Genomic DNA, 57,443 nt, shown 5'->3' with positions numbered 1-57,443 from the left:
GCGCACGGGAATGGCTGTGGTGTGCTTGAGTTCCGACAGCGTGACGGTGGACACGATGTCGATCACGCCGGGCAGCTTGAGCACCACCTTGAAGATGAATTTCTGATACCATTCCAGCGATTGCGCGATGACCTTGATCAGGATGTCGCGCTCGCCGAAAATGGTGTGGCACTCCAGGATTTCAGGCGTGATTTCGATCTTGCGCAGAAAATCCTCGCGCTGCTTGTCCGACAGCGCGGCCATCTTGAGCGTGGCGAAAACAATGATCGCATCGCCCAACTGCTTGCGATCGAGCAGGGCGACCTGGCCCTTGATATAGCCTTCCTCGCGCAGCCGTTGCAGCCGCCGCCAGCACGGCGATTGGGAAAGGCCCACCTTTTCAGCCAATTCCGTGGTGGAAAGGCTGGCATCCTGCTGGATCTGGTCGAGAATCTTGAGATCGATCGGGCTGAGCGGTTCGGCCATGCGAAAATTCCTGCAATTTGCGCAATGGCTATCCGGGTTTTGAGCCAGCACAAGATTAAATCGACGAAATGCATGGTCATCCTGCATGAACGCCGCGCTGTGTTCCTGCCCGGCATGGTTATGCGCAAACACGCTGCGAAACGGCATGAATTGGCAGCGGCGCGCGGCTATGCAGGGCGCCATGGCATATCGGCAGGGCAAAGAGGCGATGGCGGGCGCGGGGCTGACGCGGCGCCAGGCGATGCAGGGGCTCGGCGCGGGCGTGGCTGCCGGCATGGCAGTGGGCCCGCAGGCTGCGCACGCTGCGGCGGCGGCAACTGCACCAACCGTCATCGCGCCAATCGCCACCACGCTGCCGGCCCGCGCGGCCTTTGCGCCCACCAGCCTGGCCTACCTCGACAACGGATCGCAGCACCCGCTAAGCCTGGGCGGCCAGGCGGCAATTGAGGCATATCTCGCCAAGCGGCGGCTGGACCCGGCGGCACAAGGCTATGATCTGGACGAGGCCGGCCTGCTGGCCAAGTTTGCCCGGCTGATCAACGCCGATGCCGACGAAGTGACCTATGTGCAAAGCACCACGGCGGCCGAGCAGATGGTGCTGCGCGCCCTGGACCTGCCGGGCAACGGCGGTGCCCGCGTGGTGACCGACACGCTCCATTTCTTCGGCTCCATCCCGCTTTACGAAGAAATGGCGCGGCAGGGGGTGAACGTCACCTGGGTGCAGGCGGTGGACGGCCGCATCCGCATGGAGGATATGGCCAGGGCGCTTGCCGGTGGGGCGCGGCTCGTGGCACTTTCGCAGGTGTCGACGATCAATGGGTTCGAGCATGACCTCAAAGCGGTGTGCGACCTGGCCCATGCCCATGGCGCGCTGGTCTATGCCGATATGATTCATGCCGCCGGCTGCGTGCCGGTGGACGTGAAGGCCAGCGGTGTCGATTTCGCCGCCTGCGCATCGTACAAATGGCTGATGGGCGATTTCGGGCTGGGGTTCCTCTATGTGCGGCGCGATGTATGGCCGCGCCTCAAGCGCTGTGCCTATGGGTATTACGGCATCGATACGTTCCAGCCGCATATCTATCCGCTCGATCCGCCGGGGCAGGCGGTGGCCGACTACGCGTTTGCTGACAATGCCACCGGCCGCTTTGCCCTGGGCACCCACAGCCACGCGGTGATCGCGCAACTGCACCATTCGCTCGACTGGATCATGGCCACGGGCGTGGCGCGCATCCAGGCCCATGCGCAAGGGCTGGTAGCCCGGCTGAAAGCCGAATTGCCCGGGCGCGGCTATGCGGTGATGACCCCGCCCGAATGCCGCGCCCCGATCGTGACCGCGATCTGCGCCGATGCCCGCGCCAGGATTGGCCCAGCAATGGCGGCGGCGGGGGTCAAGCTGACGCTGTCGGCCAACCGTTTTCGCCTGACGCCTTCGGTGCAGAACGACGATGCCGACATAGACCGGTTCCTGGCGGCCCTGCCGCGCGCATGAAAGAGGCCAAGATGGCGCAAGACCTGGTGTTCATCGATGGCGAGCGCGTGCATCGCCTGCTCGATTATCCTGCCTGCATCGCGGCCATGGAGGCGGCGATGTGCGCGCTTTCGGGCGGCGCCACGCGACAATTGCCGCGCACCATGATCCACATGGGCGAGGGGCGCACCTTTGCCCAGATGACCGCGAGCCTGGCAGACGATGGCATGTTCGGGGCAAAGTTGATCAGCGTGTTCGCCGATCCGGCCCGGCCGGGCCAGCGCAGCCATCGCGGCGTGATCACCCTGTTCGAGCCGGCACAAGGCCATCCCGTGGCCGTGGTCGATGCCGAGGCGGTGACTCACATCCGCACCGCCGCGGCGACGGCCGTGGCCACGCGCGCCCTGGCCCGCGCCGATGCCCGCGTGCTGCTGATCATGGGCACCGGCGGGCAGGCTCATACCCACCTGGCCGCGCTGCCGCTGGTCCATCGTTTTGAGCGCATCCTGATCTGGGGCCGCGATCCTGCCCGCGCGGCGGCTGTGGTGGAGCAATGGCAGGACCGCTTGCCCGTGGCCGTGGCACCAGACGCGCAAGCGGCAGTGGCGCAGGCCGATGTGATCTGCACCGTGAGCGGCGCTGCCCAGCCGATCCTGCTGGGGCAATGGGTGCGGCCCGGCACGCACGTCAACCTGGTGGGATCGAGCGCGCCCGGCCCGGTGGAAGCCGACACCGCCCTTGTCGCGGCCGCGCGCTATATCGCCGACAGCAAGGCCAACGCGTTAGAGGCTGCTGCCGAATTCCTGGTCGCCCGCGCCGCCGGCGTGGTGAACGACGCCCATATCGTGGCCGAGATCGGCGAGGTGCTGCTCGGCCAGGTACCCGGACGCCGCGATGCGCGTGATATCACGCTCTACAAGTCGCTCGGCCACGCCGTGCAGGATATCGCCGCCGCGCAGTTGCTGCTGGAGCGCGTGCGGGCGGGGTAGGGGGTGCCCGCGTGCATGCGGGCGGGGAAAGTCAGTCTTCCTGAAACGGCAAATCCGCTGCCTCCGTGGAATGGAGGCAGCGGACCGTTGCGACCCGAATGGTTCGGGGGATTGGCCGTTCAGAAGGAACCGGCAAACTGCACGCCGACCGTGCGGGGCGGGATGTAGCGGCCATAGGGCGCGGTGGTGCCGTTGCGGTTGATCGCATAGAGCACGGCGCGTTCGTCGGTCAGGTTGCGCGCAAAGATGTTGACGCTCCACCCAGCGTCGAGCGCGACACCGGCGCGCACGTCGAGCTGGCCATAGCTGGGCAGCATCTGGCGTTCGCGCCCGGCCGCGGCGAGGCTGTTGAGGAAATCGCCCGGCCGCTTGCCCGTCCAGGCATAGTTCACGCCCAGCGAGCCGCTGACGCCTTCACCCAGGCGCACTTTCTGATCGAGCCCGATATTGGCAGTGAACCGCGCCGAGTTGGGCAGGCGATCGCCCTTGGCGCCAACCAGCGCGGAACCGCCATCGGTGGCCGCCGGCAGCGCCTGGGTCAGCACGGCATCGGTGAACGTGGCGTTGCCGCTGATCGCGCCGCCGGTCCAAGGCCGCACCGTTCCGGCCAGTTCCACGCCCCGGCTGCGCGCCTTGGCGCCGTTGGTGGTGAACGTCAGCTCGTTAGCCGAGGTGTTCTGCAACTGGATGCGGCTCCAGTCGATCTGGAATACCGACAGGTCGAAATCGAGCTTGCCGTCCAGCACCGAACCCTTGGCGCCCGCTTCATAGTTGACCACGCGGTCAGAGCGATAGGTGCCAGGTACGCCATCGGCCAGGGTATTGGTGCCGCCGGGGCGATAGCCATTGGCAACGCGCGCATAGACCATCACGTCGCGCGTGATGTGCCAGCTGGGCGAAACCAGCCAGGTGAACGGGCTTTCCGAGGTGCGGTGTTCTTCGCTGCTGGAAAAGCCGAAGATGTATTGCGCGACGCCCGTGGTGGCGACGGTGGAAAGGTTGTCCTGCTTGTTGTGGGCATAGCGGCCGCCCACTTGCAGATCGAGGCCGGGCGCAAGGTGCCCGGTCACCGTGCCGAACGCCGCCAGTTCACGATAGGTGGAAGGCCCGGCGCCGACATACGGCGTGTCGATCAGGCTGCCACTGGCGTTCATCAGCAGCATGGTTTGCGAAATATTGGCGTGCTCGACCGAATAGAACCCGCCGAGCATCCAGTCGAGTGCCGTGCTGTTGCCCGAGAGGCGCAGCTCTTGCGAGAAGCGGGTGGCGCGGTGCGAATTGGTCAGGAACACCGACGACAGGCCGGGGTAATAGCGGCCGAGCAAACCGCCGAAGATGCTGGTGAGATCCTGGTAGGGCACGGATTCGTTGACGTTCCAGCCGGTGACCGAGGTGACCTGGACTTTGCCCAGATCGAGCACGGCGCGCGCCGAATAGACATCGAACTGGCTGCGGCTGGGCTGGCCCAGCACGCGGGTGACCGAATAGGGATCGGCGTTGACGCTGTTGAAATCGGTGTCGGACTTGAAATCGACCAACCCGCTGTTCTCGGTGCGCAGGCGCTGGCGAATGGCGCTGAGCGTGATCGTCAGGTTATCCACCGGGCGCAGCAGCAGCGCGGCGCGGCCGCCCCACTGGCGCTGGTGGTTGGCATTGGCCAGGAATTGCCCGGTGTTGCTGTCGGTGTTGTCCACCCAGGCCGGATCGCGGCGATAGAAGCCGCTGACCGCCAGCGCGACGCGGTCCTTGATCAGCGGCACGTTGAGCGAGCCACGCAGCGAATTGCCCTGGCCGCCATGGGCCACGGTGGAAACGCCCGCTTCCACCCGCCCGGTAAATTGCGTGGTGCTGGGGTCTTGCGTCACGTACTTGATGATGCCGCCCAGGCTGGCCGCACCATAGAGCGTGCCCTGGGGGCCGCGCAGCACTTCGATGCGCGAAAGGATCGCCGGGTCGAAATCGGGAATGTCGGTATCGCCGTTGGCGGTGGCCGAACCGAAGGGCACATCGTCAACCAGCACGGCCAGCGTGGGATTGGTGGCCCCGCCGGTGGTAATGCCGCGCAGCGACAGGCTGTGCACGGCCTGGCCGGAATACTGCAGGCCGGGGATGCGGTTGAAGTAGTCCCTGATGTTGGTCAGGTTCTGCTCGGTGAGCGTGTTGGCCGACAGCGCGGTAACCGGGGCAGGCACATCGATCAGGCGCTGGCTGGTCTTGAGCGCGGTGACGATGATCGTATCGCCCGGCTCTTCTGTGCTGGCCTGCGGCGCGACCGGCGTGGCGGTCTGCGCATGGGCACCCAGGGCCAGGCCGCCGGACAGAATCGGCGCCAGGGTCAGGGCCAGGGCGGATCGACGGCGGAACGCGCCGGTGGTGTTGGTCTGCATGGATGCCCTCATGTTCTGGTTGGTTCGTTATCGGCAAGAACACCACAACGGAGCGGGAATTTTTATTTGGATATGGCGTGGGCTGACCGGCTGCCGATTATATTTATGCGTGAAAGCGTGCTTGCGGGGTGTGAGCCGTGCCGTGGCCCCTGGCGCGATTCACCTGCATCGCTGGCACTTGCCGCATAATCTATGTCGCCCACGACCAGGATGGGCGCGCGAAAGACACGCACTGCCCGGGCCGCTACGCTAGGCTGCGCAGCATCATCATAGCGAGCGCCGCGATGCCCCAGTTTCAAACCATGCTTTCCATCCGGGCCCTGCTGCCCCTGGCTGCTGCCCTGACCATGGGCACGGCGCCGCGCCAGCCAGACCAGCTTGCCGTCACGCTGCGGCCCGACATGGCCGATGGCGCGGTGGCGGGGGTGGCCGTGGCGATGGACTTGCCCGCGCCGGCAGACGGCACGCTCTTGCTGGCAGCGCCGGTGGTCTATCCCGGTGCGCCGGGCGTGGCCGACCGGCTTAGCGGCCTGGCCGTTACCGACGCGCGGGGGCCAGTGCCCTTGGCCGTGAGCGAGGATGCGCCGGTCAAAGGCGGGTTCCCATGGTATCGGCACTGGCGCGCCACCCGCGCGGTGCAGGGGCAAGTGGCGATCCGCTATCGCGCCGCCGTGATGCCGGCGGGTGGGCCCGGTGGGCCGGCCTTTGGCCTGCGCGCGGTGGGCGGGGGCCTGGCCGCGTCGGGCGGCGGTTTCCTGCTGCTGCCGGAAAACCGCGATGCGCTACCCGCGCGATTGCACTGGGATCTTTCGGCCATGACCAAGGGCGCGAGCGCGGCGATTTCCTATGGCGCGGGCGATGTGGTGGTGCCCGGTGGCGCGCAGGCGCTGGCCGATAGCTGGTTCATGGCCGGGCCGCTGGGCCACTGGCCGGCGACCGGCACGCGCGACGGCTTTGCCGGGACCTGGCTGGGCCAGCCGGTGTTCGATGTGCCCACTGCGCTGGCGCGGGCCGGGGCGGCGCACCGCTATCTGCAAGGGTATTTCCCCCACCTGAAAGGCCAGCGTGCCTATCGCATCTTCGTGCAGTTCCGCGACGCGGCGCCCTATGGCGGTGGCACTGCGCTGGATCAGTCGTTCATGCTCTCGCGCGGGCCGCTGGCGCCGGGTGAACAGAGCGAAATGCCCAGTTCCCTGTTCTTTCACGAGATGATCCACCAGTGGACCGGTCAGATCGACGCACCCAGCGGCATTTCCAGCTGGTTTTCCGAAGGGCTGACCACCTATTACGAAGACGATCTGCAATGGCGCGGCGGCTTTGAAAGCGCCGATGCCTATCTCGCGGCGGTCAACCGGCTGGCGCGGCGCTACTTCACCAGCAAGGCGCGTAACATGGCGGCGGCCGATGTGGTCAAGATCGGCTTTGGCGATGAAGAGGTGCGCCACATCGTCTATTATCGCGCGGCGATGTATTTCCACGATCTGGACGCGCGCATCCGCGCCCATAGCCAGGGCCAGCGCACGCTCGAAAGCGTGCTGTTCCCGCTGTTCCTGTCGCGCGAGCAGGGCGTGCGGTTCGATACCGAGGCCTGGCTGGCGGCGATCGTGCGCGAGCTGGGCGACGAGGGCGAGCGCGATCGCTTCAAGCGCCTGATCCTGGACGGCACGGACACGCTCGATCCGCTGTCCGATACCTTTGGCCCGTGCTTTACCCGCGTGGCGGCACAGTGGGATACGCCCCATGGGCATGTCGATGGCTGGCAATGGCAACGGGCTGCGCCAGCGGGGCACCGGGCGGCGGCGCCTGCCGGGGCGTGCCGGTGAACGCCGTGGCCCTGGCGCTGGCGCCACTGCTGCTGGCCGGCGCGCAGCCCGCGCCAGACGGCCCGATTGCCCCGGCGATCAGCCATCACGCCTTGGCCACGCCCGCCGGACGGCTGGACTATGACGCCGTGTTCGAGCAGCAGGTGCTGCGTGGGCCGGATGGGCAACCGGCGGCCACGATGTCCACGATCGCCTATCTGCGCAGCGGCACCGCCGATGCCATGCGGCCGGTGATCTTTGCGTTCAACGGCGGGCCAGGTGCTTCCTCCTCTCCGTTGCATATCGACGCCATGGGGCCGCGCCGGCGCGATGGCGCCGGCCTGGTCGACAACGCCGAGACCCCGCTCGATCGGGCCGACCTGGTATTCGTCGATCCGGTAGGCACCGGATTCAGCCGCCCGCTCACGCCTGGCGGCGGTGCTTCGTTCTGGAGCGTGGCCGGCGATGCGCGCGCCATGGCCCAGGTGATCACCGGCTGGCTTGCCGCGCATGGCCGCGCGGGTGCGCCGGTGATCGTGGTGGGGGAAAGCTATGGCGGCACCCGTGCGGCGGCGATGCTGCCCTTGCTCAAGGGCGTGAACCTGGCCGGGCTGGTCCTGCTGTCTCCCGCCCTGGCGATCGGGCCGCAGGGGGACAGCGAACTGGTCGAGGCACTGCCGGCCATGGCCGTGGCCGCAGCGGCCCATGGCAAGGGTGCGCTTGCCGGCCTGCCCCCGGCACAAGTGGAAGCGCGCGCGGCCGCCTTTGCCGCCGGCCCCTATGCCCGCGCCCTGCTGGCGGGCAGCGCCCTGGCCCCGGCAGAGGAGGCCCGCGTGGCGATGCAGATGGCGCGGCTGATCGGCCTGCCACCGGCCGCGATCCGCGCTGCACGCCTGCGGGTGGACGTGGAGATGTTTCGCGCCGCGCTGCTGGCCGGCAAGGGCCAGGTGGTGGGCCGGCTCGACAGTCGCATCGCCGCACCGCGCCCGGCGCAGGTGGCTGGGCGGCCGTCGGCGGCCAGCGATCCCGCGCTGGGGCTGGGCGCGAGCAATGTGATCGTGTCTGCCGCGCTGGGCGATTACCTGCGCCGCGAACTGGGTGTGCACACCACGCGCGACTATGTCTCGCTCACGCTGGACGTCAATTTCCAGTGGCGCTGGCCGCGCATGGAGGGGACGGACGGCGATGAGGCCGATCGCCGCCCCGATCTGCTGGGTAACCTGGCCCAGGCCATGACCGACCATCCCGCCCTGCAGGTGACGCTGGTGGGCGGATATTACGATATGGCCGTGCCGCTGATGGCGACGCGCGACGCGCTGCGCCATGCCTGGCTGCCACGCTCACGGGCGCGGCTGGTGGCCTTGCCGGCAGGGCATTCGGTCTTTGCCGATGCCCCCGGCCGTCGGGCCATGCGCGCGATGATCGATCAGCTCTTGCGCGCGAACGCGAACCACCAGGCCAGCCCCAGGACCAGCCAGCCGCCCACCAGCAGATAGGGGCGCGGATCGGCTTCCACGCCAAACGCCGCAATGGCCAGCGCCGCCACCACGCCGGCCAGGCCGATCAGCGTGACCGTGGCCGGCGCCATGCCCAGCGCCGCGCGGGCATGGATTTCGGGGTGATGGCGGGCAACCACCGTGGCCGACCACGAACAGGCCGCGTATTTGAGCATGGTCGGCAGATTGACCGCGAGCAGCAGGAACACCAGGCTTTGCGGCAGGAGCATGCCGGCCATGGCGCAGGCCCAGGCCAGCAGCACGGCCACGTGCGGCGTGGCAAAGCGCGGGTGGACGCGGCCAAGTGCGGTGGGCAGCGCGCCGCTGCGCCCCATGGCAAAGAGGCTGCGCGAAAAGGTCAGCGCCAGCGCGTTCATCGACTTGACGATGGAGAGCGTGGCGGCGCCCACGATCAGTATCGTGGCGGCCGGGCTGCCCATTACCACGCGCGCGGCGTCGAGCAGCGGCGCCTTGCTGGCGGCCAATCCGGCCGGGCCGACCAGGCCCAGCGCCGTGGCCGCCACGGCGCCATAGACCAGCGCCGTCAGCGCAATCGCCAGCGCGATGCCCAAGGGCATGGTGCGGGCGGGATTGCGCACTTCTTCGCCGATTTCCACCGCGCTTTCGATGCCCAGGAACAGGCTGATCATCAGCGGCACGGCAGCAAGCACCTGGGGCAGCGGCACCGAGAGCGGCGCGCCCATCGTGGCCACGCGCACATGCGGCAGGCCAAGCGCGACCAGCAGCGCCAGCACCACCAGCAGCAGCGCCATAAGCGCGGTCTGCGCCTTGGTCGCCAGGGCAACGCCGCGATAGTTGAGCGCAAAGACCAGCGTGATCAGTGCCGCCATGGCGGGCAGGGGCGGCAGCGGCACGACCATGCCGAGATAGCCGACCAGTACCTGGCTCAGGATCGCCATGGCGCCCACGTTGGCCACGATGCGCATCCAGGCGATGAGAAAGCCCACCGCCGGGTGGATGAAGCGGCGCGGCCATTCATACGATGCGCCCGATACCGGGAGGGCCGAACCGAGATAGGCATAGGCCAGGGCAAAGATCAGCATCGGCAACGCGGCCAGGCCGATCGCCGGCAACAGGCCCGCCCCGGCGACTTGCGCGGTCGGCCCCAGGATCGTGAAGATCGAGACCCCGATCGCAGTGCCCGCGCCAAACGTGACGACACCGACCAGGCCCACCGATTTGCCGAGCTGGATCGGGGCTGCCGGCGCGCTCATCGCAGGCTGCCCGTGATGAAGGCGCGCAAGTCTGCAGCCAGGGCCTGGCGCGCCTCGCGGCCCAGATAGGCCATGTGCCCGGCGGGATAGGTGCGGAAAGCGACGCGGTCTGCCGGCGCACCGGAATGGGCCATGGTATCGTTTGCCGTCCCCAGTGGCGTGACAAGATCATAGAGCCCGGTGCCGACCAGGACGCGCAGCGCCGGGTTGCGGTTCATCGCCGTGGCAAGATCGGTGGCATAGTTGCTGGGCGATGGCCCATAATCCCACGCACCGTTCACATCGCGAAAGGCAATCGCCTTGTAGGGCTGGGGCAGGTTGATCTTGAGCGTGTCGCGGGCATAGGCGTCCCACGCGGCGACAAAGCCCGGCACATATTGCGCCATGGCCGGGTCATCGGCCACCGGGTCTGGCCCGGCGGCGGCCAGCGGCAGGGTGAAACGCGCATCATAGAGCCCGGTGCGCCGTCCCTCGGCCGCCAGCAGCAGGCGGGCAAAGGCCGCGCCCGACAGGCGCAGGTCGTTCGCCAGGATCGTTTCGGCGGGCAGGCCGACAAGGTGCGCCATGGCTTGTGCCACGGCGGCGCGGCGCGCCGGATCGAGGCGCGACCCGGCATGGAGCGCGCCGAGATAAGTATTATCGACAAAGGCCTGCGCCGCATCGACCTGGCCCTGCGGGGTGCAGTCTGGCGCCACCTTGTGGAAATGGCATGCCGTGGCCGCCAGGCTGGGCAGGATGCCGATATAGCCGCGATCGTCGCCCGCCGCGCCATGGGCCATGTCCATCGCCTGGCCCAGCAGGATCACGCCATTCAAGCTGATACCGTCCATCTGTCCGGTCTGGGTGGGGCCGCCGGCCAAGAGCCGTGCCACCACCGCCGCACGCACCGTGCCATAGCTTTCCGACAGGATGTACTTGGGCGCGTTCATCCGGCCATGGCGGGCCAGCCACTGTTCAATCACCTGCACCGTGGCCACCGCGTCCTGCTCCACGCCATAGAACATCGCCGGGGTGCCATCGGCCAAGATGCGGCTGTAGCCGGTGCCGGGCGGATCGATCAGCACCAGGTCTGCCACGTCGAGCGGGCTGTCGGCATTGGCCACGGTGTGGAACGGGGCAGTGGTCTGAGGATGATCGGGATCGTCGAAATCGATGCGCTGCGGGCCAAGCAGGCCCATGTGCAACCACAGCGAAGCCGAGCCGGGCCCGCCGTTGAACACGAACAGCACGGGCCGGCTGGCATCGGGTTTTGCGGTCTTCCCGCCGGCTTTCAGATAGCTGGTGGCAAAGACGCTGGCGGCCGCCTTGCCATCGGGGCTGCGCAGGATGAATTCCTCTTCCGCCGCCACATAGGCCATGCGCGTGGTGCCGAACGTGCCCTGGCCCTTGGTAATGAAAGCGCGTGGGCCGGCGTCCTGAGCCTGCGCGGGCAGCGGGGCGGCGAGCGGGGCGAGCGCCAGGGCAGCGGCCAGGATCAGGCGGTCAATCGGCATGGTCGGCAATCTCGTATCCAAAGGCGGAACGGGCGGTGAGCCCGGCGTCCTGGCTGGCCAGGGCTTCCTTGGCGGGGTGAAGCGGCGGTGGCGTGGTGAACGGGGCAATGCCCAGCGCGGTGTAGATCTCGCTGGGGAAATAGGCGACCCCGCCGCGCAGCACCAGGCGCGGGCGGCGGATGGCGGCGATGTCTTCCACCGGATTGCCCGGCACCAGCACCAGATCGGCCAGCTTGCCCCGCGCGATCGTGCCCAGTTGCCCCTCGCGCCCGAAAAAGCGCTCGGCATCCAGCGTACCGGTGCGCAGCGCCTCTGCCGGGGTAAGGCCGGCCTGCACATAAAGCTCCAGCTCGCGCTGCACGGCAAAGCCGGTCGCTTCATCGGTCCCAGGCAACAGGACGATCCCGGCGCGGTGCAACATGCCGATGGTTTCCAGCACTTTGGCAAAGCCACTGTGATAGGCCGCATCGGTGGCGGCATCGGGCAAGTTGACGAACGAACGCTTGCGATAGCGCTGGAAGCCGATCGGCATGTGGCCGAGGAAATCCTCCTGCCCCGGCGGCACGTGCCCGGCGCGGCTGAGCATCAGCTGTTCGAGAATCGAGGCCGTGGTATCGAGCGCGACATGATGCTGCTGCATCAGCCCCACGGTGTGCTGCACGGCGGGCGCGGCAAGATCGAGGCTGCCGGCGCGGGCCATGGCTGTCAGGCGCAGGGGCGTGCGGCTGTCTTCGCCCGGCTGCAAGATCCAGCCGAGCATCAGCTGGTTGACATGGGCAATGGAGTCATAGCCATCGGCAATCACCCGGTCGGGCGTGTCGAACGCTGGGACATGGCCGGTCACTTTCAGGCCGAGGCGGTGTGCCTCTGCCGCGATCGGCGCCACCCAATCGGGGTTCATCGAGTTGTAGATCTTGATTTCGGCATAGCCGCGCGCCGCGTACCAGCGCACGTCCTTGAGCGCTTCGTCCACGCTGACGGGAATGAAGCCGAAGCGCGCCGAATAGGGGCTGCGCCCCTCGATAAAGCCATTGGGCACGATGCGCGGCCAGGCCACCTGCCCGGCATCGACGCGGGTGATCAGGTCTTGCAGGAAGGCATTGTCGTTGCCCATGTCGCGCGTGGCGGTAACGCCGGCCGCCAGATAGAGCAGCCCTGCCGGCAGCGTGGCATGCGAATGCATGTCGTGCAGCCCCGGATAGACCGTGCCGCCCTGGCCATCGATCACCGTCTCGTCGGCCGGATCGGGCGCGGCGGGGTCTTCGGGCAAGACCTGGGTGATCGTGTCGCGCATCACCACCACGGCCGACAGGGCAGAGCGGGTGCCGCTGGCCGGATCGAACACGTGGACGTTGCGGATGCGCAGCGGCGTGGCAAAGCGGTGCGCCAGTTGCTGTTGCAGGGCCAGCGCGCGCGCCGTTTCCAGCTCGGTCGCCAGCTTGGCGAGCATCGGCACTTGCGCCTCATAGCCGGCGCGGATCGTGGTGCCATCGGCGCCGGGGCCGAACACGCCCGCCAGCCGCCCAGCCTGGTCGAGCAGGACATAGCCGGGGTTGAGCTGCACTCCGGTGATGCGCCAGGCGGTGACCGGCAGGGCAGCCTTGCCACTGCCCAGCGCGAACGTGCGCACCGCCTGCGCGCAGACCCGGCCCGAGGGCAGCACGGCCAGGCAATGGTCTGGCCGCCCCATCGCCGCGCGGGCATAGAGCGCCAGGGCATAGGGGCTGTCATCGTTGGCGATATAGAGCGGCGGGCGGGCAAAGGCCTGGCTGCCAGCGTCGGCCTGGCTTTTCCAGCGCGCCACCTGCCCGGCATAGGCATAGCTTTCATCCACCGTGCCGCCCATCAGCGAGGTGCCATGGATCGTCCAGCTGGTTGGCACGCCCGAGGGATCGAGCACCAGATCCTCGTGATGCTTGGGCCCGCGGCCATTGTCGTCCACGCGGTAATCCACGGCCACGCGGTTGCCCTGGGTGTGGATCTTGAGCGAGCCGACGGTTTCGCCGTTGGAGACGATGACGAGGCTTTCGTCCGCCGCCTGCGCTGCCGGTGGCGCTGCGGCGAGAGCGAGGACGAGCGGGAGCAGGGCGCGGCTCATCGCGGCGCCTGCCCGGTTTGAGCAGGAGCAGTCTTGGTGATCAGCATGCGGATGTCGTTCCCCAGGGCCTGGGCCGTGGCGGCCACCGAATAGCCGGTGTGGCCCCCGTCGTAATAGCGCAAGGTCACGCGCTGCGGGTCCCAGCCCGATTGCGTGGCAAGCAGCTCGGCCCCGCCCATCGTGGTCTGCGTATCGTAATAGCCATTGGCGACCAGGACCTGAAAGCGCGGGTTGGCCGCCATCATCGCGGTGATGCCCTGGTAATAGGGCCAATCGGCAAAGGGACTGGTGCCCGATCCCCAGCCCCACTGGTCAAACCCTTCGACGGGAGCGGACAGGACATAGGGCTGCGTTTCCGCCACCTTGAGTTCGTCGTGGCGATAGCGCTCGAACAGGCGGGCCAGGGTATCGGTAATCGCTTCCGACGCATCGGGGGCGCCGCCCTGCGCGGGCGCGGCCATGGTATAGCGCGCGTCCATGCGGCCCAGCACGAGGCCTTTGTCCTTGAGCAGTTCGACGCGATAGCGTTCCTTGGAGATGCGCAAGTCGTGCGCCAGGTACCAGGCGGCCGGGATGCCGGTGAACGCCGCCAGCCGCCCGGCAACGCGGGCGCGATCGGCCAGCGGCGCCCCGCTGCCCTGATAGAGCACGGTCAGGTAATCGCCCTTGGCAAAGGCGCGCGCGGCGGCGAGGAAAGCGGGCAGGTCCATACCCGTCCGATCGGCCCGGCCATGATACCACGCGATCGCTGCCAGGGTGGGCAGCGAGGCGACATAGCTGGTGACATTGGCGGGGCGCTGGGCATATTCGATGATGTTGGCCGCTTGGCCATAGAGCACTACGCCGGCCAGCGGCAGCGGATCGGGGCCCTGCGCCAATTGCCGCGCGATTTCGCAGGCGCGGTTGGTGCCATAGCTTTCGCCCAGCACATAGACCGGCGCGCCGGTTCGCCCGTGGGCGGCCAGCCAGGCGCGGATGAATGCGGCAACTTGCGCAGCATCGGCGCGCACCGACCAGAACGCATGGGGATCGGTACCCGGCGCCACGGTGCTGAACCCGGTGGACGCGGGATCGACGAAGACCAGGTCTGCGGCGTCGAGCGGCGAAGCGGGATTGTCTGCCAGGGTGACTTTGGCCGGATCGGCGGCGATGTCATCGGGGAAAGCGGCGCGGCGGGGGCCAAGGCCGCCGACGTGGACATAGGCCGAGGCCACGATCGGCCCGCCGTTGAACGCGAACAGCACGGGCCGCGTGGCAGGGTTGGCGCCATCGCGCAGATAGGCGAAGCTGACAAGGCGGGCCGCGCCATCCACGGTCTTCACCTCGGTCGCCTCCACCTGCGCGGTATAGGCCAGGGTCTGCCCGCCGAACGTGCCCTTGTGGTGGGTGATCACCGGCGCTGCCAGCGCGTGCTGGGCGGTTTGCGCGGGCGCCGGTGAAGCCGGCTGGGCGTGCAACGGCGCAGCGGCGCTTGCCAGGACGAGGGGAAGCAGCAGGGCGCGCATCAGGACAACCTTTCGCAAAGGGCGCATCTCAAAGAGCACAGGCCGTGCCGGGTGAAACCGGCACGCGCCGCCACTGCCAGGCATCGACGGTTTCGCCGCGTGGCAGGTAAGTAACGGTAAAGACACGACCATCGCGGCGCAGGCGCAGGGTCAACTCCTGCGTCTGCTCGCCCTGGATGCCGTCCTGCGGCACCGGATCGACGATCTCGTCGCCATCGCGCACACCGGCCAGCGCAGCGGCAGAGCCGGTCACCAGGCCTCGCACCACCCGCTTGGGCTCGGCGAGAACGTCCGTTGCAAAGCCCAGCTCATAGCGGCGCAGGCGGGTGGTGGTGCGGGCAAAGCACGGGCCAAAGGCGTCGGACGCCGGCAGCGGCACGGCGCCATCCAGGAACGCGCGAAAATCGGCCACGCCTTGCGGCCCCAGGTGCTGGGCCAACTGGTCTTCCCAATCAGCGTTGGCGAGGGTCGCGCCGGCCTTTTGCCGGGCCAGCAGGGCAAGGACGAGCGTGTCGAGATTCTCGCGTCCGCCGCTCTTCTGGCGCAGGGCGTGGTCCACCGTGGCGAAATAGAGCATGCCGCGGTCATAGGGCAGGGTGCGGATGCGGGTATCGGCCCAGAACCGTGCCGGCACTTGCGCGTTGGGCACGCTGGCCATGGCGCTGGTGTAATAGCGCGCGGCCGTCCAGTTCAGATCGTGCAGGAACGCATCGGCATCGATCATGCCAAAGCGGAACGGCAGGCGCGCCTGGTAGAACGTGGCCAGTCCTTCGCCGAACCACGCGGATTCAAGGCCGCCGGGCCGGGTGACATAGGGCTGGAACGTGTGGAACATTTCGTGCGCCAGCGTGATGCGGATGCTGGCCAGGTCCGCGCCGCGCCCCGTGCCGAACGTGGTGACGAACGCATGGTGGAGGCCCACCCCGCCGCCCGCGTTGATCGGGTTGTAGCGCAGGAACACGCCATAGGGCGCGGGCCGGGTCTGCCCGAACATCTGCCGGTAATGGCCATGGAGCGCACCGGTCCACGCCAGCAAGGCGCCGGCATCGAAGGCCGGGCGGCCTTGCCAGGCGCCGAAAAAGCCATCTTGCGCGTGACCCGCCGGCCAGGTGCCGATCGGACCGGCCATGAAGAAGCTTTGCCGCAGGGCGCTGGCGTCGAGCGGCTCTGCCGCCGTGACCGTTCCTGCGCCCAGCGAGCTGACGCCGCGGCTGCCCCTGGGCGCGCGCGACAGGTCAAAGCCGAACGTGGCGCGCCAGCGCGTGGTGCCGGGGGGCAGCAGCAGGAAAACCTGCCCGGCGGCGGAAACCGCGCCACCATCGGCGCTGAACGCAAAGGGCGGGGCGGGGCCGCGCGGAGGCAGGCTGGCCTGGGCAGGCACGCGATAGGAGACGACGAGCGGACCCAGGACCGCGCGCGGCGCCAGCCATTCCCGCCCTGGCCCGCCGCTGACCGCATCGCCATCGGCGCTGTCGGCCAGCACCGCATCGCGTGGACGCAAGAGCAGCGGCCCGGCCGCATCGCGTGCGTGTAGCGGGCCAAGCAGGCTGGCCACGGTGTCGACGTTGCTGGCCACCAGCGGCAATTGCAACACCGGCGCACCAGCCTTGGCGGTCAGGCCGGACAGGCGCAGCGTAATCTCCACCGTGCCCACGCGGTCCCGGTCGGCCACATCGGCGCGCGGGGCAAAGGTGACCGTCAACGCGGGCGGAGTGGCGCGGGCCGGTGCAGGCAGCAGCACGGCTGCGGCCTGCAACGCGGCCAGGGAATGGGGCAATCGCGGCATTGGCAGAAATCCCCTGTTGCGTGGTCAGATTGCCAGGCGGTTGCCTGCTGCCTGGCGCAGGGCCGCTTCCAGCGCGGCAAGGCCGGCGTCAAGTTCGGCATCGGGCAGGCAGAAGCCGATGCGGATGTGTCCGGGCTGGCCAAAGAATTCGCCCGGTGCAACGATCACCCCGCTTTGCGCGATCAGCATTTCGGAAAAAGCGCGGGTATCGGCAATGCCGGGCAAAGCGGGAAAGCAGATGCAGCCGGCATCGGGCAATTCACCCGCCATCAGTCCGGCATCCACCATGCGGGCAAACCACGCGGCAAAGCGGGGTCGCGCGCGCGCCACATGGCTGCGCCAGTGATCGGCAAAGGCGTCGGCGCGCAGCATCACTTCGGCAGCGACCGCGTGCGATAGTGTCGAAACCCCGAATTCGGCGCGCGCGGCATAATCTCGCAGGGTGGCCATCACGCCAGGCGCACCCACGATCCAGCCACAGCGCAGCACGCCCAGGCCGAAAATCTTGGTCAGGCTCGACAGGCTGATCACCGCCGGCGAAAGCGCACAGGCCGGGCCGGGGCGGCTGGCCTTGTCGGCATAGTCGCCATAGACTTCGTCCACCACCAGCAGCACGCCGCGTGCCTGCGCCAGGTGGGCAAGCGCGGCCAGGGTATCGCGCGGGATGCCCATGCCCGAGGGATTGTGCAGGTCAGACACCACGATCAGCCGCGTTTCCGGGCGAAGCGCGGCGGCAACCTGGTCCACGTCGATGCCGAAATGCGGGGCGGGGCGCGTGAACGTATCCACGCCAATCCCCTGCACTTGCGCTGCGCCGGCAAACAGATCGAAACCCGGCACTTCCACCAGCACGCGGTCACCAGGCCGGAGCAGCGCGCGATAGAGCAGGGCGAGGCCGCCCGTGGCGCCGGTGGTGCACAGCACCTGGTCGATATCGACGCTATGGCTTTGCGCCAGCATCGCGCGCACGAACGGATTGCCGTCACCAAACGCGCTGACATAGCGCGGTGAAAAATCGGGTTCGACCGTGGCCAGAACGGCCTGGCGCAGCAAGGCGCGCGGTTCGGGCACCGCGCTTTCGAACAGGCTCACGATCGGGCGCGGCGCCTGGCGTGCCAGCGCCACGGCGGCGGCAACCCATTGGGCATAAGCCATCGGCGCGGGGGCGATGGGCGGGGTGGCCAGATCGGGCGTGGCAGCAGGCAGGGCGGTGCAGGTCATTGCGCCGATCCTATCGGGCAGGCGTTGCGCTTGTTATGCGATCTGTGCCCGCCGCGCGGGCGCCAGCGCATAATCCTTGTTGCGAGAGCCGCAAAGCCGGTCAATGCCGCCAATGCAAGTGCCGCGTAAGGCAGGCGTGGCGCTGGCCAAGATGGATCGCGGCAGAAGCGCGCGCTCACCTGGCGCCAGGCGAAACGGCGCGACGCCGGGCTGCTGGGTGATCGCGAAACGTTGCGGCTCGATGCCGAACGATGGGGCTGTTCGCGTTAGGCGCGGCCTTTGTAACCGCCATTTTTCCCTGCCACCTCGCGGGCGTCATGATCACCGCGTTTACGGCCTACTCGTCGATCCTGAAAATGCGCAGTTGCGCTTCAAGTTCTATCGCGCGTTGCCTGACGATCGCCGTGTGGTCGGCGGCCTGCATCGGCACGTACATCGTGCCCTGTCGCGTCGCAAACAGTGCGTTGCTTGCCTGGATATGCGCGTCACGAAAGCGCAGCCAGGCGCGCTGCGCCTCGCGCAGTTTTCCGGCCGCGTCGTTGGGCAAGGCGCGCAACAGCGCGCGGTAGGCTGCGCCCATGCGCTTGTCGTACGCGTCGCGGGCAGCGACCTCGCAGCCGACCTGGCCGGCCGTGGATGCGTTGCTCGCGCCATCCAGGCAGCGCCGCAGCTCGGTTTCGGTCTTGTCCGCGCGCTCCACGGCGTGGGCAGAGGCGGCGCATGGTGTGGCAACGAAAACGGCCAGGTGCGCGATCTGGCGAATCTCCATCAAGGCCTCTCCTCTCGATTGCGGCCTAACCTCTAGCTTTCCAGATGCCCACTGATCGAGGCATTTGCTGCGGTTCGAACGCGATAGGGAGTGTAAACCGTTCCAGACCTGCTTGCCCGCCGGCTGTTGGTCTTCGCATCGCAAAAAGGGTGCTCAAACGCACGTTGCCCCGCCGAATGGCAGAGGCCAATACCTATCAGGATACCCGTATGGCTTTCGATTGGTGCCGAACGCGCCAGAATAGCGCCGCGCGAAAATCGCGGAGAAACTGGCCGATGCCAGCCATTCAGCTCATGCGCAGGGAGATTTGCAAGAGAGAAAGTAGCGCCAGGAGAGGACTCGAAATGGACCGATTCCGGCGCAGAAAATTGCCATTTTCGGAGCACCTTCACGAGGCGATACCCACATCGATGCCCTGGAACTTTTTATCGGAGAGGTTCGAGTCTCGGTAGCCCGGAATCGCTGATTTTGCGTCGCCGATTCGCAACGCTGCTAGTCCAGCAAGTTGCTGCGGACATCCGGCTTTCAGAACCCCTATTTCAGCGACTTCTCCAGCGTGTTTAGGATTGTCTCATGACGCTCCGGGCTGGCCTCACGAAATTTGCGGATGTTCATCAGCTTGAACTGCGGCGCGGGCAACTCAGCCAACGTTGCGATCGGAAAGCGGCCCCAATCCGGATCGCCAGCCTCGAAGGACAGGAGAAAGGCGTGATCATCATCGGTGAACGATCCGCGAAGCGCGCTGACCAAGCGCTCGAGCGTTGCTTGGTGATCGTCATAGCTGAAAGGCTCGAAGGGCATCCCATCGAACTGGGACCGAAAGGTCTCGCGCTGATCCTTATGCGCGGGATCGACGAGTTCGGCGATCGGGCGGCCGTGGCTGACAAAACTGGCGATCGCGCCAAGGCGGACCTCCTCGGTCAGGCCTTCCTGATCGAGCAGGCGCTTGACGTCGAACAGGTCGCGCGGATGCTGGCGGTCGAGCGCGGCGCAGATCTTTCCGCCGAACAACTCGCCGTGTGACACGCATCGCGCCTCCACGAAGGCTTCGAATTGCTCCTGCACCTGGTCGGAGCATGCCAAGTCGCGCACAGGCAGCAGATGGCCACGGAGGGAGGGATTGACCTCAATCTTCACTTGGGTGCGGACGCGCTGGCAATTGAGCTTCACTTCCATGCCCTCACCGCCCTGTCGCGCCTGCGTGACACGGCTCGGCGGCAATCGGCGCTCAATCTCCGCACCGATGCGCGCCAAGGCTTCGCCGATTGCGGCGAGCGACTCCTGGCGGTTATGGTTGGGCAGATAGGTAAGGTCGATATCGACCGACAGGCGCGGCAGATCCCATTCGAACAGGTTGATCGCAGTGCCACCCTTGAGCGCAAAGACCGGCTCCGCCATCACCAGCGGCAGGATATCAAGGAGCAGACGGACTTGGTCGCGATAGGGCTCAGCCATGATCGACCAACTCCTTGGGAAGCAGGAGCTGATATTTTGCGACATAACGCCCGTTCGACACAAGGCTGCGATCCCCGGTCCCGAGATCGATCCGGTCAAGGTCGAGATGCCGCATAACCGGCAGGTTCGCGCGCTCCGCAAGGTAGAGGAACAGCCTTCGCACCTTGATCGAGGTGCATTGCTCCAGCAGGCTCTGCATGAGCTTTGGCCGTATCGAGGTCATGCTCTCGATGATCATCCCGGCCTCGATGAGGTCGAATTCCTTCGGCGCGAGATGTAGCAGTTCCAAGGCGGCCCGTTCGACACCAGATGTCTTCAACGCAAAGCCCTCGGGTGCCTGCTGCTCTGTCAGTCCGAGTTCGGGAGGCAGGAGCTTGGTCTGGACATGCCGCACGTCATCTCCCCAATGGGTTCTGAACCAGAGCGGCAGCGCGACGTTGAGTGGGGAGAACAGATACGCCTTGGTGTTGGCGAACCGGACATAATGGCTGTTGCCCGACATCTCGAGCGCGGTCAGCGCCCCTACATGGACGGGCAGTCGCAACTGGGCTTGTAGGCTGTACAACGCGCCCTGCCAGGTTACCGTCTCCATCGGACGCTTGAAGGCGCCACGACCGAGCGACATCAGCCAGCGCGACGAGGTGTAATTCTGAAGGTCCTGCGGCGTTATGCCAAGCGTCTTGAGATGAGCGGTGGTCGCGACACTGTGCGGCTCCCAGGCGTCGAGCAGCGTCCTCAATTTTTCTGATCGTGATAGGCTCATAGTATATTTATGGCGTAAGTTTCAAAGTTCTTCAAGTGCGTCTTCGAAAATGCCGCCCAAGGCATATCTACAATATATTTTTGTAATATTTTTCAATGTTCTCAAGGCGGGGCTTCTGTGCTCGCAACGGCAGCGTGGTCTATCGCAGCCTTAGGCGACGGCCGCTAACGCGATGGATCACCACTGGCGACGCTTGAAGTTCCAGAGGTGGGCGTAAACTTCAGATAGGTGCTCAGCCTTCTCGCTTGAGAAGCCGCGAGCCATCAACACAGCACGAAGCTCATAGCCGAGCTCGTCAAGCACCACGAGATCAAGCCGCGAGAGTTGGATAGCAAGGCTGCCGGCCTTGCCCAGGCGAGCCTCTTCCTCAAGCCGGTTCACCAGATCGACCGTATTGAAGTATCGGCCTCTGGCACCGGCGCGCACCACTGCGGCGGTGATGGCGAGAGCCAGATGGGTCTTGCCCGTGCCTGTTCCGCCGATCAGCACGATATTGCGCCGTTCCGGCAGGAACGAGCCCGTATGAAGCGAGCGGATCAGTCCTTCGTTGATCGGCGTGCCATCGAACATGAACCCATCCAGGTCCTTGATCGCCGGAAGCTTGGCTGCGGTCATGCGGTAACGGATCGATGCCGCATCCCGGTGCGCCGTCTCCGCACGCAACAGGTCGCCCAACATCTCCATGCTCGTTCTATCGCCGCGGATATGCGGCGGGCCGCCCGGCACCGGTGCGTCTGGCTTGAGCGGTGCGTCGCCGGTAACTTTCGACGTTCATCTCGAAGATGGTGGCGTGGTGGACGAGCCTGTCGACAGCGGCGAGCGTCATCGCGGGATCGGGGAAGACCCTGTTCCACTCGCCGAAGGGCTGGTTAGCGGTGATCAGCAACGACCGTCGCTCGTAGCGTGCGCTGATCAACTCGAAGAGGACCGACGTCTCGGCTTGGTCGCGCGAGATGTAGGCGAAGTCGTCAAGAACCAGCAGGTGGTATTTGTCGAGCTTGGCCATCGCAGATTCGAGCGCGAGTTTCTTGCTCATCCCGATCTCACGCGCGAAAGTGGGCAGGGCACTTCCGGCAATTACGGCGTGCTCGACATGATCGCCGCGCTGCGCTGGGTCCAGGCCAGCATCTCTCGGCTGGGCGGCGATCCGCACAATGTCACGATCGCAGGGGAATCGGCCGGTGCCGCTGCCGTGAATGATTTGCTGCTTGCCCCTGACGCGCATGGCTTGTTCCACAAGGCAATCGCGATGAGTGGGTCTGGCATGGGCGTCGATGTGAAGCCGCTCGCCAAGGCCGAGACCTATGGCCGGGATTTCGCGGCGCGTGCCGGCACTGACGATATCGCCGCGCTGCGTGCGATGGATGCAGCGCGACTACCAGCATGACCTCCACGAAGCGCGCTGCGGGCACCTAGTTCGCTAGATAGCCGACTGAGATGGACCTTTTGAAGGTCGTCACTTGCCTTAGCGCCCGGCGCTCCAGCCGGTCGCGGAGCGCACGTTGATCAGTTGGTTTTTGTCGCAGCAATTGCCAGTCCCAAATGTGTCGTCGATCTCGCTGTTGAGTTAGACATCCTAGCCAGTTATCCGGCCCTGCGCGGGCGAGCCTCTTTGCTTGGCGCTGACCAATGCGCGGTAAAAGCGACAAACACTTGTGCATTGAGCGGATAGCTGAACAGATAGCCCTGCATCAGGTCGCAACCGATGTTTTGCAGCTTGATGGCCTGATACGCGGTTTCCACTCCTTCGACGATGCAGGCCAGTTCGAGCGAATGGCACAAGGTGACTACCGCGTCGATGATCGATACGCTGTAACGGTTGTCAAAATTAAGCGCGAAGCTGCGATCGAGCTTTACCTTGTCGAGCGGCAGGCGGTGGAGATTGCTGAGGCTGGAATAGCCAGTGCCAAAATCGTCCAGCGCAACCTGTATGCCGACTGCGCGAAACCGCTCCAGCCCCGCAATGGCTGCGTCCAGGTTGCGCATCATCGCCGTCTCGGTCACCTCAATGCACAGGCGGTGCGCATCAGCAGAGGATTTGCGGACCAAAGCGAGCATCGCATCAATAGTGTCCGCGCAATGCAGATCGCAAGCCGACACATTGACCGAAAGCGTCTTGTCAGGCGGCAAAACCTCCAGCAGCTCCAGCGCGCGATGCAGGGCTTTTCGCGTCACCACATGGATCAGAGTGCTGCGTTCGGCGATTTCGATAAAGCGCTGCGGCTCGACCGCGCCGAGGCGCGCGCTCGTCCAGCGCGCCAAGAGTTCGCCGCCCACCACGGCGCCCGATTTCATCGAAACGATCGGCTGTACATCGAAATACAGCTCGTTTTCGAATTCGCTCGCGTGCAATTCCGCTTCAATAACGTGATCGTTCAGCAGCCGGTGTTCCAGTTCGAGGTTGAATGGAACGGCCTGACCGGGCTTTTCCCGCTTGGCATGATAAAGCGCATGGTCCGCCCGCTTGGCCAGTTCGACCGGACCGAGTTCGGCATCGACGAAAGCGCCAAGCCCGATCGACACCCCCAGGCTGATTTGGCGATCGCCGATGCGCATCGGCGCTGCAACTACCGCGCATATGCGCTCCGCCAGCTCCAGTGCGGCTTGTTCATCCAGCCGCGCGATCATCGCGAATTCGTCCCCGCCCACACGATAGAGCGTGGCGCTGGCCCCCGCTGTATCGTGAAGCAAGCGGGCGACCTCCACCAGCACGCGGTCTCCCACCAGGTGACCGAACGTATCGTTGATCGGCTTGAAGCGATCGAGATCGATCAATCCTACGGTCAGTGCGTGGAGATTGGCCGGGATCGCTGCGCTTTCCAGATCGGCATGGAAACGCCGCCGGTTGTATAGCCCGGTAAGCTCGTCGCTGTCGGCCAGGAGGCGCGCCTCGCGCTCTTGCCGGCCAGCTTCGATGGCGCTGAGCGACTGAACCTTGAGTTCATGATTGAGGCTGTGAATGCGGCGCGCAATAATGGCGGCAACAGCCAGAAACAGCACGATGCATAGGATGATCACGGGCAGCAATTCGCGGACGGCCAAAGACCCGGGCGCAAGGCGTTTCCAGGCAATCGTGCCGATCACCGCGCCCGACCAATCGCGCACCTGCGTCGAGGCTTCGTCTGGGGCAAGGGTGCCATCTGGCGACCAGCGGAGCTGTTGCAACCCGAAGCCCTTGCCCCATTCGTCGAGCAATTTGGCATCGAGCAGGCGTATATCGACGAAAATGCGATACGTGGATCGGTCGAGAGTGGCCGGGCCTTGCTCACGCACGATCGGCGAGAACGCAATCAACGCCGGGGTCGCGCCGGCTTTTCCGATCAGCACCATTGCATCGCCGCGCCGCCTGACGGCAGCCTCGTTCGACGGAACGCGGGCAAGCAACGCTTTGAGCGTCCCGGGGCCGATCAGATCGGCAAGAGGAGGCTCGTGCCCCGAGGGAAGATGCGCGAACAACGTCTGCCCGCTGGCGTCGATCACATACCCCAAGCCGATCGGCGTGCCCCACTGCGACACAATCCAGCGATCGTCCATGGCGCCATAGGCATGGGCATAGGCATCATTCCAATGGGCGTTGATGTATGTTTCGTTGCTGATGCGCGAACGTTCGCGGTCGATGGCGCCGGAAATCGAGATGGCGGCGAGCCGATCGGCATGGTCGTCGGCATGCCGGACAAGGAAGTTGACGATCAGCACCGAGGTCAACACGGAAAGGCATATCAGCACAGTCAGCAACGCGGCATTGGACGTGCTGCCGGCTCGCGATACGCGCAACGTAACGCGGTATATCTTCCCGAGCGCGGCGTAAAAAATTGCCATCGAGAGAAGCTGCTTGAAACATATTAAAGTGGGGTGAATCTTCGGCCAGCAGGCTGTTGGAGAAGTGCCGAACATGACGATCGACAGCGTTGGATCAGCGCGCAAGATCCTTACGGCGGTAAACCTGTCCTGGACGCAGGTGACACTTGAGATTGCTGAGGGCCGACATGCCGTAGTCCTGAGCTTCAGATAAGTCCTTAGAGTGTGCTGTGCAAATATCCTCATCAAAATTCATGATAATCGTCATGAAGTGAGTAGAACTACATACCACTCGCGATTGAATGAAAAATATTAGCTTTGCTGATGCCGATATGGATGAATGATGACCAAAGCACTTGTGTCACGAAGTTAAGGCGGCTGGGGTCGCGCTATATTCGTGGAATGTGGATACAGATGCCTTATCCATGGATGGACTGGGGTTTAAGCTTTGGGATCTGGCACCTAGCACTACATTGGCAGAAGTCTGATTTAAGGGCTTCCCAAGAGACGAATCAGGTGATTCATAGATGGCCAGCTTGTGGAGGCTGGCGATGGGCACGGATTGGCGGGACGAACTGGAAGCGTGGTTGGCGCCGTTTACGGCGGCACTAGCGAACAAGACGCGGAGGCGGATGTGCCCGGCCTATGTGGCGGGCCTGATTGGCCCGGGTGACCGTAAGAGCGTGCAGCCGATGGCGGCGCGTGACGACGATGTCAGTTATGATCGGCTGCATCATTTCATCGGCAGCGGCCTGTGGGATGAGGCGCCACTGGAGCAGGTTTTGCTCGCCGAGGCGGATCGGCAGGTTGGCGGTGAGGATGCCTGGTTGATCATCGACGACACGGCGCTTCCCAAGAAGGGGCGCCATTCGGTCGGCGTGGCGCCGCAATATGCGTCGGCGTTGGGCAAGAACGCCAACTGCCAGACGCTGGTTTCGGTGACGCTGGCATCGCGGGAAGTGCCGGTTATGGTCGGTCTGCGGCTGTTCCTGCCGGAGAGCTGGACGAGCGATGAAGCCCGTCTGGATCGTGCCGGCGTCCCGCAGGCATGGCGTTCCTACCGGACGAAGCCAGAGATCGCGCTGGCCGAGATCGACCGGGTCCGGGAGGCAGGCGTGCGCTTCGGTTGCGTGCTGGCCGACGCCGGTTATGGGCTTTCCGCCGCTTTCCGGCAGGGTATGAGCAAACGGGGACTGTCCTGGGCAGTCGGCATCCCGTTCAAGCAGAAAGTCTATCCCGCCGACGTGACGATGATCTTTCCGGTCGCCGGTCGTGGCCGCCCGAGGCAGCACACGATCCCCGACGTGATCTCGGTTCCGGCGCAGGTGATGCTCGAAGCCGCAAAGTGGCGCCAGATCAGCTGGCGTCGTGGCACGAAGGGAAGGCTCTCGGCCCGCTTCGCTGCGGTGCGGGTCAAGGTCGCCGATGGCAAGGAACAGCGTATCCTCGACATGGGCGCCCAGCACCTGCCCGGCGAAGAAGTCTGGCTCGTCGGCGAACATCGCCCGACCGGCGAGCGCAAATACTACCTCTCGAACCTGCCTGCCGATACGCTGATCAAGCAACTGGCCGGCGCCATCAAGGCCCGCTGGGTCTGCGAACAGGCCCACCAGCAACTCAAGGAAGAACTGGGCCTCGACCACTTTGAAGGACGGTCATGGAAAGGCCTGCACCGACACGCGCTGATGTCCATGATCGCTCTCGCCTTCCTTCAGTCTCTCCGCCTCAAGCAGGCCAAAGGGGGAAAAAAGAATCTCGGGACCGCCACCGAAACCGAGCCTGCCAGCGATCAGACAAGCCATCATTGACCGACTCAACCGGCCGCCGAACAAACCATGCCCACACTGCGGATGCCGGCCCAGCGACCCGCCAAGGCACAATCTGCCAAAGTAGTGCTAGGCGGCGTGGACAAATTCCGCAACGCCACGGTTGCCCTGTAAAGGGCCTTGGCGAGGCGCGAGGACGCCGGAGGAGTGGCCCTCATTCAAGGGCGAGCAACGCTGCCAGGCCTTTTACAAGGCAACCCCTGCGGGGCTGGAAGCAAAAACCGCCATTACCGCGTCGGCTCGTCGCGCAATATTCGCGATATTGCGCTTCCTTGCCTCCTTGAACCGGCGGTTTTTGCTTCCAGCATTGCCGCTGCGGAATTTGTCCACGCCGCCTAGGGACTTCCCTTGTATCTTGGCCGCCAGCCCCCATATGTATTGGATTGGCTTTCGCGTCCCAGCGAATTTCGATCGCAAATCGGCAGCGCTGGCTTCCCGCTTGTGAAACGACGGAATCTCGTCGTGGTCCAGCGGCAGGATGCTATTCATGACACTGCGACCTCTTTACGATCGCATACACCTGGGCAACAGTGACGCTGCCGCACAGACCGCTTTTGGCATCAACGTTCGCGACACCGCCAAGTCGGCGCAACGCGAGGTCGAGATCGGTTCCGCAGGCACTCGCGCCAAAGCAAAGAATGCTATGCTCATTTCGCTCGACGTCAAGGCGGCCGACGGCATCCTGGTCGGCAACTAGGCCGCTCCCGAGGATAGTTTGAACGGCGAAGACCTCATCATCATGAAAGGCGACGACGTCTGCAAGGTGATTGGCTGAGCCGAAGTCTGCCCGCTTCACGGCACTGCCCGTCCCGGCTGTTTGACGACACGCCATACAGGATCAGACGATATGCCCGCTAAAGACATCAAATTCTCGGGCGACGCTCGCGAACGCATTGCTCGCGGTGTCGATATCCTCGCTAACGCCGTTCGCGTGACGCTTGGGCCGAAAGGCCGCAATGTCCTCATCAACAGCAGCGTCGGCGCCCCCCGCATTACCAAGGACGGCGTGACAGTCGCCAAGGAAATTGAGCTGGCCGACAAGTTCGAGAATATGGGGGCGCAGATGATCCGGGCTGTCGCGTCCAGAGCCCAGGACCATGCTGGAGATGGAACCACCACTGCGACGGTTCTTGCCCAGGCTATCGTGCGAGAAGGCATGAAATCAGTCTCCGCCGGCAGCAATCCTTTGGATCTCAAGCGTGGCATTGACATTGCAGTGACCGCTGTTGTTGCAGAACTCAAGGCACGCTCAAAGCCAGTCAGCAACAGTCAGGAGATTCGCCAGGTCGGCATTGTCTCGGCCAATGGTGACGAGGTCATCGGTCGCAAAATCGCCGAAGCAATGGAGAAAGTCGGCAAGGAAGGGGTCATTACGATCGAGGAAACGTCCGGCGTCGGGTTCGAGTTGGATGTGGTCGAAGGCATGCAATTCGACCGTGGCTATCTTTCGCCTTACTTCGTCACCAATCTGGAAAAGAGCCTCGTCGAGTTTCTCGACCCCTATATCCTGATCCACGAGAAAAAGCTGGGCTCGCTCCGTGCGCTGCTCCCGATCTTGGAAGCGGTGGTACAGGCGGGCAGTCCCCTGTTGGTTATCGCCGAAGACATTGAGGCTGAATCGCTTTCCGTCCTCGTCGTCAACAAGCTGCGCGGCAGTCTGAACGTGGCTGCAGTCAAGGCGCCCGGCTTTGGTGATCGGCGCACTGCGATGCTCGAAGATATTGCGGTTCTGACCGGTGCCGAACTCATCACCGAGGATCTTGGCAACAAGCTCGAGACGGTGACGCTGGACATGCTTGGACGGGCCAAGCGTATCACGATCGACAAGGACACGACGACCATTGTTGATGGCGCCGGTGATGCTGGCGCCATAAAGGAGCGAATTGAAACGCTCCGGTCGCAGGTCGAGAACACGGCCAACGATTATGATCGCGAGAAGCTGCGCGAGCGGTTTGCAAAGCTCGTGGGGGGTGTCGCCGTCATCAAAGTGGGTGGCGTGTCAGAGATTGAAGTCAAGGAGCGCAAGGATCGCGTCGATGACGCGCTACATGCAACGCGTGCGGCGGTGGAAGAAGGTATCGTGCCGGGTGGCGGCACGGCCTTGCTCTATGCTGCAAAGGCCCTGGATTGCCTCAATCCTGTCAATGCTGATCAGCGGCGTGGTATCGACATTATTTGCCAGGCACTTCAGGCTCCATTGCGGCAAATAGTTGAAAATGCAGGATATAATGGTGGCATGATCTCCGGCCGTCTGCTTGATGAGCGTAACGAGAATATGGGCTTCAATGCCCAGACAGGGCAGTTTGAGAATCTGTTCCAGTCCGGCGTGATCGACCCGACTAAAGTCGTGCGGATCGCGCTGCAGGACGCTGCCTCGGTTGCCGGCCTACTGATTACCACCGAAGCGGCAATTGCCGAGTTCAACTGCGAAGGCGGCAAAGGCTGAGGCATGAAGTCCGGATGTTAGCGGATTCTACAACTGGATCGGATAGGTGCTGGAGTAGCCATAGGTTTGCAGGCGGCGTGAACAAATTTGAAGAGGTGGACGGCCCCTGACCAAATGGCATCGATACGCGCCAAGGGAAAAAGGCACAATCCCACCCGAAGGATTTTGATCCATGCCTGATCGGCACTAGGCAGTGCGCCTCTGCGCATCATTGGGCACGCAAAATCAGCGCGCTGGGGCATCAAGTGCGATTGATGCCGCCAATTTTCGTCAAAACCTATGTGAAGCGAAACAAGAATGATGCGGCCGATGCTGCGGCGCTTCGTGGAGAAGTTACCTGTCCGACGATGCCCTATGTGCAGATCAAGTCGGCTGATGCGTAGCACGTGCCGACGTTGTATTGCGTCCGGCATTTTTCTTGCCTGCCAGCCTACGGCACAGGTCTGGCACGCAACAGCATTCGCTTGCAGTTGATCAACATTACCCCCGCCGGCTGGATCCCCAATCGCAAGTTCTGTGTCCTTGCCCAAGAGTGCGAGACCCGCCTTCTTGCTGACCTGTCCGATGTCGAATGGTCTGAACGCATGCGCTGGTTGCACATCGTCCACGCCAACGTGCACCAAAATTAGCTTCGGTTTGTAATGGGTTTATCCGAACTAAACCACAGTTCCAACAAGGCGCCCGATGCCCGCGGTAACGGCGAGGGCGGCTGTGCCCCAGAACGTGACGCGTGCCGTGGCGCGCCAGATGTTGGCGCCACCTGCTGCGCCACCGATCGCGCCGAGCACGGCTAGGAACAGGAGTGAACCTGATCGCCTCTGCGGCAATCAGCGTCGCCAATGGGGTCACGACGGCGATCAGGACCGGCATTGCGGCCCCGGACGAGAACGTGGCCGCAGAGGTCAGGGCGGCCTGGATCGGCCGGGCGATACTGGTGGGCGTGATGCCCAGTTCATCGCGGGCGTGCGCGCCCACGGCATCTTTGGCCATGAGTTCGCGGGCGATCGTTTGTGCGGTGGCGGTATCGATGCCGCGATCGCGGTAGATCTGCGCCAGTTCCTCGCGCTCGCCGATAATGTCGTTTTTGAGTTCCAGCCGCTCGCGCGTCAAATCAGCCTGCTCAGTATCGTGCTGAGAACTCACCGAAACATATTCACCCGCAGCCCTCGACATCGCACCGGCGACCAGTGCGGCAGCCGCGGCGACCAGTATACTTGCGCGAGTGCCGCCGGCCGATGCCACGCCAAGGATCAGGCTGGCGGTTGATAATATGCCGTCGTTGGCGCCCAGCACCGCAGCGCGAAGCCACCCAACCCTGGCAATCAGATGGCGTTCGGCTTTGGTAGGGCGTGTCACTGGCCACGGACCTTCGGTTTGCACGGATGGCGACGCGATGCGTGCCTTCGCAGGGTCTGCCGTCATGCCGTGGACACGGAAAAGAGGCAAGCCATTCTGCAGGAATGGATATCAAAATCACAGCTAAGATTTTTTAAAAAATATTTATAAAATAGGTATTTATCTGTAAAAAAGAAATAACTTTGTATGAATACTTTGGTTTGAACAAAGATATGCTTTATGCTTTAATTATTGGGCAGTGTGAGGGATATTATTTCTTGTAATTTTTATGATGCCGGAGATATTAATGGATTTAGGTCGTTTTTCGGGGAATGGGTCATGAGCGTTTTTGTGCTGCTGCTGCGTTGTGGCGCTATTACCGGAGGAAAGCCCATGATTGCCTCCGCCGATGCGGCGATAGCCAGGTTTGCGGGTGGGCGTCTGCTGTGTCGGGCCCCCTGTGCGTTGAACGGTGTATTTTGAACGGTTGGTATCAGCAGCCGTTTGTCGCGCTGGGGAAGGCCGTGCTGCACGCGCTGGGGCACCGGCAGCCGGAGAGGTGCCTTTCGGAGCTTCGGGAGTTCGGCAGCAATCCGGGCAATCTTGGCGGACGCTTTTATGTGCCGCAGCGCGGGCACCGCATGCCGCTGGTGGTTGTGCTGCACGGCTGCAAGCAGACAGCCCAGGCCTATGATCGCGGCGCCGCCTGGTCGCAGATGGGTGACGAACTGGGCTTTGCCGTGCTGCTTCCAGAGCAGCGCCGGATCAACAATGGCAATCTCTGCTTCAATTGGTTCCGTCCCGATGACAGCCGCCGCGATGCGGGCGAAGCCCTGTCGATCCGGCAGATGATCGTGGCCATGTTGGCGCACCACGCTCTCGACTCGGCGCGCATCTATATCACCGGTCTTTCCGCGGGCGGGGCCATGGCGTGTGCGATGCTGGCATCCTATCCTGATGTGTTTGCTGGCGGCGCGATCATCGCCGGTTTGCCGTTCGGCTGCGCGAACACCCTGCAGCAGGCCATGATGCGCATGCGCGGCTATGGTGGACCCGATGACCGCACCTTGTCGGCCATGGTGCACGAAGCTTCTGGCCATCCCGGACCCTGGCCGATCGTTTCCGTTTGGCAGGGCAGCGCCGATGCCACGGTGAACCCGTCCAACGCCGACGCGATCATGGCGCAATGGGCACCCCTGCACAGTGTGGATCTGACGAGTGGCACCGTAGAGGCGGTCGATGGCTATCCTTGTTGGCGCTGGCGTGACAGTGACGGGCGGGTGGTTATGGAGGCCTACGCGATCACGGGAATGGGCCATGGTACGCCGCTGGCAACCCAGGGAACGCATGGCTGCGGCGAAGCCGGCCCTTTCATGCTGGAAGTGGCGATTTCCTCCACCCGCCATATCTGCCGGTTCTGGGGGCTGGCCGGTGCTGGCACGGAGGCAGCCATGGCGAAGCGGGAGGGCCATGGCCCGCATCCCCCATTCTTGGTCGGGCTGTTCCACCACCTGTCACGGTTCGTCGAAGGCACGCTGCGCGCCACGGGCCTGGTGCGCTAGAGCATTTCAAGGCAGGTGGAATCACCGGCCGACTCGGAAAACGCGTCAAACCAAAAGGGTAGAGCGCCAGCTTTGACGCAGTCAAAGTCGATCGTGCTCTAGAAGGTTTGGTTGCCCGTCAGGAAAGCAGGTCCTTGTCGGTGTAGACTTCGAACCGGGTCAGCTCGACAGGGCCGAACGTGGTGGTCAGTGCTGCATCTGCGGCGTCGCGACCACGGGCCATGAGCACACGCCCGCGCCGAGGGTAATTGTGACGGGCATCGAACACATACCAGCGCCCGCCCAGCCATGCCTCGAACCATGCCGAAAAGTCCATCGGCCCGCCTGGTTCGGCCAGGTCCATGTCTCCGAGATACCCTGTACAGTAGCGCGCGGGGATATTCATGCAGCGGCATAGGGCAATGGCGAGATGCGCGTAATCGCGGCAGACGCCGTTGCCTTCATGAAACACTTCCCAGGCGGTCTTGGTGGAACGCGCGGCGGCATAGTCGAAGCGGATGGTGCCGTGGACGTGATCGACGATCGCCTGGGCCAGTGGCCATCCCTGGCGGCAATGGCCGAACAGGCGCCAAGCCGCTTCGAGCAGCCGATCGGTTTCGCAATAGCGGCTGCCGCGCAGATAGAGCAGCACGTCGTCGGGCAAATCGACCAGCGCGGCCTGCTGCGCGTCGGAATCGACAGCATCGGGCGCAAAGCCATCCTCGATGACAAAGCCGCATGACAATGTCGCGCCGCCTGCCGGCAGGGTCAGCCGGGTACAGATGTTGCCGAAGCCATCGGCATAGTCATACAGCGGCACTTCGGGCGTGGTGAAGATGCGTTGCATGCTCCGCAAGTCCTTGTTGCGCGATGCGTGGACGCTCAGATTGGCGAGCATGGGAACGGGCTGTTCGCAACGGAAGGCGATATCGTAGCCGGCGCGGATGAGCATGGTGCCTCGCTGATGGAAAAGAAGGGAGGGTGGAAGGCCGAAAAGGCATGCGATCGGGTTTGACCCCGATCGCATGACGAGGCGGACAGGATCAGTAGCCTGCGCCAGGCCCATAGTTGATTTCGACCCGGCGGTTCTGCAATTCGCGCACCCCGTCTGCCGTGGGCACCCGCTGATCGGCTTCGCCATAGGCGTGGCTGGTGATCAGGCTATCGGCAATGGCGTGGCTGGAGAGATAGTGACGGATCGCTTGGGCTCGGCGCTCGGAAAGCCCCAGGTTGAAGTGCGCCGTTCCGGAACTGTCGGTATAGCCGGCCAGCGTGATCGCCACGCCGCCGCAATTGCCATAGGCGTGGACGGCATTGTCGAGAATGCTGGCCGCTTCGGTGGAGATATCGGCCTTTGACCAATCGAAGAAGACAATGAACGGGCCGTGGTTGCAGGGGGGTGCCACGGGTGGCGGGGGAGGCGGCGGCGGCGGCGGGGCCGGCAGCGGTGGTGGTGGCGGCATGGCGGCCGGCGCCTCGGCTGCGGGAGCACGCCCGCCCAGATTGAAGGTCAATGTGGCGAGCAGTGCGTGCGAGCGCAAGGATGCCTTTCGGTCGGTCCCGTCTGAGTGGGTGAAATGATCGGCGCCGTCCGGGCGGAAATAGCGGTATCGGACGCCCAGATCGACGTTGCGCCCCAGCGGCACGGTCAGCCCCGCCAGCGCCTGCCAAGCAAAGCCGCGATCATGATCGTCGATATAGCCGGCGCTCGGCAGCGTTTCATACAGGCGCGTGCGGGCATAGCCCACGCCGCCGCCGGCATAGGCCTTGATCCCACCCCAGTGGCCAAGGCCGATCAGCGCATTGCCCATGACCGCGACTGTCGTGGTGTGTCCGTTCAGGCCATCGCCGCTGCCATAAGTGCCGTTGGGCAGGGGGGTGCCTGTCGGTCGGTCCTGTTCGCGCAGCGTGGATCGGTTGTAGAAGCCTTCCGCCTCCAGGCGGAAATGCCCGAAATCATAACCGAGCGCGCCGCCCGCTTCCCAGCCGGCCTTGAAGCGGTCGGTATGCTCGTACCCTGCTGGCCCCTGAACGTTGGCGCGTTCCTGTTTGACCACGCCGCCTTCCACGGTCAGGTAAGGGCCGGTATCTTGGGCATGGGCGGTTGTGGCAAGCGCGCTGGTTGCCAGCGCCGTTGCGATGATGAGCGTTTTCATGACGTTTCCGATCTTCGGACAAGGATGCAGGCGGCGCCTTGCGGCAACCGCGGAACGATCGTGCAAATGGCAGCGATCAGCGTGGGTGGATCGGGCTGATCTTCGTACCCTGAAGGGTAAGATCGGCCATCAAGCCCTTGCCATTGAATGGAAAGGCATAGACGTCATGGGCCAAGGTCGTGCTGCTTGCTTCCGCGCTGCCGCCCTTGTCGACCACGACCACGCTAGGCCCAGTGCCCACGGCCCATCCGTGGCTCTTGTATAGATAGTGCAATGCGGTTTCGTTCATGAACAGCAGGACATAGCTGAATTTCTGGGCGCCGGCCTGCAAACCCCAGGTGCCCCCGGACAGGTTGTAAAACCGCGTCGGCCGGCCCTTGACGAACAGCACGCCATTGCCGCTTTCCCCGCCGATCAGCAGTCCGGCCTTGTAGATTGCGGGAAACACCAGAATGCCTTGGGCCTGGGCGGCAAGGCGCCGCGCCCGAGGCTCGCTGTGTTCGAGTTGTGCCAGCGTTTGCCGGCCCTGCGCGGTGATCTGCGCAGCGGTGCGTGCCTGGGCGGCCGGGGCCGCCAGCGTGCCGATTGTGGCCAAAGCCACAGCGCTGGTCACGCATGTCCGGGAAAAGGGCGTCATTGGTGTATTCTCCTGAAGATGCCCACCTGTCGGATCGGCCTTTGGCCATGACCGCACGGGCTTATCCCAAAGGCATCACTTGCCGTTGGGCGCCAGCACTTCACCGAAAAGATTTCGGCACGCCTGATGGCAGGCATCGAGCAAATGCCTAGGCGCGGTTTCAGAAGGAGCACAGCCTCGGAATATACCCACAGGCCCTAGGCGGCGTGGGCGACCAGTACCATTCGCGCCAATTCGGGGATGGATTTCGCGCCCATGCGCAGCATGACTTCGGCACGGTGGTTTTCCACCGTGCGCTGGCTGATGCCCAGGTCCGACGCGATATTCTTGCTCGGGTGGCCGGCCAGGACCATGTCCATGACCAGCTTCTGTCGTGCCGTAAGGTTGGCGATGCGGGCGAGGGCTTGGGCATGGGCCGCATCGATCATGCGGCTGTCGTGCGACTGGTCGGTGGCGCGGGCGATGCTGGCCAGCAGGTCGGCCTGGCCGACAGGCTTTTCGATGAACTCGCAGGCGCCGGCGCGCATCGCTTTCACCGCTAGGCCCACATCGCCGTCACCGGTCAGGAAGATCACCGGATAGTGGTCTCCGCTAGCCCGCAAGTGCGCGAGCAGTGCGACCCCGCTCATTCCGGGAAGATGGGCATCGACCAGCAGACATCCGGTGCCGCCGGGCTGGTACGCTGCCAGAAACGCCTCTGCACTGCCGAAATCCTGCACGGCCAGGCCATGACCGGCCAACAGTTCACGGATCGCGGTCCGCACCTGGGCATCGTCATCCACCACATAAGTCATGCCCGACAACGCCATTTCCTGGCTTGCTATGGCTGGGGCCGCAGCTGCCGGTTGGGCACAAAGACTGGCGATGCGCTGGACCAACTGCGTGGCATCGACCGGCTTGCGCAAGTGCTGGCAGGCAATCTTGCCGATCTCGGCCATGGCCTTGGCCGATATGTCGCCGGTCAGCACGATGGCCGGCAGGTCTTCGCCCAGCCGGGCCCGCAGCGCAGAGACCAGATCCACGCCGTTGCCGCCATCGGGCAGGTTGTAATCGGTCAGGACCACTTCGGGCCGCACCGCAGCCGCCACGATCAGGTCGAGTGCTTCGACCGCATTGGCTGCACTCGTCACCAGAAAGCCGTCGGCGCGCAGCATTTCGACGAGCAGGTCGCGCAATTCCGCATCGTCCTCCACGATCATCACTTGCGCGCGCGGGTGATCAGCCGCATCGGGCAGCGCCAGCGCGAGAGGGGGGGAAGGTGGCAGGGCCGATCCAGCCACGGCCAGCGCTTCGGCGGGGGCACGCGGCACGGTGATGGCAAAGACCGAGCCTTTTTTCGGCCGCGATTTTACGTCGATATCATGGCCGAGCAAGGCACCGAGGCGCTGAACGATGGCCAGTCCTAGGCCCAATCCCTGGCTGCGCATGCGCGCGGGATTGTCGACCTGGTGAAACTCTTCGAAGATGGCGTGCAACTGGTCTGGTTCGATCCCGATCCCGGTGTCCCACACCTCAATGCGCAACTGCCCGCTACGCCGTCGGCAGCCCAGCATGATCTTGCCACGATGGGTGTATTTGATCGCGTTACCCAACAGATTGCGAACCATCTGTTCCAGCAATTGCGGATCGCTTTCCACCATGGCCGAGCAAGGCAGGATCGTCAGCGTCAGGCTGCGCGCCTGGGCGAGGGACGTCGTCTCGTTGCGCAATCGGTCGAACATGTCGGCAACGGGAAAGACGGCGCGTTTGGGATGAATGACGCCCGCTTCGATCTGGTTGATGTTGAGCAGCACATCGAGCATACCCGACAGCGCGCGCAGGGTCTGGTCGAAGCGTACCAGCAGCGCGGCTCCGCGTTCGGTTGGCGTGGCCCTGGTCAACAGATCTTTGAGCAAGGTCAGTGCCTGCATGGGTTGGCGCAGATCGTGGCTGGCGGCGGCCAGAAAGCGCGATTTGGCGGCATTGGCGCGGTCGGCTTCCAGCTTGGCAGCTTCCAGCGCGCTCGTGATGTGCTTGCGCTCGGTAATATCGGCAAAGGTGATCACCACCCCTTCGATGCTGCCGTCGTGCGCGCGGTAGGGAAAGATGCGGCGCAAATACCAGACATCGTCGTGGGTGATCACTTCGCGTTCGATCACCGTCTCGGCGTCCAGAACCCGCGCCGCATCGCCCAGCAGTTCCGGATCTTGGGCCAGCGGCCGCAGGTCGCCCAGCGGGCGGCCGATATCGCTGGCGATGACATTGAACAGCGGGCTGATCGCGGGCGTGAAGAACCGGATTTTCAGCCCGGCATCCAGGAACATGGTGCCCACGTTGGTGCTGTTGAGCACGTTCTGAAGATCGGCGGACGCCAGGCGCTGCCGGTCCAGTGTTTCCTGAAGCTGGCTGTTGAGCGCGGTCAATTCCTCGTTGAGGGACTGGAGTTCCTCCTTCGAAGTCAGCAACTCCTCGTTGGTGGACTGGATTTCCTCGTTGACCGAAAGCGCTTCCTCGTTGATCGCCTTCTGCTTCTGGTCGGCCAAGGCCCGCTCGTGCAGGGCGGTGTGCAGGTCCGCCTGCGCCCCCACCAGTTCCTGCTCCAGTTCGGCAATGCGCGTGATATCGGCCGGGCGCAGCGCAGACGATGCCGCCCTCGCCACCGCCGGTTCCTCAACAAAGCAGACCAGCAGCAGGTCTTCGCCGGTTTCGGAAAGGTATTGCACGTCGATGCGGAACCACACCGCGGCCCCGTCGATCGAGACGCAGGCCCGGCCGCCATCGATCCTGGGCTCTGCCTGGCTGGCGCGGGCGATGGCCAACCGCAGTTTGCCGCTTATCGCGGGCGCTGCCATGGCGAGCAGGTCGTGCGTGGCATAGCCTGTCGGCAGGCGCAGATAGCGATGGATCGGCCCCAGGGTGAACAGGCACTCATGGTTGCGGTTGACCAGAACTGCCGCTGGCGCATAGCTGGCCAGCACCGCGCGCCGGGACAGATCGGCCAGGCTGACCTGGCGGGGCGTGGGCGAAGGGCCGCCGGGTGGCGGCAGCGGCAAGCGCGCGCTCACACTGAATGGAAAGCCGGCTTTGCCCGGCCTGCTTTTGCCAACATGGCGAAAACAGCATTCCGCCCTTGTCACCGGTTCGAACCGCCCTTCGGCGCAAGCGATTGTTTCCGATATGCCCAGCAGCAGCACGCCCTCTTCGCGCAAGGCGAAATGGAACAGCGCGATTACTTTGGCCTGCGCCGCAACATTGAGGTAGATCAGCAGGTTGCGGCATGCGATCAGGTCGATGCGCGAGAACGGTGGATCGGCCAGCACATCCTGCACCGAAAAGACCACCGGCGCGCGCAGGTTCGGCGCCACCCGATAACCGGCGTCTTCATGAACGAAATAGCGGGCCAGTCGCTCGGCCGGCATGGTCGTGGCGATGTCGGGGGCATAGAGCCCTTCGCGGGCAAAGGCGACGGCAGCGGGATCGAGATCGGACGCGAAGATCTGCAACGTGATCGTGCGCCCGGCGGCGGCGATGGCATCGCTACAGGCCATGGCGATGGAATAGGCCTCTTCGCCGGTGCTGCACCCTGCCACCCACACCCGCAGCGGGCTGCCCGGCGCCAGGCGCTGGAGAAGTTCGGGGATCACGATCGCCTCAAGGGCTTCAAAAACCTGGGGATCACGAAAGAAGCTGGTCACGTTGATCAGCAGGTCTCCGACCAGCAGATCGCATTCGGCTGCATTCGCCGTGAGGAAGGCAAGATAGGCTGCAAGATCGCCCGACGGCAAGGCGAGCAATCCCATGCGGCGGGCAATGCGCCGCGCCATCGTGCCCGGCTTGTAATGCGCGAAATCGTGCCCGGTCTGCGTTTTCAGATAGGCCAGGATCGCCGCCGGGTCGGCGCTTGCCGGTTCCGGCGTGGTCCGTAAGCTTGGCTGCGCCGTTCCGGTGAGTTGCGCCAGGATCGCCGGCATTCCGGCCAGTGGCACGACATGATCGACCAGGCCTGTCGCGATCGCGCCTTGGGGCATGCCCGGATATTCCGCCTCGGCAGGATCCTGGGCCACGGCCCTGCCCCCGGCTGCCTTCAGCGCGGCGAGACCCCTGCTGCCGTCGGCACCGTGGCCCGACAGGATCACGGCAACCGTTTGGGTCCCGTGGCTGGCGGCCAGGGACTTGAGCAGGAAATCGAACGGCAGGCGTGCGCCATGGTGCACCTCGACCGCAGAAAGGCGCAAGGCGCCAGCGTGCAGGGAAAGATAGCGGCCCGGCGGAATGACATAGACATGATCGGCGCCAAGCGTCTCGCCTTCGCGCGCCTCTGTCACCGGCATCGTGGTGTGGTCGGACAGGAGATCGGCGAGCAGGCTTTTGTGGCTGGGATCAAGATGCTGCACCAGCAGGAACGCAGCCCCGCTGTTTGCCGGCAACGCATCGAGCAGCCGTGATACCGCATCGAGCCCGCCGGCCGATGCGCCGATGGCGATGATCGGCATCCCTGCGCTCAGTGCATTCATAACCTGGTCTGCGCCGGGCAAGTGGCGGCCTGGCCGTAAAGGGGTATTGCCGCGCGCAGGTCGTGTCATTGTCGCCCCCTTGTTCGCATCTTGTACCATGGCGCAATGTAAACCCGGCATTGATAATGACTTGATGCGTGATGCCCGTCTCGCTGGGTAGTTTCCGATCCTGCCGGAGGTGCGCGGGCGCGCTTAAGGCCTGCGTTGATAGCCACTGCGGTGGCGGCCCATTTGCCCAGCAATGCGCCGCCCACTCGACCACGCGGTGTGGAGAGCACAGTCATGCCGACCCTGCCACGCTTGCCCACCCTGCAAACCGGCGCTGCACCGGCCCTGACAAGGCCTGCGCCAGGGCCGGTGCCGACGCCTGCCGCCCGCCGTCGCCCGGCGCGCCAGCGTGCGGCCATTGCGGCCTGGGTCAACGAGGGTGGGGCAGGTGAGGACGTGACATGACGCAGCGATTGCGGATCGTGCTGGCCGAAGATGAAGCCCTGATCGCGATGTATCTCGAGGAACTGCTGATCGCGCTGGGGCACGACGTCTGCGCCATCGCCCATAGTGAAGATGAAACGGTCAAGGCGGCCGGACTTTGCCGGCCCGACCTGATGATCGTTGACGGCAATCTGCATGGCGGCAGTGGGGTGGCCGCCATGCGCCGCATCCAGGCCGCCCAGGGCCTGGTGCCCCATGTCTATGTAACGGGCGATACCCTGGCGATCGCGCAAAGCGTGGGCCAAGCCATCATCGTGCGCAAGCCGTTCAATATGGACGAGCTAGAGCAGGCCATCGAACAAGCCGTGCCGACGCGGCCCCATGCTGGTCGCTAGAGCATCGCGTGCGATTTGAGAATTACGCGCGATGCCTACGCGGGAATCCCGATCGGCCCAGCTCAGTCAGGCGCATGCCATGCCGCGATCGGGGTTTTCGCTGAGCATTTGGTCGGTTTCGTTCGATCGTGACGCATTTGGCAAGGCAACAATGCTGGCAAGGGCGCGCGACTTGGCGCGTGCGGCCTCGCGCCTTTCGGCAGTGAAAGCCACCCCCCGCCAGGCTTCTGCCGCCTGCCCGGCAATGATGCGGACGTTTTGCAGCGTCGCATTGGCGGCGCGATCGCGCTGTATGGTTTCCTGGTCCCGGCAGAAAGTGGATGAGAGTTCCATCTTGGAGTCCCTTGTGCTTGTTGCGGCCGGCATGATCGTCGGGGGCAGCAGAAAAATTTAGAAAACTGGCGCGATCCGGATGGATTGCCTCATGGCCTCGAGCCTGGCTTTTTCCTGGCGCACCATGCGCGAGCGATGTGCATAGGTGTTGTAGCGTTTGCCGATGCGGCCACTGGCAAAATCGTCAGCCAAGGTTCGCTCCATCGCCTGGACGTGGGCCGCGAACGCCTCGATCGGTGTGGCAGTGCCAAGAAGGTCACCCCCGGTTTGGGCGATAAAGGTGCTGGAAATAGCGGACATCGTTCGTCTCCACCAATGAGCGGGAGCACGAACCATCTCTCAGCCGTGCTCATGCTCGAAGGCATCGAAAGCGCGGTGGACTCCATATGGGGATCCGAACGTAGAATGCCATGGGCCCAAGCCTGTCAATTGAAAGAATTCTCAAAATTTCTACCGCCATTTTCCTGCGGCAGGTTTTATCGGTATTCGACGTTTCAGCGTAAAGGGCAATCATCACCGGTTTGAGTATTTTCCGATGCTGCCGCCGCGAAAGCGCCCGGCCCAGCTCCCGAGTGCTGATACAGTCGCAGGCATTCGACTGAAAAACCACGTCGCGCATCGTTTTAGTGGCGCTTGGTATCGGTAGCATGCGGAGCCATGAAGGCATTTGTCTACGGTGGCATCGGCAAGAAGAGCCTTGAGGATCGCCCCATGCCCGCCATTCGGGATCCTGGCGATGCAATCGTCAAGACGGTCTAGACGACGATTTGCGGCACCAACCTGCATTTCCTGAAAGGCGACGTAGCCGCCTGTGCGCCAGGTCGCATCCTGGGCACGAGGACATCGGCACGATCGAAGCGATCGGTGCGGCGGTTGGCGTTTTCAACGCTGGCGACCGGCTCCTGATCTCGTGCATCTCATCATGCGGTAATTGCAAATATGGCCGCACTGGCATGTATTCGCACTGTACCAGTGCAGGCTGGATCCTCGGCAAAGAGATCGACGGCACCCAGGCCGAATATGTTCGCATTCCCCTCTGCCTCAGGAGCCGGACGATCTCATAAGGCAAGCTCTGCCATCGCAAAACACGCCGACGCCTAGCGCAGGATATCGTTGGCACTGCGCAGTTCCTTCACCTCGCGTTCCAGCAGCCGGAGCCGAGCCTTGTCAGCGGCGCAGTGTCTCGGATGCACAGCCAATCTTACCGGCAATCGACGTCATCGAGTTGTAATCGAAGTATAGCTGTTCATGCTCGGTCACGATCGATGGGTCGATTACCACGGCTGCGGCGATTTCGCCCTACATCGGAACCCCGGTTCGAAAGTGGTGAGCAGCCTGGCGACTTCTGGCGTCGCGGCCTTGATGGCCCGGTCAAGCAAGCCGGGACTGAGTTGCGTGGCGGTCGACGGGTCGGCCAGGCCCATGGTGATCTGCTTCCACGGTGCGCGGCTGACAGTGCTGGCCGCCTAGGGATCGAAACGGATGTTGAGCTCTCGCCTAATGCCCGCCGCTGGTATCGATCGGGCCTTGCGGCTTGGGCGCCAGCCAGATCAGCAGTGCCGCAACGCCGAAACACAGGGCGACGGCGCCGAACACATCGAGCGTGGCCAGCATCACGCTCTGCCCTTCCACGATGCTGGCCAGCGAGCTGGTGGCACCGTTCTGCGAAAAGCCGCTCGAGACGAAATTGTCGATGGCCTGCTGCCCGTTGGCCATGGCCCCGGCGAGTTCGGTCTGGTTGAACCGGGCGCTGTTGGTCCAGCTCGTCTGCACCAGCGAGGTGCCGATGGCCCCGCCCATGGTCCGCATGAAGTTCGACAGACCGGCCGCGCTCGCCTGTTCGCGGGGCTCCACGCTGGCCATGGCGATGCCGGTCACGGGAATGAACAGCATGACCATGAACGGCCCGGTGAGCAGTGTGGGCAGGGCCATTTGCCAGAACGTAACGTCCTGGTTGAAGCCCATGCGCCAGGCGCTGATCGCGCCCAGTCCCAGCAGCCCGACCGACACGATCATGCGCGGGTCAAAGCGGTTGACGGCGCCGCCCACCAGCGGTGAGCAGATGATGGCGAGCACGCCCATGAACCCGGTGGAGATGCCCGACCAGGTGGCGGTGTATCCCATGTTCTGCTGCAACCACAGCGGGATGACCACGATGCTGGCAAAGAATGCACCAAACCCCACGGCAAAGGTGAGCGCGGCGGCGGCAAAGCCGCGATGGCGGAACACCCGCAGGTCGACCACCGGATTTTCCTCGGTGGTTTCCCAGATCAGAAACGCGGCAAAGCCAATGGCGGCGATCACCGCCAGCCAGCGGATTTCCGCCGCCGCGAACCAGTCGAGGTTGCGTCCTTCGTCGAGCATGATCTGGAACGCGGAGACCCAGATCACCAGCAGGGCAAAGCCCACCTTGTCGATCGTGGCCGGTGCGCGCGGGTCAGGCTGGCCCTTGAGCACGAGCCACGCCAGCGATCCACCCAGCAGGGCAACGGCCGCCGGCAGGAAGAAGATGTCGTTCCACGTCATGTTGTCGCAAATGATGCCGCCCAGGATCGGCCCGGCGATGGGGCCGACCAGCGTGGTCATGGCCCACAGCACCGTACCCAGCGTGGCCTTTTCCGGCGGAAACACGCGCAGCAGCAAAAGCTGCGAGAGCGGCATGATCGGCCCACCGACGAAGCCCAGCAGCACGCGCCCGAGCACCAGCATGCCCAGCGAGCCCGACAGGCCGCAGAACACCGACAGCGCCGCAAAGGCCAGGTAGCAGGTGAGGAACACGCGCTGCACGCCAAAGCGATTGGCCAGCCATCCGGTCAGCGGCACGGTGATCGCCTCGGCCACGGCATAGGACGTGATCACCCAGGTGCCTTGCGTGGACGATACGCCCAGCGCGCCCGAAATGGTCGAGACGGAAACGTTGGCGATGCTGGTATCGAGCACGACCAGGAAATTGGCCAGGCCGATGGCAAGCGCTGCCAGCAGCAGCTTGCCTCCGGTGAGGGGCCCCGCCGGCTCGCGCGCGGTCAACGCGCCGCCCGCCGTTGCAACGGATGTGGACATGGCCAAAGCCTTTCCAGAAAAGGGCGCCGAACGTTCAGTTCTTCACGGCGATATCGGCGGTCATCGAAAGGCCTACCTGCAAGGGATGGCGGGCCAGTTGCGCGGGATCGAGCGCGATGCGCACCGGCAGGCGCTGCACCACCTTGATCCAGTTGCCCGTGGCATTCTGCGCCGGCACCACGGCAAAGGCTGACCCGGTGCCCCCGGCAAAGCCCACGACGTGGCCGGTAAAGGTCACGTCATCGCCATAGAGATCGGATGTCAGCGTCACCGGCTGGCCGGGGCGCACGTGGGCCAGTTGCACTTCCTTGAAATTGGCATCGACATAGGCGGCCTGCAACGGCGCGATGGTCATCAGCGTCTGCCCGGCCTGGACGCGCTGCCCCACCTGCACCTGGCGCTTGGACACCACGCCATCGACCGGTGCGCGGATCACCGTGCGGTCCAGATTGACGCGGGCCTGGTCCAGCGTGGCGCGGGCGGCCAGCACTTCGGGATTGGAGTCCACCGTGGTATCGACGATCAGCGCGCGGTTGGCATCGCGATCCCCCGTTGCACTCATCCGGTTGGCGGCAGCCTGCGCACGGGTGGCCTGGGCCGATTTCACGTTGGCCAGCGCGCTGGCATAGGCGCTGCGCGCGCTGGTCAGTTCCTCGCCCGAGACCGAGCCGGAGGCGACCAGCGCCTGGCGCCGATCGAGATCGATCCGCGCCTTTTCAAGGTCTGCCTGGGCCGAGGCGAGCTGTGCATCGGCGCGGGCCTGGTCCGCCGCGCGGCTGGCGATCATCGCGGTCAGCCCGCTGCCGGTGGCCATCAAGCCGCGCACCTTGCGCTCGGTCTGCGCCAGTTGCGCCTCGGCCTGGGCCACGGCAATGCGCGCATCGGTATCATCGAGCCGTACCAGCACGTCGCCGCGCTTCACCGTCTGGGTATCGTCCACCAGCACTTGTGCCACCGGCGCACCGATCTGCGGCGTCACTTGCGCCAGGTTCGCACCGACATAGGCATTGTCGGTCACCACGTGGCGGGCCGCCACGAAATGCTCGTATCCCCAGGCGCCGACGGCGGCGATCGCCACCGCGCCGGCCAGCCCGGCAAAGAGGCGGGCGCGGCGGGAATTGCCTGGCGCCTTGGCGGCGGCGGACGGCGCCGGCTGGGGCGTTTCGTCCAGATAGGTTTGCGCGTCGGCAACCTTGGTCATCACGGTCATCGCAGGGATCCTTTCACGAACGGAAGCCGCCGCCGAGCGCGCGCACCATGGCGACGTCGAGGGCAAAGGCGCGGGTTTTCAGGGAAGCGACGGTCTTGCGCGCCGCGATCAGGGAGTCTTCGGAATTGAGCACGTCGAGATAGGTGGCCAGTCCGCCGCGATAGCGGTTGTTGGAAACGGTCCAGGCCGCCTGGGCAGAGACTTCTGCCGCCTGCGCGCGCGCCAGGCGCTGGCCCAGGGCCTGCTGGCTGGTGGCCGCGTCGGCCACGTCGTGCAGTGCCTGGACCAGCGTGGCATCGTATTGTGCCACGGCCACGTCGTGATCGGCCTCGGCCCCGCGATATTGCGCACGCAGGCGTCCACCATCGAGGATGGGCAGGCTGAGGGCCGGGCCGACCGAGCCATAGTCCGATCCGGCCTGGAACACCTTGCCGATATCCAGCGCCTGCATGCCGATCAGCCCGGCCAGGTTGACGCTGGGATAAAATGCCGCGTGGGCCTGGCGGATGCGGCTGTCGCTGGATTCCACGCGCAGCTTGGCGGCGATCACATCTGGCCGGCGGCCGATCAGTTCGGCTGGCAAGTTGGCGGGAAGGCCGGCGGTGGCCTTGGCCAGGTCTATCTGCGGCCGGGCGATCGATGCGCCGCGATCGGGGCCGGCGCCCATCAGCGCGGCAATCTGGTTGCGCTCCAGCGCGATGCTTTCATCGAGGTTGGCCAGATCGCCTTGCGCGGTTTCGAGCGAAGACACAGCCCGTTCCACCGCGCCCATGTTTTCCAGCCCCTGATGCTGGCGATCGGTCATCAGGTCGCGCGTTTTCTGGCGCACCGCCACCGCATCGACAGCAGCGTCGCGCTGGGCATAGAGGCTGGCGAGATCGGCATAGGCAGCGGCAATGCCGGCCGAAACCGTGAGTCGCGCGGCTGCCGCTTCCGCCCCGCTGGCGGCCGCGTCAGACTTGGCAGCGGCCAGCGCGGCGCGGTTCTTGCCCCAGAAATCCAGATCCCATGACAGGCTGAGCGAGGCCTGGCCGTAATCGGGCCAGCCGCGCGGGCTCAATCCTTTGGGAAACAGATAGTTGTCGCTGTTCTGGGTGAGGCCGCCCTGCGCCCCGGCGGTGAGGCTGGGCAGCAGCGCGCTGCGGCTTTCGCCGGCCACGGCCTGGGCCTTGGCAAAGCGGGCCTGCGCCACGCGCAAGTCGGTGGCGCCGGCCAGCCCTTCGGCAATCAGCGTGTCGAGCTGGCTGTCGCCATAGGCCTGCCACCAGCCGTCCGATGGCCAGTTCGCGGCCGGCGTTCCGGCTGCCGGTGCCAGGCTCTGCGCGCCCAGCTTGGCGGGCGCGGCCATGCTGGCCAGTTGGGCACGGGGCGGGGGTACGGCGCAGCCTCCGGTCAGCAGGGCAAGGCCGGCCACGGCCAGCGCCAGTGTGGGGCGCAGCGGCAGGCGCTGCGGCGGGTCGGATGGGGCAGGGGCATGCGGCAGGGCCGGCGCGGTGGCGCGGCGGAATTCCTGCGTTCGGACGGTGAAAGGCATGGGGCGACTCCGGCAGAATAACCGTACTGAACGGTTCAGTATAACTCGAGTCTTGCGCCGTCAACGAAAAAGTGTACAGGTCGGTTCAGATAAGGAGAAAAGGATGCGGGTAAAATCCGACGCACGGCGAGAGGCCATCCTGGAGATTGCCAAGGACCTGTTCCGCGAGGTGGGGTACGAGCGCGCGTCGATGGCGATGATCTCGGCGCGGGTGGGTGGATCGAAAGCCACGCTTTACAGCTACTTCAAATCCAAAGAGGCTCTGTTTGCCGCCGCCATGATCGCGGCGATGGAAGAGCAGGCCGATGGGCTGCTCGACTTGCTCGACGCCGATGATACGGATTTGCGCGCGGTGCTGGTGCGCTTCGGTCATGCCTATCTTGCGCTGCTCACCTCGTCCGACGCGCTGGCGATCACGCGCACTGCCATTGCCGAAGGCACCGCCAGCGGGCTGGGTACGGAACTGTACGAACTGGGCCCGCGCCGGGGCTGGAGCGCTGTGGAAACCTACATGCGCGCCTTGGTGGAGCGCGGCGCATTGCGCCGGTGCGATCCTCACTTCGCTGCCGGGCACCTCAAAGGGTTGCTGGAATCCGGGGTGATGGAGCCCATGCTGTTTGGCGCGCCGATGGAATTTCCGGCCGATATCGGCATTGCCGAAGCGGTCGACTGCTTCCTGCGCGCATACGCGGCCGGATAATCATGGCGGTCGATAGGTAACATATCGATTAGCAGATGTGAAACGATCGGCAGTAGGGTGCTTCCCTTGCTGACAAAGCATTGGCAATGCAGAGCCCAGTTCCGCCATTCACCGTATAGTAGCCAATGCCAAAAGTATGCCGCCCCGCAGCGCGCTGAGCAAGGTTGGGAACGTCACATTGCTAACCATCCGGCGGATATCCTCCCTGCGCTCCCCCGCTGACATCGCCTTAGCGCGGTCCGGGATGAGTGCCAGCGTTTCGTGCCTTTCCCTGCGAGAACCATCTACGCCGTCGTAGTTCGGGTTCTCGACCATCCGAATAACGGTGGGGCAGCTTGGTCGAAGCCACACGACATAACCATCGCCGCGCTTTTCGGGTGGATCCACCCTATGCCCGACGAACCAGAACAGCGCCTGTCGCACACGCCGCGCGCCGCTACGCTGTAGAATACAAGGGTAACGGCCTGGACGCAGCGTTCAGATATTTCTTGATCCCCATCGCCTTAGCAATCTCGACGCCATGGTTCGGCATACAGATTGAGCGCAATATCAGCCGCTTGAAGGCCATCAAGGGGAGTAATGCATGGACGAGCCAAAATCGGTCAAATCAAGCCGAGAGTTATGATGCCACTACGATCCGAACGGCACGAAATATGAGTGGATCGCCGTTTTACCGATCGCGCCCGCCATTGCTGTCAAATTTCCCATAAAGAATGAAATTTAAAGAGATAAATCACTCAATATTGCATTTGTAAAAATGCTTATCCTGTATCTTTGGGGGTTGTAATCTGTTTTTTCTTAAGTTTCCCAGTTCCATGCGGAATTTTTAAAGGTATATTGTCGCTCAATTCTGAGATGTTGCGGAAGAAAAAGCTCAGGCAGACCTTTGCGTGGTAATCAATAAAATCTGGTGTGAAGGGTGATGTGCCAAGAACCTTTTCTACTTCGGTTGACAACATAAAAATTCGCGTCACCATCCCAATTAAAAGGTAATAAAGGTAGCGAGGTTCGCCCGGTATAAACTTACCCGCGCGCTGTGCTTCGCTGATTAGGCCCTCCATTCGTTGAAAGCCATCGCGAAGGCGATGCTCATATAGCCAATCCAATTGACTGTTGGGGTGGCTGGCGACATGGGACATGATCCAAGCGTATTCTGGTTTTTCCGCTGAAAAGTGCACGAAATCTTTCAGGTAAAGATACAACGCGGTGCTGGAGTCAACTCCACGTAACTCTTTCAGTCGTTTTTCAAGCGCTGATTTCTGCGCTTCGGTCAGCTTATCCAGCGTCTCCTGCCAGAGACCTTCCTTGCTTTGGAAGTGATAGGTTACCAGTGTGTGCTGGACGCCGGCGTTTTGCGCGATGACTCGGGTGGAAGCGCCTTCGAACCCATGCAGGGCGAATTCCCGTGCGGCGGCGTCGATGATCTTGCCGCGGGTGTCGATCGTACGCTGCTGCACGCTACGACGGCGCACCTTGCCTGCGGCGGGAGTTGCGCCTTCCGGGGGAATTGCTTTGTTCAAAATGCTTCCTTCACGCTCGATTTCAGGCCGGTTCTGCATGCGTTGGCGCTTGGTCAAACTCCGCTATACCTGCTTGTACCCCGGCCGGTCAATTTTCAGAAATGCTCAGGAAGTCAAATTTTAGTTGACCACATGAACAATATATGGCATAGATTTACGAGCAAATATAACATTTGCATTGCCGTAATGCATGCATGGTCAGGAGAGAGCGGTGCTGAGCAGGGCTGACAACGAATTGATGTGCCGTGTCGAAGGCGATGCCCCCATGGGGCGGATGCTGCGTCAGCATTTCTGGCTCCCCGCAGCCCGCGCCGCCGGCGTTGAGGCAGATGGCAAGCCGGTGCGCGTGCGCTTGTTGGGCGAGAACTTCATCGTGTGGCGAGGCACCGACGGCCGAATGGCTTGTTTCGACGAAGGGTGCCCGCATCGCGGCGTCAGCTTGGCGCTAGGCCAGAACCGCGATTGCACGTTGACCTGTATTTTCCACGGCTGGAAGTTCGGCATCGATGGCAGCGTGATCGACGTTCCCACCGAAGGCAGCAATTCCGAAGCGTTCAGCAAGACGGTGCCGCTCAAATCCTATCCGGTGCGCGAGGCTGCCGGCGTGGTGTGGGTGTGGCTGGGCAGCGGCGACACGCCGCCCGCGTTCTGGGACTTGCCATTCATGGACCTGCCCGCCGACCATTTCGTAACCGTTACCCAGAAGCTGGACGCCAACTGGGTGCAGGGCGTGGAGGGGACGATCGATTCCTCGCACGTGGGGGTTCTGCATCAAAGCTGGCTGCACCAGGAATGGGCCAAGGGCATGTCGGGGGCGGCCAAGGCGACGGCGGTGGATTACGAGTTCGATACCAAGCCCTATGGTTATACGGCATCGGCCACCCGGCACATTGGCAACGATCTCAAGTATGTTCGGGTGACCGAATTCGTGCTGCCGTGGTTCGGCATGATCCCTGCGGAAAATCCGCCGTTCGGGGATCGCACCGCAATTTTCGCTGCACCGACCGACGATACTCACATGATGCAGTTCTTCATCAGGTTCAATCCGTACAAGCCGGTCAACGCCGACCATTCGCAGGAAGATCAAGTGGGCGATCCTGATGCATTCGCGCCGATCGGGACGGCTGACGAGCATTGGGGGCAGGACCGCGAATTGATGAAGCAGGGCCATTGGACCGGTTTCCGACAACTGGTGGCTGAGGATTTTGCCACCCAGGTCAGCCAGGGGGCGATTGCCGACCGCGAGAAGGAATACCTTTCGTCGAGCGACCAGTTCGTGATCCGGGTGCGCCGGGGCCTGCTTCAGGCGGTGCGCGAATTCCAGGCGGGCAAGGTGCCGGCCTGCGCGCCGGGCGGCGGCTATGACTTTTCCAAGATTCACGCTCGCGCCGCCACGATCGAGGAAGCCCGGCCCTGGCGCGAGATAGAGACGCCGACCGAGCTGCCGGTCGCGGGCTGAGGCATGTCGGTTCCCGATGAGGTCACGCGGTTGGGCCGCCTGGATGTTTGCGCCGTGTCCGATGCCTTGGATCGCCTGGGCATCGGCGCGGTCGTTACCGGGGTTCCGCAACAGGCCGGATCCGGCCGGCTGGCGGGGCAGGCGGTGACGATGAAAGTGGGCGTGGGCGACCCGCCGCCCGGGCCGCCCCGCCATCTTGGGTGCAATGCCATCGAAAGTGCCGGGCCGGGCGACCTGATCGTGGTGGAGCAGCGTTCCGGCAGGGACGCCGGATGCTGGGGCGGGCTGCTGACGCTGGCGGCCAAGCTGCGCGGGGTGCGCGGCGTGGTGGCCGATGGGCCCGTACGCGATATCGACGAGGCGGTCGGCTATGGGTTTCCCGTATTCACCCGCCACCTCACCGCCCGCACCGCGCGGGGCCGGGTGGCGGAACTGGGCAGCGGCGTGCCGATCGTTTTCGAAGGCGCGCGCGTCAACCCAGGCGACTACATCGTGGCCGACCGCAGCGGCATTGCCATCATTCCCCGTGCCGAGATCGGCAAAGTGCTGGAAGTTGCCGAAGGGATCGTCGCCAAGGAAGCCGCGATGGCGCGGCAATTGCTGGCTGGGCAAGCCGTGGGTGACGTGATGGGCGGCAATTACGAGTTCATGCTGAAAGGAACGTCATGACCGAGGAGATGGTCACGCGCGCGCAAGCTATCGACACTGCAACGCTGTCCGACGCGCTCGACAAGCTGGGTCTGGTTGGTCAATGCCATGGCATCACCCCGCGCAATCCCGATTTCCGTATGGCCGGGCGCGCCTTTACCATTCTCTATGGTCCGCCGGCCAAGCCGGTGGGCACGGTGGGCGATTTCATCGACGACGTGGCCCCCGGCCAGGTCGTGGTGCTCGACAACGGGGGGCGGACCGATGCCACCGTCTGGGGCGATATCCTGACCGAAATTGCGCATCGCCGGGGCATTGCCGGAACGCTGATCGACGGCGTCAATCGCGATGTCTATCTGTGCCGCGAGCTGGGCTATCCGGTCTTTTCGCGCAATGCTTATATGCGCACCGGCAAGGACCGCGTGCAGCTCGAGGGTGTCAACGTGCCAGTGACCGTGGGTGGTGCGCGGGTTGCGCCGGGCGATATCGTGGTGGGCGATCCCGATGGTGTCGTCGTCATCCCTCAGGCCCACGAAGCGGCCGTGCTGGCGGCCGCCGAACATATTTTGCTGGCGGAAAAGGGCATTCGCGAAGCGGTGCGCGCGGGCATGCGGCTGGACGAAGCGCGCGACAAATTCGGTTACCACCACCTCCAGACTCGCGAGCAGGCATGAGCCGGGTGTTCGATCCGGTGACGACCACGCGCTGGGACCATGACCGGGTCGCGCCCGAACTGGTGCGGCGCGCGGCGGCGCTGCCGGCCGCGACGCTGCACGAGGCGGCCGGGCGCATCGGCGCTTTGCCGCCGGGATTGAAGCCGGTGGCGCCAGCGTTCCGCATCGCCGGCTCGGTGGTGACGGTGGTGTGCCCCAATGGCGACAACTTGTGGATTCACCGCGCGCTGTGCGCCGCGCAGCCCGGTGACGTGCTAGTCGTGCAGACCGGCGACGGTGCCGACTATGGCTATTGGGGCGAAGTCATGTCGACCGCAGCACGGGCGCGGCACTTGGGCGGCCTAGTGATTGACGGCTGCGTGCGCGATGCACCGCTGCTCAGGGAGATCGGGTTCCCGGTGTTTGCCCGTGGCCTGGCCATTCGTGGCACGGTCAAGGACCTGGGGGCGATGGGCTGGGTCAACGCCCCGCTGCTGCTGGGCGATGTGGCGATTGCACCGGGCGACCTGATCGTGGGCGACGAAGACGGGCTGGTCGCCTTGCCGGCGCAAGGGCTCGATGCCGTGCTGGCCGCCGCCACCGCGCGCGAGGCCAAGGAGGCCGCGATGTGCGAGGCGCTGATGGCCGGTGCCTTGACGCTGGACCTGATGGGCCTGCGCTAAGCCGGCCGTCGCGCCCCTGTTCCTGGCGTGGCCAGGGGCGCGACGGGGCTCAGGCGGCAGCGTTCCCGCCAAACGCGGGTTTGCGCTTAGCCAGGAAGGCGCCGATGCCTTCGCGGTGGTCGGCGGTGCGTCCGGCCTCTTGCTGCGCCATGCGCTCTTGCGCCAGCATTTCGGAAAAGCCGCGCTCGGCGGCATCCCAGCACAGCCGGCGAATGAGGCCCAGCGCCTGGGTCGGTCCAGCGGCCAGATCCTGGGCTAGGCCCAGCGCGGCGTCGAGCAGTTGCGCTGCGGGCACGACGCGATTGATCATGCCCCATTCCAGCGCCTGGGCCGCCGCGATGCGGTTGCCCAGCAGCATCATTTCCGAAGCGCGGACGCGGCCGGCAGCGTGGACCAGCATGAACGCCGATCCGCCATCGGGTACCAGGCCGATATGCCGGAACGCCTGGAGGAAATAGCCGGTATCAGCTGCGACGCTCAGGTCGCCGGCCAGGGCAAGCGATGCACCAAAGCCGGCCGCCGCGCCGTTGATCGCCGTGACGATCGGGATCGGGGCGGTCCTCAACCGCTGGATCAAGGGGTTGTAATGCGTATCGAGCTGAGCCCCGGCGTCATAGCCGGGCGCGGTGCAATCGCCCGCGCTCGACAGGTTGGCGCCCGAGCAGAACGCCCGCCCGGCGCCGGTGATGACCAGGCAGCGAGCCGACTCGAACAGGTCGTCGAGCACCTCCAGCAGGCGTTGCACCATGGGTTGCGAGGCCGCGTTGAGCGTGGCCGGATCGTTCAGGGTGAGCACGGCGACATCGCCGTGCCAATCGACAAGTACCAGGTCAGCGCTCACGCGATCCTCCTGCAATTGTGCATCGTTGCCGCACCGCTCAGCGCGGAGCCATGCGGATGGCGCCGTCCAGGCGGATGACTTCGCCGTTGAGCATGGGATTGCCGATGATCGCCTCGACCAATTGGGCATATTCCGGCGGCTGGCCCAGCCGGCTGGGAAACGGCACTTGCGCTTCGAGCGAGCGCTTGGCCTCGTCGGAAAGCCCATGCAGCAGCGGCGTCAGGAACAGGCCCGGGGCGATCGTGTTCACGCGGATGCCGAACTGCGCCAGGTCTCGAGCCACCGGCAAGGTCATGCCGACGATACCGCCCTTGGATGCGGAGTAGGCGGCCTGGCCGATCTGCCCGTCATAGGCGGCAACGCTGGCGGTGTTGACGATCACCCCGCGCTCTTCCTCGTCAACAGGGGCGGCGGAAAGCCGGGCGGCGAATTTGGAAAGCACGTTGAACGTGCCGGCCAGGTTGATGCGGATCACGCGCTCGAATGCATCGAGCGCGTGGGCTTGCCCGTGCCGGTCGACGGTCTTGGCCGGGATGCCGGTGCCGGCACAATTGACCAGGATGCGGGCCACCCCGTGGGCGGCTTCCGCTTCTTCGAGCGCCTGGGCGACGGCGGCGCTGTCGGACACGTCGACGGCGGCGAAGTGCCCGCCGATCTGCTGCGCGAGCGCGGTGCCCAGGTCGCGATTGAGATCGAACAGGGTGACTTTGGCGCCCCGCGCGGCCAGCATCTCGGCTGTTGCAGCACCCAGGCCCGAAGCCCCGCCGGTCACGATCGCGGCCACTGATTGGATTTTCATGCCTTCTCTCCTGTGTCGCCGGCGGACTGTCGCAATCCGCCAAGCTGTTGTTTTTGATTAGTTGACCATGGTTTCGGCGATGATCGCCCGAAGCCGCGTGCGCACTAGGTCAGGCCGCTCCATCGGCAGGAAATGGCTGGTACCGGCCAGGTGTTCGAGCGAGACCAGCAGCGAGCTGGCCGGCGCCCGATCATGCCCGACGCGGCAGACGCCGCCCTGTTGGGGGACGAGGATGTATGCCGGGCGACGCAGCGCAGCCAGCGCATTCCACACCGCATTGTCGTGGGCCAGGAAGTTGCAGGCTTCCCATGGCGGCGGGCAGGCGAGCGCCACGGCGCCCTGGCGCTCGATGAAGCCGTCTGTGACATAATCGACCAGGGGTTCGTCGGGCCAGGTGGCGAAGCTGCCGCGCCCGCGATAGTGCGCCAGTGCCTCGGCCCGGTTGCGGAACGTGGCGCGGCGGTTTGCGGCGGCGGCATAGAGCGGGTTGCTGGCCGGATCGCCATCGAGCGCGGCGGTGCAGAGCGCCTGTTCGGTCGGGAGCAGCATCGGCGGATCGAGCAGCAGCAATCCGCCGGTTACCGGCTCCAGCGCCTGGGCGGCAAGCAGGCACACGGTGCCGCCCATCGAATGCCCGGCCAGCACGGTGCGCGTGATGCCCAGCGCCTGGCACAGCGCGACCAGGTCGAGCACCAGATCGGCATAGTCGCGCCGGCCGTGCGGACTGGCGGGCAGGGTGGTCTTGCCGTGGCCGCGCTGGTCGATCGCTACGACGTGGCAATCCCTGCCCAGCGGCGCCAGCAGCGCGCGATAGGTAAGCGCGTTATAGCCATTGGCATGCAGGAACAGCGCATCGATCGGCCGGTCCGCGTCGCCAAAGGCAATGCCGGCAATCGCGCCACCTCTGTCGGGAAGAGGCACTGAGAACCTGCGCACATCCTATCCTTTCGCCAGGGCCTGCACCGCCGGGCCAGAGCCCAGGCCGGAACGCGGCATCGAAATTCCCAAACGGCCTTCGGTCCGAAGCTTTGCTTTATATTGCGTCTACGGTCAATACAGTGCTATAAATTTTCCAACACAAACAATTTATGAGAGAGGCGCCTGTGCCGATGTCTGCTGTCCCTGCTCGGTCCGATGGCGTTCCCGTGCCGTCCGACGCGGAGATACGCGCTTTCGTGCGCGCCGAACTCGATCCTCAGACACGCGCGGGGGTGCTCGGATTTCGCCGACCCAGCCCGGCCGCAATGCGGGCTTGGCAGGCGCGGCTGGTCGAGCGCGGCTGGGGTGCGCCGGCGTGGCCGGTGGACCATGGCGGCACCGGGTGGGACGCGGCCACGCGCTATCGCTTCGGCAACATCCTGATCGAGGAAGGGGCGCCCGCGTTCTTGCCATTTGGCTATGCCATGCTGGCCCCGGTGCTGCTCGCGGTGGGAACGGCAGAGCAGAAGGCGCAGTTCCTTCCCCGCATCCTGACGCTGGAGGATTGGTGGTGCCAGGGCTTTTCGGAGCCCGGCGCTGGGTCTGACCTTGCCGCCTTGCGCACGCGCGCAGAGCGCGACAGCGATCACTGGATCGTCAATGGCCAGAAAACCTGGACTACTCTGGCGCAGCACGCCAACCGCATGTTCTGCCTGGTGCGCACCGATCCGCAGGCCCGCCCGCAACAGGGCATTTCCTTCCTGCTGCTGGACATGGCCAGCCCGGGCGTGACCGTGCGGCCGATCATCACCATGGATGGCGGCCACAGTGTCAACGAAGTGTTTCTCGACAACGTGCGCGTGCCGGTGGGCAACCTTGTCGGTGCGGTGAACCAAGGCTGGAGCTATGCCAAGCTGCTGCTGGGGCATGAACGCAGCGCGATTGCGCAAGTGGCGGAATCGCGGCGTAACCTGGCTTTGGCCTGGCGGATCGCGCGGGATGAGCGCGACGGCGCCTTCGTCCTGGCCGACCTGCCCGAGGTGCGCGCCGCGCTATGTGTGCTTGCCGAGATGCTCGACTCGCTGGAAATGGCGGCGCTGGCCTATCTGGCAGAGGAAAGCTCCGGGCAGGCCGGAGGAATCGGGGCCAATGTCCTGAAAGTGCGCGGCACCGAAATCCAGCAACGCCTGAGCGAAATCCTGATGGAACTGGCCGGCCCCTATGCCTTGCGGTTCCGGCCCGAAGCGCTGGTCGGCCCGGTCGATCCGCCCGTCGGCCCCACCTTTCCCGAAACGCTGGCAGCGCATTTTCTGATGACGCGGGCCGTGTCGATATATGGGGGTTCCAATGAGATCCAACGCACCGTCATCGCCGCCAATCGGTTGCGCGATGCGCGCTGAGGCACCCCTGGTCGACATGTTGCGTGCCACGGTGCAGCACATCGCCCGCGCCGCCGGCGACCAGCGCCGGGCCTGGGCCGCCATGGCCGAAGCGGGCCTGGTCGGCATCGCCGTGCCCGAGGCCTTGGGTGGCGCGGGGCTGGGGCTGGCCGAGCAGGTCGTGCTGGTCGAAGCGCTGGGCGCGGATCTGGCGGCGATGGTCTATCCCACCATTGCGCTGGGCCTGCCGTTGCTGGCCGCCGATCGCGGTGGCCACCACGCCGGCCTGCTGACCGCGACGATTGCGGGCAAGGTCCGGCTTGCCGCCGCGCTGACCGAACGTGGCGGGCGCTATGACCCCAGCTTAATCGAAACCCGAGCCGTGTGGCGCGCGGATCGCTGGGTGCTGGATGGGATGAAGTCGGTCGTGTTTGGTGGCGATTGCGCGGATGCCCTGATCGTTTCGGCGCAGACCGGCAGCGCGCCGCAGGACATTGCCCTGTTCGTGGTGCCGGCAGCCACGGCGGGCCTGTCGCGCCAGAGCTTTGCCACCCTGGGGCAGGGCAGCGCGGCGGACCTAGTACTCGACGCCGTCGAGGTACCCGCTGCCCATCGGCTGGATCTGCCCGGCGGCGCGCTGGCAACGATCGGCGAGGCGCTGAACGGCGCGGTGGCGATGCAATGCGCCGAAGGCCTGGCGATCTTGCGCGACATGCTGGACGAAACCGCCGCATACCTCGAGCTGCGGCAGCAGTTCGGCCGCCCGCTGCGCGAATTCCAGGCCCTGCAGCATCGCTTTGCCGACATGACGATCGCGTTCGAACTATACCAGCCGATGCTGGGGCATGTGCTGGACCTGTCCAGACAGGGCGGGGCGCCGTTTTCCCGCGCGGTTTCTGCCGCCAAGGTGGCGCTGATCCAGGCGGCGCACACGGTCGGCCGGGGCGCGATCCAGTTGCATGGCGGAATCGGGCTGACCCAGGACCTGCCGCTCAGCCGCGGCTTTCGCCGATTGGTGGAGCTTGAATTCGCGTTGGGCGACATGCCCCATCATCGCCGTCATGCGCACGAGCCGGTGCCCTGCGAGGGGCCGGGCGACGCGATCAATCAGGCGGGCGCCGTTGGCGCACCCCGCTACATCTGATGGAGCCGATATGCCGGATCACGATACCCTTTATGCAGGCGGATGCTTGTGCGAGGCCATCCGCTACAGCTTTCGCGGGCCGCCCAAATTCGTGATGCAATGCTGCTGCAAGGATTGCCAGAAGGCGACGGGCACCGGGCACACCACGATCGTGGGCATCGACCGCGCGCAGCTTCAGATCACCGGGGAACCCAGGACTTATACCGTGCTGGGCGATTCGGGGAACGGTGTGATCCGCCATTTCTGCGGCACCTGCGCCAGCCGGCTCTATACGATGAGCGCGATGTCGGACACGTTGGTCATGATCCAGTCGGGCACGCTGGACGATCCCAACATGGTGACGCCCGAATGCGTGATCTACAAGAAGGATGCGCTGGCCTGGGACCGGTTCGATCCCGCTCTTCCCACGTTCGATGCGCTTCCGCCCGATCCGGCTACATAGTCTCGTGGCGGGGGGGCAACCCCCCCCCCCCCGGGGGGGACCGGAAAACGAGCGGTTTTTTCAGTAAGGGGGGGGGTTGGGGAATGCGGTGTGAGCGCCGCACCCATAACCCCCCCATCGGGTAAAGGT

The 57,443-nt window shown here is 64.7% G+C and carries 46 protein-coding genes and 4 pseudogenes (1 of these 50 running past the window's edge); 21 read left to right on the top strand and 29 right to left on the bottom strand.

All coding sequences use genetic code 11. The features are described 5' to 3' along the window. Window positions 1–465, bottom strand: the 5' portion of a protein-coding gene (locus ABIC78_RS14305; protein ID WP_022678075.1) for an Lrp/AsnC family transcriptional regulator. 18 nt of this gene lie to the left of the window's left edge; the window shows 465 of its 483 coding nt (coding positions 1–465); its start codon is at window positions 463–465; its stop codon lies off the left edge, out of view. A gap of 181 nt (window positions 466–646) precedes the next feature. On the opposite strand from ABIC78_RS14305, the gene ABIC78_RS14300 reads away from it, so the two are divergent. Together ABIC78_RS14300 and ABIC78_RS14295 are read left to right on the top strand one after the other, a co-directional pair. Next, complete coding sequence (locus ABIC78_RS14300; RefSeq protein ID WP_354490419.1) at window positions 647–1,954, top strand: aminotransferase class V-fold PLP-dependent enzyme; 1,308 nt, start codon at window positions 647–649, stop codon at window positions 1,952–1,954. A gap of 11 nt (window positions 1,955–1,965) precedes the next feature. Continuing rightward, on the top strand, window positions 1,966–2,922 hold the full coding sequence (locus ABIC78_RS14295) for an ornithine cyclodeaminase family protein (protein ID WP_354490417.1): 957 nt from the start codon (window positions 1,966–1,968) through the stop codon (window positions 2,920–2,922). A 119-nt stretch (window positions 2,923–3,041) separates the two neighbouring features. Here the strand turns inward: ABIC78_RS14295 and ABIC78_RS14290 are convergent, their stop codons facing one another. Further along, window positions 3,042–5,309, bottom strand: a complete 2,268-nt coding sequence (locus ABIC78_RS14290; RefSeq protein ID WP_354490415.1) for a TonB-dependent receptor — start codon at window positions 5,307–5,309, stop codon at window positions 3,042–3,044. Window positions 5,310–5,593: 284 nt separating this feature from the next. Between ABIC78_RS14290 and ABIC78_RS14285 the strand changes: the two genes are divergently transcribed. Both ABIC78_RS14285 and ABIC78_RS14280 read left to right on the top strand, forming a co-directional pair. Further along, window positions 5,594–7,132, top strand: a complete 1,539-nt coding sequence (locus ABIC78_RS14285) for a M61 family metallopeptidase (protein ID WP_354490413.1) — start codon at window positions 5,594–5,596, stop codon at window positions 7,130–7,132. Then, entirely contained in the window at window positions 7,072–8,607 is a 1,536-nt protein-coding gene (locus tag ABIC78_RS14280; RefSeq protein WP_354490411.1) for a S10 family serine carboxypeptidase-like protein, read from the top strand. Before ABIC78_RS14285 ends, ABIC78_RS14280 begins: the two co-directional genes overlap by 61 nt. Here the strand turns inward: ABIC78_RS14280 and ABIC78_RS14275 are convergent. From ABIC78_RS14275 to ABIC78_RS14225, 11 genes and pseudogenes are all read right to left on the bottom strand, one after another. Then, a complete protein-coding gene (locus ABIC78_RS14275; RefSeq protein WP_354490409.1) occupies window positions 8,538–9,842 on the bottom strand; it encodes an APC family permease in 1,305 nt (434 codons plus the stop codon). The genes ABIC78_RS14280 and ABIC78_RS14275 overlap by 70 nt on opposite strands. Continuing rightward, window positions 9,839–11,335 (bottom strand): S10 family peptidase, encoded by a 1,497-nt coding sequence (locus ABIC78_RS14270; protein WP_354490407.1) that lies wholly within the window; start codon window positions 11,333–11,335, stop codon window positions 9,839–9,841. The genes ABIC78_RS14275 and ABIC78_RS14270 overlap by 4 nt, the downstream gene beginning before the upstream one ends. Beyond that, window positions 11,325–13,433 carry an amidohydrolase family protein gene (locus tag ABIC78_RS14265; RefSeq protein ID WP_354490405.1) on the bottom strand — a complete coding sequence of 703 codons (2,109 nt, stop codon included), beginning with the start codon at window positions 13,431–13,433 and terminating at the stop codon, window positions 11,325–11,327. Before ABIC78_RS14265 ends, ABIC78_RS14270 begins: the two co-directional genes overlap by 11 nt. After that, window positions 13,430–14,938 carry a S10 family peptidase gene (locus ABIC78_RS14260; RefSeq protein ID WP_354490403.1) on the bottom strand — a complete coding sequence of 503 codons (1,509 nt, stop codon included), beginning with the start codon at window positions 14,936–14,938 and terminating at the stop codon, window positions 13,430–13,432. Before ABIC78_RS14260 ends, ABIC78_RS14265 begins: the two co-directional genes overlap by 4 nt. Before the next feature lie 28 nt (window positions 14,939–14,966). Then, window positions 14,967–16,724 (bottom strand): M61 family metallopeptidase, encoded by a 1,758-nt coding sequence (locus ABIC78_RS14255; RefSeq protein ID WP_354490401.1) that lies wholly within the window; start codon window positions 16,722–16,724, stop codon window positions 14,967–14,969. Window positions 16,725–16,748: 24 nt separating this feature from the next. Beyond that, window positions 16,749–17,945, bottom strand: coding sequence for a pyridoxal phosphate-dependent aminotransferase (locus ABIC78_RS14250; protein ID WP_354490399.1), 1,197 nt, complete (start codon window positions 17,943–17,945; stop codon window positions 16,749–16,751). A gap of 337 nt (window positions 17,946–18,282) precedes the next feature. Further along, a complete protein-coding gene (locus ABIC78_RS14245) occupies window positions 18,283–18,714 on the bottom strand; it encodes a lysozyme inhibitor LprI family protein (protein ID WP_354490568.1) in 432 nt (143 codons plus the stop codon). A gap of 534 nt (window positions 18,715–19,248) precedes the next feature. Further along, entirely contained in the window at window positions 19,249–20,169 is a 921-nt protein-coding gene (locus ABIC78_RS14240; RefSeq protein ID WP_354490397.1) for a nucleotidyl transferase AbiEii/AbiGii toxin family protein, read from the bottom strand. Beyond that, window positions 20,162–20,908 (bottom strand): type IV toxin-antitoxin system AbiEi family antitoxin domain-containing protein, encoded by a 747-nt coding sequence (locus tag ABIC78_RS14235; protein ID WP_354490395.1) that lies wholly within the window; start codon window positions 20,906–20,908, stop codon window positions 20,162–20,164. The genes ABIC78_RS14240 and ABIC78_RS14235 overlap by 8 nt, the downstream gene beginning before the upstream one ends. Before the next feature lie 306 nt (window positions 20,909–21,214). Then, a pseudogene (locus ABIC78_RS14230) lies at window positions 21,215–21,637 on the bottom strand (ATP-binding protein); the annotation flags it as partial. After that, window positions 21,624–21,962 (bottom strand): annotated as a pseudogene (locus ABIC78_RS14225) (ATP-binding protein); the annotation flags it as partial. The pseudogenes ABIC78_RS14230 and ABIC78_RS14225, both read right to left, overlap by 14 nt. Between ABIC78_RS14225 and ABIC78_RS14220 the strand changes: the two are divergent. Beyond that, on the top strand, window positions 21,915–22,319 hold the full coding sequence (locus ABIC78_RS14220) for a carboxylesterase family protein (protein ID WP_354490393.1): 405 nt from the start codon (window positions 21,915–21,917) through the stop codon (window positions 22,317–22,319). The pseudogene ABIC78_RS14225 and the gene ABIC78_RS14220 overlap by 48 nt on opposite strands. Before the next feature lie 197 nt (window positions 22,320–22,516). Here ABIC78_RS14220 and ABIC78_RS14215 read toward each other — a convergent pair whose 3' ends face one another. After that, the gene (locus ABIC78_RS14215; RefSeq protein WP_354490391.1) at window positions 22,517–24,856 is read right to left on the bottom strand and encodes a putative bifunctional diguanylate cyclase/phosphodiesterase; all 2,340 of its coding nucleotides are present in this window, start codon (window positions 24,854–24,856) and stop codon (window positions 22,517–22,519) included. A 390-nt stretch (window positions 24,857–25,246) separates the two neighbouring features. On the opposite strand from ABIC78_RS14215, the pseudogene ABIC78_RS14210 reads away from it, so the two are divergent. Further along, window positions 25,247–26,532: pseudogene (locus ABIC78_RS14210) on the top strand (IS701 family transposase); the annotation flags it as partial. Between the two features lie 210 nt (window positions 26,533–26,742). On the opposite strand, the gene ABIC78_RS14205 reads toward ABIC78_RS14210, so the two are convergent. Next, window positions 26,743–27,045 carry a hypothetical protein gene (locus ABIC78_RS14205; protein ID WP_354490388.1) on the bottom strand — a complete coding sequence of 101 codons (303 nt, stop codon included), beginning with the start codon at window positions 27,043–27,045 and terminating at the stop codon, window positions 26,743–26,745. On the opposite strand from ABIC78_RS14205, the gene ABIC78_RS14200 reads away from it, so the two are divergent. From ABIC78_RS14200 to ABIC78_RS14190, 3 genes and pseudogenes are all read left to right on the top strand, one after another. Continuing rightward, window positions 27,044–27,253, top strand: coding sequence for a co-chaperone GroES (locus ABIC78_RS14200; RefSeq protein WP_171797403.1), 210 nt, complete (start codon window positions 27,044–27,046; stop codon window positions 27,251–27,253). The two genes, ABIC78_RS14205 and ABIC78_RS14200, sit on opposite strands and share 2 nt — an antisense overlap. 150 nt (window positions 27,254–27,403) lie before the next feature. Next, a complete protein-coding gene (gene groL / locus ABIC78_RS14195; protein ID WP_354490385.1) occupies window positions 27,404–29,002 on the top strand; it encodes a chaperonin GroEL in 1,599 nt (532 codons plus the stop codon). A gap of 158 nt (window positions 29,003–29,160) precedes the next feature. Next, a pseudogene (locus ABIC78_RS14190) lies at window positions 29,161–29,379 on the top strand (IS110 family transposase); the annotation flags it as partial. Between the two features lie 103 nt (window positions 29,380–29,482). On the opposite strand, the gene ABIC78_RS14185 reads toward ABIC78_RS14190, so the two are convergent. Continuing rightward, window positions 29,483–30,358 carry a VIT1/CCC1 transporter family protein gene (locus tag ABIC78_RS14185; protein WP_354490383.1) on the bottom strand — a complete coding sequence of 292 codons (876 nt, stop codon included), beginning with the start codon at window positions 30,356–30,358 and terminating at the stop codon, window positions 29,483–29,485. A 503-nt stretch (window positions 30,359–30,861) separates the two neighbouring features. Between ABIC78_RS14185 and ABIC78_RS14180 the strand changes: the two genes are divergently transcribed. Then, complete coding sequence (locus ABIC78_RS14180; RefSeq protein WP_502915681.1) at window positions 30,862–31,899, top strand: extracellular catalytic domain type 1 short-chain-length polyhydroxyalkanoate depolymerase; 1,038 nt, start codon at window positions 30,862–30,864, stop codon at window positions 31,897–31,899. Between the two features lie 118 nt (window positions 31,900–32,017). On the opposite strand, the gene ABIC78_RS14175 is transcribed toward ABIC78_RS14180, so the two are convergent. The 4 genes from ABIC78_RS14175 to ABIC78_RS14160 form a co-directional block, all read right to left on the bottom strand. Next, complete coding sequence (locus ABIC78_RS14175) at window positions 32,018–32,830, bottom strand: transglutaminase-like domain-containing protein (protein ID WP_169050197.1); 813 nt, start codon at window positions 32,828–32,830, stop codon at window positions 32,018–32,020. A gap of 91 nt (window positions 32,831–32,921) precedes the next feature. Continuing rightward, the gene (locus ABIC78_RS14170; RefSeq protein WP_354490379.1) at window positions 32,922–34,034 is read right to left on the bottom strand and encodes an OmpA family protein; all 1,113 of its coding nucleotides are present in this window, start codon (window positions 34,032–34,034) and stop codon (window positions 32,922–32,924) included. A 76-nt stretch (window positions 34,035–34,110) separates the two neighbouring features. Beyond that, window positions 34,111–34,671: a lipid-binding SYLF domain-containing protein gene (locus ABIC78_RS14165; protein ID WP_354490377.1), complete on the bottom strand. Its 561-nt coding sequence runs from the start codon at window positions 34,669–34,671 to the stop codon at window positions 34,111–34,113. Between the two features lie 197 nt (window positions 34,672–34,868). Next, a complete protein-coding gene (locus tag ABIC78_RS14160; protein ID WP_354490375.1) occupies window positions 34,869–39,143 on the bottom strand; it encodes a chemotaxis protein CheB in 4,275 nt (1,424 codons plus the stop codon). Between the two features lie 303 nt (window positions 39,144–39,446). Between ABIC78_RS14160 and ABIC78_RS14155 the strand changes: the two genes are divergently transcribed. After that, complete coding sequence (locus tag ABIC78_RS14155; RefSeq protein ID WP_171797394.1) at window positions 39,447–39,617, top strand: hypothetical protein; 171 nt, start codon at window positions 39,447–39,449, stop codon at window positions 39,615–39,617. Beyond that, on the top strand, window positions 39,614–39,991 hold the full coding sequence (locus tag ABIC78_RS14150) for a response regulator (protein WP_169050200.1): 378 nt from the start codon (window positions 39,614–39,616) through the stop codon (window positions 39,989–39,991). The genes ABIC78_RS14155 and ABIC78_RS14150 overlap by 4 nt, the downstream gene beginning before the upstream one ends. Window positions 39,992–40,057: 66 nt before the next feature. Here ABIC78_RS14150 and ABIC78_RS14145 read toward each other — a convergent pair whose 3' ends face one another. Continuing rightward, on the bottom strand, window positions 40,058–40,357 hold the full coding sequence (locus tag ABIC78_RS14145) for a hypothetical protein (RefSeq protein WP_171797393.1): 300 nt from the start codon (window positions 40,355–40,357) through the stop codon (window positions 40,058–40,060). A gap of 24 nt (window positions 40,358–40,381) precedes the next feature. Continuing rightward, window positions 40,382–40,624: a hypothetical protein gene (locus ABIC78_RS14140; protein WP_169050150.1), complete on the bottom strand. Its 243-nt coding sequence runs from the start codon at window positions 40,622–40,624 to the stop codon at window positions 40,382–40,384. A 467-nt stretch (window positions 40,625–41,091) separates the two neighbouring features. Between ABIC78_RS14140 and ABIC78_RS14135 the strand changes: the two genes are divergently transcribed. Further along, a complete protein-coding gene (locus ABIC78_RS14135) occupies window positions 41,092–41,388 on the top strand; it encodes an alcohol dehydrogenase catalytic domain-containing protein (protein ID WP_354490372.1) in 297 nt (98 codons plus the stop codon). Between the two features lie 433 nt (window positions 41,389–41,821). On the opposite strand, the gene ABIC78_RS14130 is transcribed toward ABIC78_RS14135, so the two are convergent. Genes ABIC78_RS14130 through ABIC78_RS14120 form a run of 3 tightly spaced genes read right to left on the bottom strand, consistent with a single transcriptional unit; the run spans window position 41,822 to window position 46,128 of the window. Beyond that, window positions 41,822–43,384: a DHA2 family efflux MFS transporter permease subunit gene (locus tag ABIC78_RS14130; RefSeq protein ID WP_354490370.1), complete on the bottom strand. Its 1,563-nt coding sequence runs from the start codon at window positions 43,382–43,384 to the stop codon at window positions 41,822–41,824. Between the two features lie 34 nt (window positions 43,385–43,418). Further along, on the bottom strand, window positions 43,419–44,585 hold the full coding sequence (locus ABIC78_RS14125; protein WP_171797426.1) for an HlyD family secretion protein: 1,167 nt from the start codon (window positions 44,583–44,585) through the stop codon (window positions 43,419–43,421). 22 nt (window positions 44,586–44,607) lie between these two features. Beyond that, complete coding sequence (locus ABIC78_RS14120) at window positions 44,608–46,128, bottom strand: efflux transporter outer membrane subunit (protein ID WP_354490368.1); 1,521 nt, start codon at window positions 46,126–46,128, stop codon at window positions 44,608–44,610. Between the two features lie 103 nt (window positions 46,129–46,231). Between ABIC78_RS14120 and ABIC78_RS14115 the strand changes: the two genes are divergently transcribed. Next, window positions 46,232–46,828, top strand: a complete 597-nt coding sequence (locus ABIC78_RS14115; protein WP_354490366.1) for a TetR/AcrR family transcriptional regulator C-terminal domain-containing protein — start codon at window positions 46,232–46,234, stop codon at window positions 46,826–46,828. A 761-nt stretch (window positions 46,829–47,589) separates the two neighbouring features. Here the strand turns inward: ABIC78_RS14115 and ABIC78_RS14110 are convergent. Then, complete coding sequence (locus ABIC78_RS14110; RefSeq protein WP_354490364.1) at window positions 47,590–48,405, bottom strand: TetR/AcrR family transcriptional regulator; 816 nt, start codon at window positions 48,403–48,405, stop codon at window positions 47,590–47,592. Between the two features lie 154 nt (window positions 48,406–48,559). Between ABIC78_RS14110 and ABIC78_RS14105 the strand changes: the two genes are divergently transcribed. Genes ABIC78_RS14105 through ABIC78_RS14090 form a run of 4 tightly spaced genes read left to right on the top strand, consistent with a single transcriptional unit; the run spans window position 48,560 to window position 51,791 of the window. After that, on the top strand, window positions 48,560–49,807 hold the full coding sequence (locus ABIC78_RS14105; RefSeq protein ID WP_171797378.1) for a Rieske 2Fe-2S domain-containing protein: 1,248 nt from the start codon (window positions 48,560–48,562) through the stop codon (window positions 49,805–49,807). A gap of 3 nt (window positions 49,808–49,810) precedes the next feature. Further along, entirely contained in the window at window positions 49,811–50,476 is a 666-nt protein-coding gene (locus tag ABIC78_RS14100; RefSeq protein ID WP_171797377.1) for an RraA family protein, read from the top strand. Beyond that, a complete protein-coding gene (locus ABIC78_RS14095) occupies window positions 50,473–51,129 on the top strand; it encodes an RraA family protein (protein ID WP_171797376.1) in 657 nt (218 codons plus the stop codon). The genes ABIC78_RS14100 and ABIC78_RS14095 overlap by 4 nt, the downstream gene beginning before the upstream one ends. After that, entirely contained in the window at window positions 51,126–51,791 is a 666-nt protein-coding gene (locus ABIC78_RS14090; protein ID WP_171797375.1) for a 4-carboxy-4-hydroxy-2-oxoadipate aldolase/oxaloacetate decarboxylase, read from the top strand. Before ABIC78_RS14095 ends, ABIC78_RS14090 begins: the two co-directional genes overlap by 4 nt. A 49-nt stretch (window positions 51,792–51,840) precedes the next feature. Here the strand turns inward: ABIC78_RS14090 and ABIC78_RS14085 are convergent, their stop codons facing one another. The 3 genes from ABIC78_RS14085 to ABIC78_RS14075 are packed head-to-tail and all read right to left on the bottom strand — an operon-like array spanning window position 51,841 to window position 54,367. Then, the gene (locus ABIC78_RS14085) at window positions 51,841–52,632 is read right to left on the bottom strand and encodes an enoyl-CoA hydratase-related protein (protein WP_354490361.1); all 792 of its coding nucleotides are present in this window, start codon (window positions 52,630–52,632) and stop codon (window positions 51,841–51,843) included. A gap of 37 nt (window positions 52,633–52,669) precedes the next feature. Further along, window positions 52,670–53,431, bottom strand: a complete 762-nt coding sequence (locus tag ABIC78_RS14080; protein WP_171797373.1) for an SDR family NAD(P)-dependent oxidoreductase — start codon at window positions 53,429–53,431, stop codon at window positions 52,670–52,672. 57 nt (window positions 53,432–53,488) lie between these two features. Next, window positions 53,489–54,367 carry an alpha/beta fold hydrolase gene (locus tag ABIC78_RS14075; RefSeq protein WP_354490359.1) on the bottom strand — a complete coding sequence of 293 codons (879 nt, stop codon included), beginning with the start codon at window positions 54,365–54,367 and terminating at the stop codon, window positions 53,489–53,491. A 173-nt stretch (window positions 54,368–54,540) separates the two neighbouring features. Here ABIC78_RS14075 and ABIC78_RS14070 point away from each other — a divergent pair, with 173 nt between their 5' ends. From ABIC78_RS14070 to ABIC78_RS14060, 3 genes are read left to right on the top strand one after another with little or no spacing between them, the layout of a single operon-like run. Continuing rightward, entirely contained in the window at window positions 54,541–55,749 is a 1,209-nt protein-coding gene (locus ABIC78_RS14070; RefSeq protein WP_354490357.1) for an acyl-CoA dehydrogenase family protein, read from the top strand. Beyond that, window positions 55,739–56,872, top strand: a complete 1,134-nt coding sequence (locus ABIC78_RS14065) for an acyl-CoA dehydrogenase family protein (protein WP_354490355.1) — start codon at window positions 55,739–55,741, stop codon at window positions 56,870–56,872. The genes ABIC78_RS14070 and ABIC78_RS14065 overlap by 11 nt, the downstream gene beginning before the upstream one ends. Beyond that, window positions 56,790–57,314 (top strand): GFA family protein, encoded by a 525-nt coding sequence (locus ABIC78_RS14060; protein ID WP_502915680.1) that lies wholly within the window; start codon window positions 56,790–56,792, stop codon window positions 57,312–57,314. Before ABIC78_RS14065 ends, ABIC78_RS14060 begins: the two co-directional genes overlap by 83 nt. The last annotated feature ends 129 nt before the right edge of the window (window positions 57,315–57,443 follow it).

This window comes from Novosphingobium sp. 1529, assembly GCF_040544855.1.
Classification (GTDB): Bacteria; Pseudomonadota; Alphaproteobacteria; order Sphingomonadales; family Sphingomonadaceae; genus Novosphingobium; species Novosphingobium capsulatum.
The sequence above is the reverse complement of the archived record's forward strand: the minus strand, read 5'-3'. Positions and strand labels throughout refer to the sequence as shown.

Coding starts and splice junctions, on each gene's coding strand:
- ABIC78_RS14300 (WP_354490419.1), top strand. CDS start 647: ATGGCATATCGGCAGGGCAAAGAGGCGATGGCGGGCGCGGGGCTGACG.
- ABIC78_RS14295 (WP_354490417.1), top strand. CDS start 1,966: ATGGCGCAAGACCTGGTGTTCATCGATGGCGAGCGCGTGCATCGCCTG.
- ABIC78_RS14290 (WP_354490415.1), bottom strand. CDS start 5,309: ATGCAGACCAACACCACCGGCGCGTTCCGCCGTCGATCCGCCCTGGCC.
- ABIC78_RS14285 (WP_354490413.1), top strand. CDS start 5,594: ATGCCCCAGTTTCAAACCATGCTTTCCATCCGGGCCCTGCTGCCCCTG.
- ABIC78_RS14280 (WP_354490411.1), top strand. CDS start 7,072: ATGGCAACGGGCTGCGCCAGCGGGGCACCGGGCGGCGGCGCCTGCCGG.
- ABIC78_RS14275 (WP_354490409.1), bottom strand. CDS start 9,842: ATGAGCGCGCCGGCAGCCCCGATCCAGCTCGGCAAATCGGTGGGCCTG.
- ABIC78_RS14270 (WP_354490407.1), bottom strand. CDS start 11,335: ATGCCGATTGACCGCCTGATCCTGGCCGCTGCCCTGGCGCTCGCCCCG.
- ABIC78_RS14265 (WP_354490405.1), bottom strand. CDS start 13,433: ATGAGCCGCGCCCTGCTCCCGCTCGTCCTCGCTCTCGCCGCAGCGCCA.
- ABIC78_RS14260 (WP_354490403.1), bottom strand. CDS start 14,938: ATGCGCGCCCTGCTGCTTCCCCTCGTCCTGGCAAGCGCCGCTGCGCCG.
- ABIC78_RS14255 (WP_354490401.1), bottom strand. CDS start 16,724: ATGCCGCGATTGCCCCATTCCCTGGCCGCGTTGCAGGCCGCAGCCGTG.
- ABIC78_RS14250 (WP_354490399.1), bottom strand. CDS start 17,945: ATGACCTGCACCGCCCTGCCTGCTGCCACGCCCGATCTGGCCACCCCG.
- ABIC78_RS14245 (WP_354490568.1), bottom strand. CDS start 18,714: ATGGAGATTCGCCAGATCGCGCACCTGGCCGTTTTCGTTGCCACACCA.
- ABIC78_RS14240 (WP_354490397.1), bottom strand. CDS start 20,169: ATGGCTGAGCCCTATCGCGACCAAGTCCGTCTGCTCCTTGATATCCTG.
- ABIC78_RS14200 (WP_171797403.1), top strand. CDS start 27,044: ATGACACTGCGACCTCTTTACGATCGCATACACCTGGGCAACAGTGAC.
- ABIC78_RS14205 (WP_354490388.1), bottom strand. CDS start 27,045: ATGAATAGCATCCTGCCGCTGGACCACGACGAGATTCCGTCGTTTCAC.
- groL (WP_354490385.1), top strand. CDS start 27,404: ATGCCCGCTAAAGACATCAAATTCTCGGGCGACGCTCGCGAACGCATT.
- ABIC78_RS14175 (WP_169050197.1), bottom strand. CDS start 32,830: ATGCTCATCCGCGCCGGCTACGATATCGCCTTCCGTTGCGAACAGCCC.
- ABIC78_RS14170 (WP_354490379.1), bottom strand. CDS start 34,034: ATGAAAACGCTCATCATCGCAACGGCGCTGGCAACCAGCGCGCTTGCC.
- ABIC78_RS14165 (WP_354490377.1), bottom strand. CDS start 34,671: ATGACGCCCTTTTCCCGGACATGCGTGACCAGCGCTGTGGCTTTGGCC.
- ABIC78_RS14160 (WP_354490375.1), bottom strand. CDS start 39,143: ATGCCGATCATCGCCATCGGCGCATCGGCCGGCGGGCTCGATGCGGTA.
- ABIC78_RS14155 (WP_171797394.1), top strand. CDS start 39,447: ATGCCGACCCTGCCACGCTTGCCCACCCTGCAAACCGGCGCTGCACCG.
- ABIC78_RS14150 (WP_169050200.1), top strand. CDS start 39,614: ATGACGCAGCGATTGCGGATCGTGCTGGCCGAAGATGAAGCCCTGATC.
- ABIC78_RS14145 (WP_171797393.1), bottom strand. CDS start 40,357: ATGCCGGCCGCAACAAGCACAAGGGACTCCAAGATGGAACTCTCATCC.
- ABIC78_RS14140 (WP_169050150.1), bottom strand. CDS start 40,624: ATGTCCGCTATTTCCAGCACCTTTATCGCCCAAACCGGGGGTGACCTT.
- ABIC78_RS14130 (WP_354490370.1), bottom strand. CDS start 43,384: ATGTCCACATCCGTTGCAACGGCGGGCGGCGCGTTGACCGCGCGCGAG.
- ABIC78_RS14125 (WP_171797426.1), bottom strand. CDS start 44,585: ATGACCAAGGTTGCCGACGCGCAAACCTATCTGGACGAAACGCCCCAG.
- ABIC78_RS14120 (WP_354490368.1), bottom strand. CDS start 46,128: ATGCCTTTCACCGTCCGAACGCAGGAATTCCGCCGCGCCACCGCGCCG.
- ABIC78_RS14115 (WP_354490366.1), top strand. CDS start 46,232: ATGCGGGTAAAATCCGACGCACGGCGAGAGGCCATCCTGGAGATTGCC.
- ABIC78_RS14100 (WP_171797377.1), top strand. CDS start 49,811: ATGTCGGTTCCCGATGAGGTCACGCGGTTGGGCCGCCTGGATGTTTGC.
- ABIC78_RS14095 (WP_171797376.1), top strand. CDS start 50,473: ATGACCGAGGAGATGGTCACGCGCGCGCAAGCTATCGACACTGCAACG.
- ABIC78_RS14090 (WP_171797375.1), top strand. CDS start 51,126: ATGAGCCGGGTGTTCGATCCGGTGACGACCACGCGCTGGGACCATGAC.
- ABIC78_RS14080 (WP_171797373.1), bottom strand. CDS start 53,431: ATGAAAATCCAATCAGTGGCCGCGATCGTGACCGGCGGGGCTTCGGGC.
- ABIC78_RS14070 (WP_354490357.1), top strand. CDS start 54,541: ATGTCTGCTGTCCCTGCTCGGTCCGATGGCGTTCCCGTGCCGTCCGAC.
- ABIC78_RS14065 (WP_354490355.1), top strand. CDS start 55,739: ATGCGCGCTGAGGCACCCCTGGTCGACATGTTGCGTGCCACGGTGCAG.
- ABIC78_RS14060 (WP_502915680.1), top strand. CDS start 56,790: ATGCGCACGAGCCGGTGCCCTGCGAGGGGCCGGGCGACGCGATCAATC.